Origin of the sequence: Thermococcus camini (assembly GCF_904067545.1) — an archaeon.
Taxonomy (GTDB): Archaea; Methanobacteriota_B; Thermococci; order Thermococcales; family Thermococcaceae; genus Thermococcus; species Thermococcus camini.
The window spans coordinates 390,881-442,470 of the sequence record NZ_LR881183.1 but is presented as its reverse complement, the minus strand read 5'-3'; the positions used below and the strand labels follow the sequence as shown (position 1 = coordinate 442,470).

Genomic DNA, 51,590 nt, shown 5'->3' with positions numbered 1-51,590 from the left:
CTTTCCACACGTGAAGCACCTGACGGGGACTATCACCCGTATCACCTTCTCGAATGAATATTAAAGGAAAGCCATCAGCGGTAGGACTTCTGCCTCTTGGCGCGCGGACCCTTGGTTGAGCGGTTGGGCTTGTGCATCTCGGTTCTCCTGCTGTCGCCGACGAGCATGGTCCTGTCGTACTTCATGAACTTGTCCTTGAGGTTCATGTCGTTGGTCCACTCGACTAAAGCGCGAGCTATGGCAACCCTCGCTGCCTCAGCCTGTCCCATGAAGCCTCCGCCCTCGACCTTGACGTCGATGTCAACCTTGCCAACTATCTCCTCTCCGGCGAGGACGAGCGGCTCCATGATGGTGAAGCGCGCTATCTCCGGCTCGATTATCTCAACCGGCTTGTGGTTGATCCTGACGCGACCCTTTCCTTCCCTGATGGTGGCCCTCGCGATGGCCGTCTTCCTCTTACCAGCAGTCTGGATGACCTTCATCTTCTCTCACCTCAGAACTTTCCACCGAGGAACTTGGCAACCTCGCCAACGGTAACGTACTTCGGGGTTGCGATCCTCGAGCTGTGGGTCTCGCTTATGGTCTCAAGCTCCCTGCCCTCGAACTCCTTCGGAACGCCGACGTAAACCTTGAGCCTCTTGAAGGCCTTCCTTCCGCGGTCGGTCTTCCAGGGGAGCATTCCCCTGACGGTTCTTCTGACTATCTCATCGCTCCTCTTCGGGTAGAACGGACCCTTCCTCGGGTTGGTTCTAGTTCTCAGCTCGGTTCTCTGCTTGTACTTGGCGAAGATGTCCTCGCGGTTTCCGGTGATGATGGCCTTCTCAGCGTTGACTATGACAATTTCCTCGCCCTCAAGGAGCATCTTGGCGACCTTCGAGGCGAGCCTTCCGAGTATGAGTCCTTCAGCGTTAATTATCCTCATGGCCCATCACTCCATTATGATTACTCCACTACCCTTCGGATTTCTCTCGATGAGCTCCTCAATCGTGAGGACCTCTCCACCGGCCTCGACTATCTTCTTCTTGGCAGTCTCGCTGAACTTCCAGGCGGCAACGGTGACCTTGTGCTCAAGCTTTCCTGCACCGAGGACGCTTCCGGGAACAATGACGGTGTCACCGTCCTTGGTATAGCGGTTGATCCTGCTGACGTTCACCTCAGCCCTCTGCCTCCTGGGCCCCTCAAGGCGCCAGGCAATGTCCTTCCATATCTTAACCCCTTCCTCGTTAGACTTCTTTCTGAGGTAGCGGATGAGCCTCCTCAGGTTGATGTCAGTGGGTCCGGTTCTCTTGACCATGAACATACCTCCTTAACGCTCTCTCGCAGGTGGGAAACCGACAGGTCCAACGGGGTGAGCGTAAATACTGGTGCGGGGGCGGGGATTTGAACCCCGGAACCCCTACGGGACGGGACCCTGAATCCCGCGCCTTTGGCCAGGCTCGGCTACCCCCGCGTCAGTCGGACGCTAATTTATGGAGTTCGCTTATAAATCTATCGCTCTTCCTCATGAGGATTTTGAGGGCTATGGTCACGATTTCCTCAACCGGAAGTTCCCCATTGGTCTCGACGGTGAAGACAAAGGCGTTGGGTACGGCCTCTTCTCTGATCTTCTCCCCTACGTAGGCGTCAAACTTCCGCGGAAGGTAGAACGCCTTGATCGTGGTTATAACAAGCTCCTCATCGGTCTCCTCCGCCGGAAGACCGCGCCTCTCGGCGAGCTCCTTGAGCTCCTTCCAGTCGGGAACTTCCTTGCTCACGTGAATCCTGGTAAGGTACTTGTAGTAGACAAAGCCGGGCTGCCACTTGGCGTGGTCCTTTCCGCGACCGAGTTTTGCGTAGGCGTTAAACGTAAGTCTCTGGCCCTCGGCAAGCTTGACTATTGGGATGTTGGGGTTGGCGGGCTTCACACCCTCATCGCTGCTCTTAAGGTCACCGGAGTAAACCATTCCAGGACCCTCTGCCTCGAGGGAGAGCGTAACCGTGTACTCGTCAAGCTCCAGTGAATCGAGGGAAAACCTCTCGTGGGGAGTGGTGAGAGGTATCATACCCACCCTGTGGGCGATTATCTCGTCGAAGAGGGCGGAATCGTTCTCGAAGAACTCAACCTCATCCACCGCAAAGGTCGGGACGTCCGCGAGGATGGTCCTCCTCAGGGCGTTGGCGAAGGGTACATCAACTCCCTCGACGATGAACTTAATCGAGTCCTCCCTTTTCTCAAGAATCTGAAACTTTGGCTCCATCGGCATCACCAAAAAAGAAGTTGTGGGAATCAGACGCGCCTGCCCCTTCTTCCGCCCTTCGGCCTGGTGCCGTCGTGCGGAATCGGGGTGGCGTCCTCAACCCTTCCGATCCTGAGGCCGGCCCTGGAGAGGGCACGGATGGCGGCCTGGGCACCCGGTCCCGGGCTCTTGCTCCTGCTTCCACCGGGGGCGCGGACCTTGATGTGGACTCCGGTGAAGCCCTTCTCCATGGCCTCCTCAGCGGCCCTCCTAGCTGCTATCATGGCCGCGTACGGGGAGGGCTCGTCCCTGTCGGCCTTGACGACCATACCACCGCTCCACCTGCTGACGGTCTCGGCCCCGGTGAGGTCGGTGATGTGGATGATGGTGTTGTTGTAGGAGGAGTAGATGTGGGCAACTCCCCACTTCTCCTTCTTCTTAAGGTTAACCTGCTGGGTCTGCTCGCTCATGAGGCCTCACCCTGCTTAGCCTGTTCAATAACCATCCTCTCGGGGTGGCTCTCCTTAGCGAAAGGAGAGGTCTTCGAGTAGGTTATGGTGTCTTCCTCTTCCCTGAGGACGAGGTAGCCAGGAGAGCGTATTATCTGACCGTTTATCTCGATGTGGCCGTGAACTATGAGCTGCCTGGCCTGTCCGATGGTCCTGGCGAGGCCCTTCTTGTAGACGAGAGTCTGAAGGCGCCTGTCGAGGACGTCCTCAACCGTCAGGGAGAGAACGTCATCGAGAGCGGCATCGGCCGGAAGGAGGCCAAGCCTGTTGAGCCTCTGGAGGAGCTGGGCCCTCTCAACCTCGGCCTGCTTGCCGCGGGCAGCTAGTAGGCGCCTGGCCCTACGCCTGAACTCCTTGAGCTGGGTCTCGTGCCTCCAGAGCTCCTTCTTGTTCTTGAGGGCGTACTTCTTCATGAGGACTCTCTCGCGGTCGAGCCTCTCCTTAATCCAGGGGTGAGAGGGAGTCTCGTACCTCTTCCTCTGCCTCTTGGGGTCTCCCATCTACATCACCTCACTTCTTCCTTCTGCTCACACCGAGGGTGCTGCCGTGCCTGAAGTTCGACCTGGTCCTCTGGCCGCGGAGCGGGAGGCCGAGCTCGTGCCTTATGCCGCGGTAAGCGCGTATTCTCCTGAGCCTGTTGACGTCCTCACGCCAGGCCATGACGAGCTTGGCGGTGATGAGGTGCATGTCCTTGCCGGTCTCGTAGTCCTTCTGCCTGTTAACGGCCCAGGCGGGTATACCGTGGGCGATCGGGTCTTCGAGCACCTTCTCAATCTTCTTGACCTGCTCGTCGGTCAGGTAACCGGTCTTCATGTACGGGTCGATTCCTGCAACCCTGAGCACCATAGTGGCGAAGTTTATGCCTATACCCCTGATGCCCGTAAGGGCCCATCTCAGCTGCTTATTCCCGTTCAAATCAACTCCCGCTACACGGACTATGTGTCTGAAGTTGTCCGTCATTACGAATACACCTCCATCTCAATCCTTCAGAGAGGATTTTGGCGCCGGGACGGGGATTTGAACCCCGGTGTCCATACGGACACGGGCTCTCAAGGCCCGCGCCATCCCAGGCTAGGCGATCCCGGCATACACGCGGTAGCCGCTCCCCTTCGCCAGCTCTCTCACTTCGGTGAAGTGGTCATTCATCAGAGCCTTAATATACTTTGCCCCCTGCTTCGTCTTAATCACTAACTGCAGGAGGCCTCCATCGTTGAGATGCCGGGGAGCGTTTATAACTATTTCCCTCAGCACTTCCTTCCCCGCGTGCACCGGGGGATTAGTGATGATTGTGTCGAACTTTTCGCCCCTAACGGGTTCATAGAGGCTTCCCCATCTCACCTCGGCGTTTCTAACGCCGTTGATTTTTAAATTTTTCCTCGCTATGCTAACCGCTCTCCTGTTCACGTCGGTCATGACGACGTAGTCCACGAATCGGGAGGTGACTATTCCTATAGCACCGTAGCCGCAGCCAAGGTCAAGGACGCGCCAGTTCCCATCAAGTATCATGCTCTCTATGAGCAATTCCGTTCCTCTGTCGAGCTTGCCGAATGAAAAGACCCCGCTGGCGGTGATGAACTTGAAACACTGACCTCTAATGCAGACATCTATCGTTTTCGTCCTCAACGGGACGTTCGGCTCCTCGGAGTAGTAGTGGCTCATGTGCGGTGGTTCGTTGAGGGGTTTATAAAGGTGAGTCATGTCCAAGAATTTCCAGCCAATTATTTCTTTGAACCACTCTCCAGCCACAGCAAAACCGTCGCAATAACCACCGCAAGCCATATCCACCCAGCCGCTCCCAGAACGTAGAATGGAATACTATCGTTGCGAGTTCCCCAGACAAGGAAGCCTATGAGCACCATGAAGAAGGCCATCTCCAACTGGAGTGCCCACGAGATCCTACCACGGCCAGCAAAAGAATCCCTGAAGGCAAAAAGCAGAAAAAGGTAAATTATTCCCCCACGATGCCTGCGTAGGCACCAAAGTCAAGAAGGTTCATTGGCTTCACCTCCCTAATGACGAACTTTTATTCACCCGGCCTTTCCACCAGGAATTGGTCAGCGACTGAGTTAGAACCCTATTCAATGTTTTCACCATCAAATCTTTTAGAAAATGGCCTGTAGCTAACGAGTTTTCCCATGAGGAGCGTTGCAAGGCCAAATCCCAACGTAAGGAGGAGAAATAATCCAGTATTGCCCCGAACATCGTCTCTAAAGACTGTAAGTGATAAGACAAAGCCTATTGCAAGGCCGATCCAGAAGTACGTTATCTGGGGCGCATAGTAGAACAGCCTGTCAGCAAAAGCGTAGAATGTTGCAACCACACCCGCACCGGCAAAGTAAGAGTACGCGAGGTGCTCATTGTACGGGTAAATTAAAGAGCCCATCATGAATATTACTGAAAGATTCCACAGAAAGGTTATGGTTCTGTTTTCGAACCGTTTGGGAAGCACTGCACGGAGGAAGAGAAGCGAGATTAGAATTACCAGTGTCAGGTAATTCATCTCCCTCAAGGGCACGAAGATGTTAAGCACTCCCACTCCAATAGCGAGTAAAAAAAGAGAATATAAAATCTGGCCCTTCATTGGTCACCACCTCCAACTACCCCACTAGTCTTTCACAGGTCTCATAACAAAATACGTATGTTAATTGACCAGTCTCCAAGACTTCATAGACCAATATGCATACTGGACACGCTGGAGGATAAAGTGCGCAACACGCCCATACTCCCCCTGCAATAAGCAAATGACATATAACATCGCAGGCTAGTTCTCCTGCACTATCCATAGCCACTGTCATTCCTACTGCTTTCCCCTGGTTGTATTCTGGTAGTTTTAGCCTCACTAGGTGTGACAAGTGCCTCAGCTCGTAGGCACTCCTGCCCCAGACCCAGTTCGTCTCATCGCCCCTGCGGAGCTTCATGAGAACCTTGTTCAGAGTCCAGTAGTATTCTGAAAGCGTGAGGTTGTCCTTAGTTATAATCGTATCTCCAACGGGAACGACCTTGTTTTCATCATTTGGGGCAATGTTCATTCCAGTCAGGTAAGCCTTATAAGCACCAGTCTTAGGGTCGGTGAATATCCTCGTAACGAGAGTGAAGTTGTACTGGCTCCTCTCGGCGCGATAAACGAGCGCGTACATGGTATAGTTGAACGTGCTATTGTAGAAGTTCAGCCTGAAAAAGAGCATTTGCTCGTGCTTTTCCGTCATGTTGTAAAGCGTGACCACGGAAACGTTCACCTTCGGCGTTACATTGGTGTGATAAAGCGGACAGCCCTTCGTCAGGTTTGTGAAGTTCACTACCTTTTAATCCACGTCACGTTCATCTCAAGCCTGCCCTTGTCATCGTACCAGGCAACCACAGCCCTCCTGAAGGTTATACTAGCATTGTTGGCAGTCATTGCCGCGGCCTGTGGAGCGGCAATCAACTGAAGACTCAACAGCATGGCGAGCAACAACACCGCACCAACCTTCTTAGCCCAGCCTTCCATTGGGCATACCTCCGGAGATTATCACTACATGTAACGTCAAAATCCTTAAAAGCTTTTCCAATTATAAGTTTGAATAAGTTCCGTTTTTTTCGTAGGATTTTCAACTTCCAACCGTGTCAAAACGACAAGAATGAGACGAAAGAAGCCAGAGTAAAAGCAAAAAAGGATACAAACGATGTTACTTGTACAACCAAAGGTTCAGGGGTTGTGGGGCGAAGCCCCACTTCGGGGGTTTGAGAGTACAGAGAGATAAGGGGGCGGAGCCCCCCTGTCTTTCGTTACCAGAGCCTCGGGTACCAGTCCCTCGGCATGAAGACCTTGTCAACATCAACCGCTATCCCCTTGCCCTTCTGGAGCATCTCCCCGCTCGCCATCGTGGCCTTACCGAGTGCCACCAGCTCGTCCTTGAGAGTCATGACCGCAACGAGGTCGCCCCTCTTGATGCCCTTGTGAACCTTGACTATTCCCGGAACGGCAAGGTCGGCGCCGTAGGTTACCGCCGCAACGGCCGAATCTCTAATCCAGACCTTCGGCAGGTGTTCAACGGCCCTCTCCATCGGCTGTATTGCCTTGCGGAAGTACTCCTCGATACCATCGTCCTTCCAGAAGTGGTAGTAGTCAATGAGGTCGTGAAGGGTCACCAGAGTTTCATCCTCTTTGAAGGGGCCGCTCCTCGTTCTCCTCAGCTCGGCCATGTGGGCACCGACACCCAAGGCAAGACCGATGTGGTGGATGAGCGACCTTATGTAGGTTCCCGCCTCAACTCCAACGCGGAAGAGCACGTCCTTGCCCTCTATCTCCAGTATCTCAATGTAGTAAACCTTTCTCGTCCTGAGCCTTCTCTTGACCGCGCTCCTCAGGGGCGGCCTCTGGATTATCTCCCCTTCAAACTCCCTCATAACCGCTCTAATCCTATCCTCTGGAACGTCCCCATGGAGGTGCATCAACGCGACGTACTCCTTTCCCGCAGGCAAAAGGGCCTGGACGACCCTAGTTGCCCTCTCAAGGGCAACCGGCAGAACACCGCTGACCTTGGGGTCGAGGGTTCCGCCGTGGCCGGCCTTGTTCAGGTCGAAGAGCCTTTTGATCCAGGCAACGACCTCGTGGCTCGTCGGCCCAGGCGGCTTGTCGAGGTTGATTATGCCAAACTGCATGTGCATCTCCATTGGCCTCTTCTCGGGTGGAAAGCCCCACTTTGGGTTAGTTTCAGCTTTCTCGTCCTTAACCAGAACCTCTCGCTTTACGTCAGCCGGAAGGATTCTCCTCACTTCGTCCCTCGCCATGAGCATCACCTAGGGATCATTCAAAGCTTCCATAAATTCATCTTTTTCGATTCCAGTCAGTTTTAGAACACCCATAAGTGTTCCCGCTTTTAACTCTTTATGAAGGGGAACAACGGTTCCTATCTTCCTGCCGTCTTTATACTTAACCAGAACCACATGGCTTCCTCTCTGTCTGGATACCTCAAAACCGAACTTTTTGACGAGGACTTTAATAACTTGCTCACCCGAGAGCCTTGGCAATCTGGACATTGAAATCGCCCACAAACTTGATTTTTTCCAGTTCCTCCCTCAGCTCAGGAAATTCCTCAAGGTAAAGCTCAACGGCCTCCTTTAGATTTTCAATAGCCTCCTCCAGGGTCTCCCCCTGCGTTGTGACTCCCGTAAAAACCTCTCTGATTATGTATGTTCCCTCTTCCTCCCATATGACCGCATGAAGCTCCATTCAGCTCACCTCCGAATAATACAAAGGTACAACATTTTATAAAACCACCTAATACCTGAATCTGTAGGTAAAGACCGGCCAGTTGGGGAGATATTTGACGAGTTTCAGGTAGCCCGGCACAAAGACCTCTCTCTTACCCTTTTCGAGCCCCTTGAACACTGCCCGTGCAACATCTTCCGGCTCTATCGAGCCCTTCGGAACCTTTCCGTTCCAGAATCCGGTCTTGACATGTTTGGGATAGACGCGCATAACGTGAACTCCTTTCACAGAAAGCTCCCTCTCAAGGTTTATCACCAAATAATGGAGCGTACCCTTGGCGGCACAGTAGGAGGGCAATTCAGGAACGTTAATGAACGCGACGCCGCTGATTATGAACACCACAGTCGAACCCTTTGGGAGCACTGGAAGTAGTGTTTTCGTGAGTTCAAGGGGTGCAAAAACGTTTACCCTGAACAGGTTCTCCAGCTCCTGATGTGAGTGCTCCAAGAGGGGCTTTCTGAGAGCGTAGCCAGCGTTGTTGATGAGCAGATCGAGTTTGTCAACGCCCAGCTCACGCAGAGGTCCGGCTATCCTCTCGAGGGAGCTCCGGTCTCGGAGATCCGCAACAATGTACTCAAAGTTCCCCAGGCCTTTGAGACCCTCTAGCCGCTCCCTGCTCCTGCCGACTCCCACGACCAGATAGCCTTTTTCAACAAGCCCTTCCACCAGAAGCCTGCCTATTCCACCGGAGGCACCCGTAATGAGAGCGGTTTTCATTTTATCACCCACGATAATTTTAGTAGCAAGTTTAAATATTGACTAGGTAGCTACACAAAAAGTATTTAAACTTACGCATACCTAGTGTAAGCCAGTATGATGCAACGATACGTGGTTACTGGGAAAGAGGAACACATCCTGAAACAACTAAAAGAAGGAAACCCAGTCATGATACTCGGATTACCTGGAAGTGGCAAGAGTACTCTGGCACGATATATAGCCATGAAAATGGCAAGAGAAGAAGGGTATATACCTATAATATTGTCTCCCAGACATTATTCTGCCCAACCTCAATTAAAGAAGATTGTTGATAACCATGGAAATCCATTTTACATGCCGTTAGTTCCAATCAAGATGATCTCTGAGAGCGAAAGGTCTCTTGTCTTGCAGGTTGTAGAGGCTGCCACTTCTCAAGGAATTCTAGAAAAAATTACGGATATCATCTCTAATGTTTCAAACATAGAGGAATACGTCAACACAGTTGACAACTCAATAAAAACTCTGCTAGAGATAATCGGGATAAGAGGCGTGAATCTTCAGCACATCTCAATTAAGCTAAAGTCCATTATAGAGAAAGAGCCATTTGATAAAATCCTGGATATAACTCAGTCTATAGTAATTGGAATGACAATTTTTGAAGGAATATCGGCAATAGGAAACATATGGAAGACAGGCAGAGAACTATATACCTCCTACAAGGATTCAAAAGTAAAATCTAAAGCTTCAAAATTTGTGTTTTTAATCGACGACTATATGGACTACTCTCTATCCGAGCGAAATGTGCTATCCAAATTAATTACTGAACTCTCAAATCTAGGAAGTAGGGTAATTATAGTTAACAGAATTCCCATAGAAAAGTTAGCAAATGAGGGAAAACAATTTACCCTAAATTCTCCTGAGTATGTAAGAAGCATTCTTAGTGAACACACTCTCATTGAAAGTTCGGAACAAGTCATATTCATCGGCCCGATTATTGATAGCAAAAAATTCTTAGATATTATCCACTCAAATGGAATTAATATAGATCCGAACTATGGCGAAAAATTAAAAGCACTTACTTCGGGACTCCCGGGGTTTGCTGTTATGCTCGCAAAAGTATCCACTAATCTCAAAGTAAACATTGATGACCTCCTTGATAACCTTCCTCAAGCAGATCGGGTGTATTACCCCTTAGATGTTGCATCCAAAAATCAGGACCAGATTATGTATAATCTTAAGGGACTGATTAAGTCAAACGAGTTCATATATAAAGAGCTTAGTAAGAGAAACAAACTAGTAATACCCCTTTTACTGACTCCTCTTGAAAAATCAATCCTAGAAATATTGGGGAGACTAGTTTATGGGGATCAGGGCAAAAATAAATTAACAGATCTTATATTTAGCGAGGATATCGTACATCTTAACGGCTATGTATATGTTGGTTCACTAAATGATCATGATAGACAAATTGTTGATGAGATATACGATCTAACTGAGCTATATTCTCATCTTAGAACGTTCATACCGTATCTCATAAGGAATGATGCCATACGAACAGAGATTTCAAGGTTTGTAAATCTTATGCTAGAGGCTATAAACAGTACTTCAGAATACTCAGAGAACGGATTAATTAGTATTCTCAAAATTCTTGAATTAGTAGATAACTATGAACTTGAAGTTACATTCACATTGATAATAAACGCAGGAATCCAAGTAGCCAATAGTCAGTCCCCAATCATATATGAAGTTACAATTGCTATATTTAATATACTCTCAAAAACAGGTGGAGTCTCTGCCCTAACTCAAGAAGACAAATTAAGATTATTGTCATTTTTATGGCAATATAGTGATAGTTCAGCTTTGAATCCCTATGTTATTGAGGAAGTAGATCATAAAATTTCCACTATTTTAAGAGAACTCACCAAAGAGTTACCCGACAATAACATAGTAAGGTTTCTTACAATAGCTACTAAGGTAAACACCATAAGAAAGAAGGTCTACAGCCCATTTTTGAAGAAAGAGAGGCACATGATGAGCAGAAAAATAGAGCAAGTGATAGAGAGCATAAGAATCTTAGGAGATACATGGTTTGATAAATATGCCAAGATGGAGCTGTATCTCAAGCTTGGAGAGATATTTACCTTCTCACCTATACCATTAACCAGTGAAGCTACCAAAGAGAATATACAATTTTTAAGGAACGCTGAAAAACTTTTAAATGAATTAGAGGCCAATTTTGAACTTCTACAGAATGACAAAGATGTTAACGCTCTCTTTAGCACTGTTTTCATACGGGATAACAAAGAAGACAAACAAAAAAGAATAAAACAATTGCTTGAATTGAGGATCTTTGGTAGCTTTAGACTAACTTATTACACCCTTGCATTCGCTTTCCTGTTTCTGGGAAATATCGAAGAAGCGAGAAAATATGTATCTCTAGCTTTAAAATATTCGAAGAAAGAGTTTAACGCATCTGGAAAGAGAGTATTAAACTGGATATTATTGCATGATCTTTCCATGAGAATAAATGTGATAAAAAATGGTTTGAACTATGAAAGTGTAAAAGAATTTATAGAATTCGCTCCAATAATTAAAGAATATCTACTAATGTTACCTCCGGAGAACACAATGACACTAATTGCTGAGATAATTTTTGTCAAATATTATTCAGACAGGATACTGAAACTTAACATTAAAATATCCAAAAGTGTTATGAACTCCATAAAAGAACTAGAGTTAATCTTAAGGGATACATTTCCTTTTGTATATAACGAAATACACATTTTACTGGATATACTAGAGAGAAAATACAAAGAAGCCTATCTTCAAATTATAGATTCAGTCCCAATAAGTCAACACGACTTTCAAATAGTCTTGGAGTTTATTGCCGCATCAATGGCATTAGATAAAATTGAAGATTTATATAAAGGAAGTTATCTACAACTCACATATCCAGATCTCGCCGTTGTTATTTATAAAGCAATAAAGGAATATAAGAAAAACGACCAAATTCTCCGTGCCATTCTTCTTAAGAATATCTTCGAGAATATGAAACATGATAAAATCGATACGAACTCTATAATTAAAATGTTCTTCTTAACGTATTAACAAATGAGAACAAAAGAGAATCAAAAAGAGACAAAAGGGCATCACTCAAGGCTGATTCCAGCCTGCTCGAGGGCGGCCTTGACGGCCTCGTCGTCGGCGCCGCGCTCGATGCTGACCTTCTCCGGAAGGGGCTCGAGGTGCTTGACGTTCATCCTCCTGCGCTTGACCTTGTTGAGGCCAGCGCCGGTAACGAGGACGAAGTTCCTGTCGATGACGTCAACGACGACGACCTTCTCTCCGGCCCTCCTTCCGGCGATTATAACGGCAAGCCTTCCGACTTCCATAGCTGGCATTCATCCCACCTCCTCATTTTTTGTTGCCCGGGTTTGCACCCGACCCCGCGTCACCGTCGGGGTATAGGTGGTCGATGGCGGCCTTCACAATCGCGAAGACGCCATCGGGATTCCAATGGGCGGTATTTATGATCAAGTCATAAATCGACTTGTCGTCGATGTCAATTCCATAGAGGTTTAAATACCTTTTCCTGTTGCCCTTCTCGCGCTCGGCAATTCCCACAAAGGCCTCCTCAACGGAGACTCCCTCACGGCGGGCAACGCGCCTTGCACGCTCCATCATGGGGGCGTCAAGCCATATCTTGAGGTCTGCCTCCTTGACCATCCAGCCGGCGAGGCGGCCCTCAATAACGACGTTGCACTCCTTGGCTGCCTCCACCTGCCTCCTGTCAACCTCGCGGTCGATCTCGGGGTGAAGCTCGGCGTACTCCTGAAACTCCTTCAGAGTCATGCCCATCTCCTTCGCCATCTGCCGGAAGATGAGTCCAGCGTAGATATGTTTGAATCCGTAGTGCCTAGCGAGATTGCGGCAGAGGGTGGTCGTTCCCGAGCCTGCCAGGCCGCTGACGGTTATCACGAGGCAGCCCTTTGGCATGTTAGCACCTCATCCGAAATCAGAGGGCAACGCCCGCCCTGACCTGGGCCTTCATGACCTTCCTCATGCAGCTCGGGCAGAGGTTGGCGTAGGGCCTCTCCGGCCTCTTGGCGGTCTTCGGAAGCTTTCTGAGTTCGCTGGGCCTGCCGCGCGGGAAACCGTTGAGCGGCCTGCCGCACATGGCGCAGTGGGCGACCTTGGGCTTCCTCCTCTCAAAGTGGACGACGGTCCTTCCGCCAGGGGTCCTGACGTACTTCCTTCTCCATGACCTTGACCTGTACATCGGCTTCATTCTTCTCACCTCGCCTTTCCTTTCAGGGAATCGTTTTTAAATTTAACCCATATCGAGGAGCTTCCTGAGGACGTAGCCGGTTATCATGGACGTTAGAACGTACCATCCGATGTAACCGAGCTCGCTGGCCGGAAGCCCCGAGTGGTAGAGGCCGTGGAACCAGCCGAAGAGGAAAAAGTCGAAGGGTGACTTCACGATACCGACCTCAACGTACCACCTTCTGAGCCAGCCGAAGAATATCCAGAATATCGGCAGCGTCAGGAGGGTAACCTTGAACATCTGGTCCTTCATGACCTCGCTCTGGAGCTTCATAAGCTCCATCTGCTCCTGCTGAAGCTTCTTGAGCTTCTTCTCATCCTTCGCAGCCTGGGCTTCCTTGTACTTCTTCTGGAACTCCTTGCTCTTCTTTTGAAGGCGCTTCATCTTTTCCTGATCAACAAGGAGATAGTTCAGCAGGGTGAAGAAGGAACCCAGTATGATTCCAGATACCGTGACCACCCATATCGGATGGTAAGCCTGTATCATCGGCCCAAAGATGCTGTCAAGGAACGTGTATATCTCCTCAATCATACTCTCCCACCGCCAGATCCAGTACTTCAACAAGCTCGTGAACGGCCTCCTGGAGGCCCTTATCCTCATGATTCTCTATTATCTTTATGAGCGCGTTGGAGTGCATAGCGTAGCTGACCGCGGCGGCGCGGTTCAGGTCCTGGTGCCTCTGTATCTGCTCCTCAGTTTCCACGTCACGGTCGCGCTTCAGGTCACGCAGGCGCCTTCCAAGTATCTCGCTCGGTGCCGCCTCAATTATGACGATGAAGTTGGGGTTTATGACCTCAATAACCTCCCTGGGAAAACCGAGGAGGTAGCCCACAGGAGTCCTTATCGTCGCATGGGTGTCGATCAGGACCGGCTCGCGCTGGGACATCTCGACTATCCTTCTCGCGGCCTTCATCTGAAGTTCCTTCTGGACGTTCGGGTCGAGCTTCCTCATCTCATCCCTGTGCCTCACCAGTCCTGTCCTAACAGCTTCGTCGAACATCAGGTCCCCGAAGTTGACGAGCCTGAACTTGGCCCGGGACTTCTTGAGTGCGAGCTTGGTTATAGTGCTCTTCCCCACCCCTGGAATTCCTGTTATCATGACCACAAACGGCATCACGCTCACCCAGGAAGGTTTCTGGAGAAAGTAACAGAACCGAGTTTAAAAGGTTTTGTGAAAGAAAAGAAAGGCCTCACTTTGTAAAGAACTTTCTGAGTGCGGGGAACATCTCCGTGGCCTGCTCCCTTGCGACCTCCTCGTAGAGCCTGTAGAGGATACCGACCGTAAGGAGGATTCCCGTTCCGGTACCGAGGGCACCCAGGAAGTCCGCCAGCACCGCAACTAGAGCCAGCGTGAACGAACCCCAGAAGGTAACGTAGGGAATGTACCTGTTGAGAACCCTCTCAAGTATCCTCGGGTCGCGCCTGAACCCCGGTATCTGCAGCCCTGCCCTCTGAAGCTGTCTGGCGATGCTCTTGGCGTCAAGACCCGTCAGCTCGACCCACAGGAATCCAAAGAGTATGGCCCAGAATATCGTCATCAGCGCGTAGACGAGGGCCCTTCCGGGGTCGGCTATGACGTGGTAGATGTCCCTCGGCGGATAGAGGTAGGTGACGAAGCCAGTCAGGGGGTATCCGTTCTCATCAAACGTTCCGAGGAAGGTGTAGCCGTAGTTGTTGAGGAGCCTGGCCCAGAGCTGGATATTGGAGTAGAGGGCAAAGGTGAGGATGATCGGTATGTTGCTGACGTACATGAACCTTATCGGGTACCTTCCGCGGACGGTGACGCGACCGTAGCTGAGCGGTATCTCAACGCGCATGCTCTCGAGGTAGACGACCACGAGGAACACCACGATGGTGGCAAAGACGTCCATCATGTCCGGCAGGGTGCCTCTGTACAGCGCGCCGGTCAGGTCCCCGTAAAATAGGTGCTGTATGAACGCTGGGATGGCACCGATTATGGCGGGGCCCCCGGTAACTGGATCCATGTACTGGCTGGTGGTGAACGGGTTGAGAGACTTGGTGACGACGGTCTGGGAAACACCCGCGGCGATGAAGAGACTGATACCGCTTCCTATTCCCCACTTGCTGACGAGCTCGTCTAGGAGTATGAGCATGACGGAGGCAAAGCCAAGCTGGAGTATTATGAGTATCCCAAGACCCAGGCCTATGTAAACCTGTCCGGCGGGTGTCGTGACTGTCTGGAACGCTCCGAGTCCCATGTCAACCTTACCAAACGCACCTGCGAATACGTATATGGCGGCCTCGAAGAAGCTCATAAACACGGCAAAGAGCTTCTGAGCGGCCTGGTAGAATCTCCTATCCTCATGATTTGAGAGATCGAGGTGAACTATCTCGGAACCGACGAGAAGCTGCATGATAATGCTCGCGGTGACGATTGGACCGATACCAAGGGTCAGGAGGGAACCGCTCCTTCCTGCGAGCACGAATCTGAGCGTGGCAAAGTAGTCCTGAATCTGTGCCGGGATTCCATAGAGGGGAATCTCCGCGAGGACGAAGTACAGCAGCAGAACGATCCCTGTCCACATGAACTTTTCCTTGAGCGGCACGTGCCTCTTGGGCCGCTCAACCTCGGGGAAGTACCTTTCAATCGCGAACACTACGTTTCTGAACCCCATGATTAACACCCGCCAAAAGTTAAATTAAAGGGGAATCAGGCGAGGAGAACCTCGCCGCCAGCGGCCTTGATCTTCTCCTCGGCCTTCGGGGTAACGTAGTAGGCCTTAACAACGAGGGGCCTGCTGAGCCTGCCGGTTCCGAGAACCTTGTCAACACCGAGCTGGGTGGTGTCAACTATGACCTTCCCCTCCTCCTCATAGGCGACGCCCATGTCAAGGAAGAGGGTGAGGTTCTCGTCTATGTCGCTGAGGTTTATTGTATTCGGGGTGTACTGGACGGCCTTGGGCCTGTGGAAGCCGCGCTTTCCAAGGTGGTCCGGGGCGTACTTGATGACCCAGGTCCACTTGGTGTTCTTCCTCTTTCCGGTTCCGGCCATTCCCTTACCGCCCTTGCTGCCGCCGCCGCGGTGCTTCTTCTTGCAGCCCCATCCGTGAGTGTGACTTCCGCGGAGCTTCCTAACCTTCTTCTTCCTCCTTATCATCTCTCGCCACCTCAGAGCATTCTCTCAATGAGTTCGTTTATCTTCTCGCCGCGGTAGCCGAGCGCTCCGCCCTCTTTGAAGGTGCGCTTCTTGCCGCCCTTGAGGCCGCCCCTCGGTGGGTGGAGCCTGAAGACGGGCTTGATGCTCGGGAGGTCCGTGAGCTTCATCTCGCCATCGACAACCTTCTTGGCGAACTCCTCGATGCTCATTCCGAGCTTCTCCTGAACGTACTCGTCGGTAACAGGCTTGTTGCCGATGAGCCTGCCCCTCTTCCTGAGGAGCTCCGCAAGGGTCTCGGCGTCAATCTCTCCCCAGGTGATGTAGTCCTTGACCTTCTGAACCATTCCCTTGTAGCTCGGGTTGTCGTCAACGATGACGAGGTGGTTGATCCTGTGGAGGCGGAGCATGGCGAGGGTGTCCCTGACCTCACCCTTCGCCCTTATCCCGCTCCTAAGCCTGATGAGCGCTAACTTAGCCATCTTTTCTCACCTCACTCAACCTGGAAGTTTGCTGACATCTCCCTTCCGACGATTATGCCGTAGCGCTCGATGTCCTCCGGCTTGATGGCGACGCTGTTGGTGTTGTAGAGCGCGTTGAAGACCGCCTTGGCGAAGTTGACGGTGGTCCTCGTCTCACCGAGGGTCTGGGACCAGACGTCCTGGACGCCCGCTAAACTGAGTATCTTCTTGCCGACGTCACCTATGACAAGACCAAGGCCACGCGGTCCCGGCATGAGCTTGACGCGGACGCTTCCTTCCTTGCCCTCGACGGCGAACGGGATTGAGTGCGGCCTCCTGCACCTGCACTCCCAGCTTCCACAGCCGCGCTTGATCTCGATGATGTTCATCTTGGCGTAGTTGATGGCCTTCCTGATGGCTATTCCAACCTCCTTCCCGTGGCCGATTCCGAGGCCGACGTAGCCGTCCCTGTTGCCCACAGCGGCGAGAACCCTGAAGCGGATCCTCCTGCCGCTGTCGGTCATCCTGACGGTGAGGGCTATGTCGAGAACCTCCTGGTTCTCCCTCATGTTGACCTCCGGGAGGAGGACGTCAACTATCTCCGGCTCCTTGATCTGGTAGCCCTTGCGGAATATCTCGTGAATGTCAGTTATCTGGCCCTCCTTGACGAGCCTGCCGAGCTTGGTCTTCGGCTCCCACTCCTCAAGGACGCGCTGAGTAATCTCTCTCGGGTCGCTCATTCTCTCGCCCCCTCAAACTTCTCGATTATCTTAGCCTTAACATCCTCAAAGTGCTCGGGGAGCTTCTCGGGCTCGAGGCCCTTGACGAGGTAGCCGCTGAACTGCTTCCGGTAGAGGGCCTCGTCCTCCTCCTTAAGGGCCTTGGCGTAGTTCGCTATGTGCTCGCCGTTTATTCTGTAGTCCTCGGGGTAGATCTCCTCGCTGTGCGGAACGTCCAGTCCCGCGTCAACGGCTCCCTTGAGGACGGCAAAGATGCTCGAACCCCTGGTCGGCGGGTGGAGGCCTATGTCAAGGATGGCCTCCTCGATGCCGGCCTTCTTGGCCCTGTAGCCTATGAGGAGACCGAGCAGGTAGGCGCTCGGGGTGTTGCCGCCGTGGCCCTTCCAGCCGAAGTCCCTCATGAGCTCCCTGGTGTGAGCCGAAACGACAGTCCTGTCACCCTTCGGGTCGTAGAGGACTATCTGAGCGACATGGTGGTTGAGGGTCTTCCTCACGACAAGCCTGGGCTTTCCAGACTTGAGGAGGGCGAGCCTCTTGTGATAGTTAGTCTTACCCTCTCTCCTTCTCCTGAACGGAACCCTATACCTCGGTCCGTGTGCCATCTCTCTCACCTCACTCCTTCAGTATGTCGTGCTCCTGCATGAACAGGTAGAGCTGCCTCTTGTTCTTGAACTGACCGCCCTTGGCCCTGATGTAGAGCCTCCTGTAGGTGTGCTCGTCAAGCTTGCCCTCAGCCTTGAGCTTCCTGAGCTCCTTTCTGAGGGCCCTTATGGTCATCATCCAGCGCTCCTTCTTGCCCATCCTAGCGGTCTTCTTACCCTTCTTGCTTCCGGGACCCCTGTGGCGTCCCTTCTTTCTGGCCTCCTGGAAGGCCCTCGCCCTGGCCCTGCTCTGGCCCTTGACGGGCTTCTTCTTGATGACGCCGTCGTTGATGAGCCTCCTCACATCCTCCCTGGTTATGGCGGCGGCGACGTCGTCAATCCTCTCCGGGTCAATCCAGACCCTGTTCTCACCGCACTTCAACAAATCAGCGGCAATCCTTCTCTGCATCTTGAGCATGAGCCTCACCTCACGGGTTGAGTACCTTCACACCGAGCTCCTTGGCTCTGGTGAGTATGGCCTCTCTCTTCCTGGCACCAACGGTTCTCGCTATCCTTGCAGCCTGCCTGATCGGGTCGATGGCCTCAAGCTCCCTGATGTTGTGGACGAGGACTTCCTCGTAGCCGCTCGGGTGGAGACCGCGAACGGCCTTCGGGGAGCTCCAGCCTATGCTGGGTGAGCGGGGCTTGCCCTTCTTCTTGAGCCTCATCTTGCTGTCGATTCCCTTGGGCCTGCGCCACTTGGGGTCGTTCTTGAACTTCGGATAGCGCCACCACTCCTGCCTAAGGAAGCGGGGCTTCTTCCTCTTGATCCTGGCCCTTATCCTAAGGAGTCTCGCCTTCTCGTTCATTTCTCACACCTCAGAACTTTATCGGCTTACCAGCCTTCTCAACGATGTAGATACCATCCTGGAAGACACGCCTGTCCCACTTGGTTATCTTGGTGGCCTGCTCGATGTTGGCCGCGGTCTGGCCAACCGCTTCCCTGTCTATGCCCTCGACGATGACCTCCTGACCGGAGACCCTGACGGTGACTCCCGGAAGGATCTTCGCCCTCCTCGGGTTCTTCTCACCGAGGAAGTTCTCGATGACGACCTCGTCACCCTGAACCTTGACGGTCATCGGGAAGTGGCTGTAAACGATCTTGAGCTTGTAGGTGAAGCCCTCCGTAACTCCTTTGATCATGTTGGCTATGTGGGCCTTGAAGGTCCTCGCTATGGCTATGTCCCTCTTCCTCGGGAACTCCTTGAAGACGACGACCTTGCCGTCCTCGGTGAATATCTGAACGCCCGGATACTTGAGCTCCCTCTCGAGCTCGCCCTTGGGACCCTTGACCTTGACGGTGTTCCCCTCAACGGTGACCTCGACTCCCTCTGGAATCTCAACCTCTTCCCTTACCCACGCGTCTATCGGCATCTCTCTCACCTCAGTAGACGTAGGCTATCAGCCTTCCGCCGATTCCCTTCTCGATGGCCTCTTTGTGGGTCATGACGCCCTGGGAGGTCGAGACGATGAGGATACCGAACTCGAAGGCCGGAAGGAACCTCTTCTCCCAGGCCTCGTACTCCCTGGCCTTGACCGGGAACCTCGGCTTTATCGCTCCAGCTTTGTTGATCTTACCTATGAGCTGCACCCTGTAGATGCCGGCCCTTCCGTCGTCTATGAACTCAAACTCGCCGATGTAGCCGTTCTCCTGCATAACCCTGAGGACCTCTCCCATGAGCTTGGAAGCCGGCTTGAGGTAAACCTCCTCTTTACCGACCCTCTCGCTGTTGGTTATGTGGGAGAGAGCGTTCGCCAGCGGATCAAGCAACGTCATCTCCTCTCACCTCACTCGTACTTCTTAAAGCCCAGCTTGGGGGCTATCTCTCTAAAGCAGTGTCTGCAGAGCATAAGGCCGTGTATCCTGATTATCGGGCCGTACTGGCCGCAGCGCATGCACCTTCTCGCACCCTTTCCAAACTTCCTGGGCTTCCTCTTGTTGTAGTCAGCCTTCGCCATCTCACAATCCCTCCACGGTAACCTTAAACTCCTCAATAGCGAAGACGATACCCTCCTCCTTGGTCAGCTTGTGCTTGGTCGGGAGCTTCTTCCTCTGCCTCTTCCTCTTGGCGACCCTGTATCCTGGCCTGTCGAGGGTAACGCAGACGTCCATACCGAAGATGCCTATCTCCGGGTCGTACTCAACGCCCGGTATGTTGATGTGCTCCTGGATTCCGAAGCAGAAGTTGCCGTGCTCGTCGAAGTTGCTCGCTTTGAGCTTCCTGTCAACGGCCTCGAGGAGCCTGTTCAGCATCTCCTCGGCCTTCTTGCCGCGGAGGGTAACCTTAACCGCTATCGGCTCTCCGCGCCTGATTCCGAAGTCCTTGTTGGTCTGCTTGGCCCTTCTCCTTATGGGCTTCTGGCCGACGAGCTGCTCAAGCATCGTCTCAGCCTTAGTTAAGCGCTCACCGCTCTCGCCAACTCCAATGTTGATGGTAAGCTTAGCGATCCTGGGCTTCCTCATCGGGTGAGCTTCCCAGTCCGCTAGGATAGCCTCTCTGTTGATCTGCATCTTATCTCACCTCACGGAAGGGAAATCTCCGGCTTCTCCTTACCAACGACGAAGGCGTACTCCTTCAGGGTGTCGAAGAGCTCCCCGTTCTCGTCCTCGATGGTGACGACGTCCGGCCAGCCCATCGGGAACTGCCTGACCTCGACGACCTTACCCTTCCTTGCGACGTTCTTACCCTGGGTGACGAAGACGTAGGCACCGACTTCGAACGGGAGAACCTCGATGACCTCCCTCTCGGGGACCTTCATGAGGACGGTGCTGGCGGTCATGTACCTGTCCTTCTCGTCCATGGTGACGAGGTGGTTGCTTCCGTCGTGGAGGTTGAGCTGAACCTTCGCGCCTTTGACCATGCGCTTGTTGCTTATCCTGAGCGGCTTTATGTTTGCTTCCTTCTCGCTTATCGGGTGGAGTATGAGCTTGCCGATCCTGTTCGGAAGAACCCTGTAGTGCTCGCCGGTCTCGGGGATGGAAACGACGTCCATGATTCCGACCGGGAACTTGTAGTCCTTCCTAACGCGGCCGTCAACGAGGATCTTGCCCTCGTTGAGTATCTTCCTCGCCTCGCGGGCGGTCTTGGCGTAGCCGAGGTAGTCCCTGACTATGTAGAGCAGCGGGATCGAGGTCCTCATGCTGTGCGGACCCGGCCTCGGCCTGACCGCCCACTTGTAGGTCTTTCTCGAGATGTACCACTGATTGGGAGCGGCAAGCCTCTTAAGGTGCCTCTTAGCGCCTTTCCTCGCCATCAACCAGCCCTCCTCTTAATTATCTTCTCTCTCCTCTCATCGTCGAGGTTGAGTTCGATTATCATAACGTTCGACGGGTGGAGCGGGTAGTAAACCTCAGTTCCGTCGGTCTTCTTGTGGGTAACGCCCTCGACGTGCACCCTGTACCTCTTGAGGTCAACCTCAACGACCTTGCCTTCCTTACCCTTGAAGTCTCCGCGCATCACGCGGACCTTGTCGCCCTCCCTGATCGGAAGGCTCCTCACGCCGTACTTGTTCCTGAGATCCTCGCTCAGGGTGGCGGCCATTACCTTGCTCCTAAGGTGAAGGGGAGCGTTGTAGAGGAACTTCCTCTGCTTCCTCGGCTGCCTGGTCTTCAACTTCATCTTTCTCACCTCACAACACTATGCTCGCTATGCTGCCGAGCCTCACCCAGCGCTCGGCGGCCTCCCTGGCTATGGCACCCCTGATCTCGGTTCCCCTCGGGACACCCTCTGGGGTAACTATAGCTGCGGCGTTGTCTTCGAACTTGACGCGCATTCCGTCAAGGCGCCTGTACTCCTTCCTCTGCCTGACGACAACGGCCCTAACCACCTGGTGCCTGATGTCGGGCCTTCCCTTCTTGACGGTGGCGACGACCATGTCGCCGACACCGGCAGAGGCGAGCCTCCTCCTGGTGCCCTTGTAGCCAACGACGCCTATGATCTGGACGACCTTGGCGCCGCTGTTGTCGGCGACCTTGAGGTAAGCGCCTATCGGAAGAGCGCGAGTCGGCCTGACCGGGCTAATTCCTCTCGTAGCACCTGCACCCTTCTTCGCCATTCATATCACCTCTCGCCAGCCCTCTTGGTGACGGCAACGACAACCCAGCTCTTGGTCTTGCTTATCGGCCGGGTCTCGGCGATGAGGACCCTGTCACCGACCTTGGCGTCTATGCACTCCGGGTTGTGAGCGTGAACCTTGCTCCTCCTGAGCTCATACCTCTCGTACTTCTTGAGGTAGTGGTAGTGCTGCCTCTCGACGACGACGGTCTTCTTGCCCTTGTCACTGACGACGACACCCTCGAAGTACCTGCCGTGTATCCTGAGGTGTCCGTGCCAGGGGCAGTGGGGATCGTCACACTTCTCAGCGGGAGGCTGAACCTTCAATCCGATCTCTCTCATTTTCGCCACCTCTTCTTCAATCTCATCTCGGGTCTTCCAATCAGTTCCTTTCCGTTGATTCGGATTTTTTTACCGCCAACTTCAAACTCGAGCTCCGCCACGTCCTTCGGGATAACCCAGACCCTCTCACCGCCGATGGTGAGGGTGTTCCTCGTCTCGTCAAGGACGTAGCCCTCGATGCCAACCAGCTCTGGATGAGATGCCCTTATAATTTTTGCTTTCAGCCCTATGAGCTCGCCCCAGATGATGTTTTTCTGATTCACTCGATTTCTATCAAGTCCTCGGAAAATCCAAGGTCTCCGAGCAACTTCTTGACCCTTTCTCTGTGGTCTCCCTGGAGCTCTATCCTTCCCTTCTTGACCGTTCCGCCGCATGCCAGCTTCGCCTTCAGCTTCTTTGCTATATCATCCAGGTCGAACTCCTTCTCGTCTATGCCCTCAATTATGGTTTTAAGCTTTCCGTAGCGGGCCTTCTCTATGTACACTCTAATTCTCTGCTGCTCCTTCAGCACTTCTTTAAAGAGCATCTCATCCAGAGGGTTAACAATCCTTGGCACCGAACCTCACCTTTTCTCCCTAAGCTTCTCCTTCTTTATGGTAAGCAGGCGCGCTATGTCGCGCCTGAGGTTGCGGATGACCATGGGGTTCTCTATGGAGGCCCCCATGGTGAGCACACCCCTCTCCTTGGCGAGCTCGAGGCGGAGCTCCCTGAGCTTCTTGTCGATCTCCTCGATGCTCATCTCCCTAATCTCACTCGGCTTCATTGGTGCTCACCTCTTCCTCAACGAGCTTCTCTATGACCTCAATCTCGTCCGGGAGCTTGGCGTCAGGCGGCATGATGGAAACCTTAACACCGATGACACCGAGCTTGAGCTTGGCCTGGGCGTAGCCCTTGCTGACGAGGGTCTCGGCAGGGTTTCCAACCTTGGCAAGGTAGCCCTGGTAGAACCTGACACTCTTGGCCCTCTCGCCGGTGAGCTTTCCGCTGAGGCGGATCTCGACACCCCTTGCTCCGTTCCGCATTATGGCCCTGATAGCGGAGTAGGCGGCCCTTCTGAAGTGGACGCCCCTCTCAAGGGCCTGGGCGAGCCTGACGGCCTGGACCTTGGCGTTGAGGTAGGGGTTCTTGATCTCCTCGACCTCGATCTGCGGGTTCTCAAGGTTGAACTTTCTCTCGAGTATCCTGGTGAGCTCCCTTATTCTCCTTCCGCCCCTGCCTATGACGTAGCCGGGGTTGGCGGCGAAGATGGTGACCTTTGTTCCGAGTGGGGTCTTCTTGATGTCGATTCCGCCGTAGCCGGCCCTTCTGAGCTCTTTCTCGAGGTACTCGTCGATGAGCATATCCCTAACGTTTTCCTTGATGAAGTATCTCTCGATCGCCAAAAGTCTCACCTCCTAATCTCCTCAACGACTATCTCGATGTGGGTGGTCTGCTCGTTGAACGGTGTGGCCCTTCCGAAGGCCCTCGGGATGTAACCCCTGAGGACCGGGCCCCTGTGCGCTGCCGCGTGGATTATCCTGAGCCTGTCAGGGTCGAGGCCCTTCTGCTCGGCGTTGTTCTTGGCGTTGAGGAGGACCTTCTTGACGGCCTTGGCGACCTTGACCGGGTACCTACCCGGACCAAAGCCCCTGCCCGGCTTGTGGCCCTGGCTGTCGTTGTGGCGCTTCATCGGAACCGGCCTCTTGAGGGCTATAACGTCGTCGAGATACCTGAGCGCGTCGTTGACCATCATTCCCCTGATCTCCCTGAGGAGCTCGACGCTGTGCTTCGGGGATATCCTGAGGTCCCTTCCGCTGGCACGAGCCATCTTCTCGGGGTCAAAATTTTGGAATGAGTAGGAAAACCTGCCCCTGCTCATCTATACCACCTCACTTGACCGCCACGAACATCGATGACCTGGTCGCACCGACACCAGGTGAACCGTGCTGGACGACCTTCCTGGAGAGGGCGAACTCGCCGAGGTAGTGGCCGATCATCTCCTCCTTGATCTCTATCGGGATGAATTCCTTTCCGTTGTAGACGTGGATGGTCATGCCGACCATCTCGGGGAGTATAACCATGTCCCTGCTGTGGGTCCTTATCGGCTTGTTGTACTTGCCCTTCTTGGCAAGCCTTATCTTCCTGAGGAGCTTCTTCTGCTCCGGACTGAGGCCGCGCTTGAGGCTCCTCCTCTGCCTGGCCGGGAGGAGCTTAGCGAAGTCCTCGAGTGACATGTTGAGCAGTTCCTCGAAGCTGTAACCCCGGTACTTAAACTCCTTCTTTCTCGCCATCTTCATCACTTCCTCCTACCAGTTCTTCTCGCGGCTATGTGACCGACCTTCCTTCCGGGCGGAGCGCGCCTCGAGACGGTGCTCGGCCTGCCGATGTGGTGCTCCTTACCACCGTGCGGGTGGTTGACGGCGTTCATCTTGACACCCCTCGGCTTCGGCCAGAACCTGTTCCTTGCCTTGGCGATGTAGTAGGCCTTACCCGCCTTGACGATGGGCTTCTCGAGCCTACCGCCACCGGCAACGACACCTATGGTAGCCCTGCAGGTCGGCTTGAACTGCTTGAGCTCACCGCTCGGAAGCTGGACTATGACCTTGTCCTTCTCCCTGCTGACGACGAGGGCGTAGGCACCGCCGGCGCGGACGTACTTGCCACCGTCGCCCGGAACTCCCTCGATGTCGTAGACGTAGCTTCCCTCCGGTATCATGGCAAGCGGGAGGGTGTTGCCGATCTTGATCGGGGCGTTCGGCCCGATGGCTATCTCCTCACCGACGAGGACTCCTTCGGGAGCTATTATGAGCTTCTCCATGCCGTTCTCGAACTTGACCCTTGCCACTGGGGCGGTCCTTCCCGGGTCGTGGAGTATCTCTACGACCTTGCCGACGAGGGTCTTCTCCTTGGTAAGGTTGAGCGGAACGTACCTGACGGCACCCCTGTACCTGTGGGAGGGGGCTCTAAAGGTCGTGGTTCCCTTACCTCTCCTCTGCTGAATCAGACTCTTTCCCATCTCACTCACCCCGTCAGAACAATCCTATCCTGGCAGCAACCTCACTTGCGCTGTACTCAGGCTTGAGCTTCACATAGGCCTTCTTCTCGCCCTTCATGGTCACGAGGGTGGTGACCTTCTCGACCTTGACATCGAACATCGCTTCCACGGCATTCTTGATGTCCTGCTTGGTAGCTCTTCTGTCCACTATGAAGGTGAGCTTGTTCTCGTTCTCGATCATGGCCACGGCCTTCTCCGTGACGACCGGCTTGACGATAACCTTGTACGGATCCATCTCTCATCACCCGTAAATTTCCCTAAGCCTCTCTATGGCGCCCTTGGTCCAGACCGTGAGCCTTCCCGGGTGGGTACCCGGAGCGAGAAGCTCAACGCCGAGGTTCTCAACGGTGACGACGTCAACGCCCGGGTGGTTCCTGGCACCCTGAACGATTCCCTCGTTCTTGGCAACGACGACGAGCGGACCCTTGGCCTTCTTGTACTTCCTTCCGCGCATCTTGCCCTTACCGGCCCTTATCTTGGTGTTCTTCTTGGCCCTCTCGATGTCATCCCAGACGCCGAGCTTCTTGAATATCTCCCGGGTCTGGGCGGTCTTGAAAACCTTCTCGAGGTCGTCGGTGACGACTATCGGAACCTGCGGAACGTTGTCAACGATGTGGCCCCTGGCCCTGACGAGGTCGTAGTTGGCGGTTGCAGCGATGGCACTCATTATGGCCAGCCTGCGCTCCTTCTTGTTGATGTCCTCCCAGATGACCTTCTCGACCTTGGGCGGGTGGGTTCTCCTTCCACCTCTCGCGAAGGGGACGAAGGCGGCAAACCTCGGGGAGGTCTTTATCCTCTCAACCCTTGCCATTCCGTGGCCCTTTCCGATGTTCTCGGTGACCCTTCTCTTTCCAGCGAGCGGATCCCTGCCCTGCGGCTGTATCCTGTGGGTCCATGAGGCGATGACAGCCCTCCTGATGAGGTCGGGCCTGAACGGGGTGGCAAAGACCTTCGGAAGCTCTATCTCCTCCACAGGCTCGCCTTCGAGATTGAAAACCTTAACCTTCATTTATCTCACCTCACTGCTTGGATTCCCTACTGACGTAGGTTATCTGCGGCCTCTCAACCGGCGGCCTCTTCTTCGGCGCCCTTATAGCCGGCCTGACCCTGATGATCCTCTTGAAGGCTCCCGGAACGGTGCCCTGTATCATGAGGAAGTCGCTCCTTATGACACCGTAGTGCGGGAAGCCGCCCTTCGGGGTGATCTCTATCTCCTTCTTGTCACCGAGCTTGAGCTTACCGTTCTCACCTATGGCAATGAGCCTCTTGTTGAACTCGGTCCTGTGGTGGAAGCCCATCTGACCCGCGAGGGGGACGGTCCACATGACCCTGGTCGGGTGCCACGGACCGAGGTTACCGATGTGCCTGGCCTTGCCAGCCCTCTGGGCTTTGTGGAACTGTATCTTGACACCCCAGCGCTTGACCGGACCCTGGGTTCCCTTACCCTTGGTGACGGCTATGATGTCGAGGAGCTCACCCTCGTGGAGAACCTCGCTCGCACGGAGATCCTTGCCTATCTTCTCCTTGGCGTAGTCGAACTTGGCCCTGATGTCGTCGCCACCGATGGCGTACTCCATGACCTCCGGCTTCTTCTTGAGCTTGATGAGCCACGGCTGGGTGTGGACGAGAAGCCTGACGTCAACTATCTCGCCGCCCTCGATAAGCTCCTCAAGCTGGGCAAGCCTAGCCTTGAAGGCCTCCTCGTCGTAGTTCTTTGGCAGGGTCTTTATGCGCCTCTTGACGTGGTCGTTGAGCTCGTGGAACCAGACCTCGGTGGCGGTCTCGAGACCGAGGTAGCCCTGCCTGTAGGCCCTGATGCCGTAGACGAAGAGCGGCGGGACCTCGACTATCGTGACCGGCATGAAGATCTCCTTCCCCTTGGTGAGCCCTGGCCTGTCGTCTATCATGAGGATGTGGGTCATACCAGCCTTGTAGCCGGCGAAACCGAGCATCCTGACTTCGCTGTCCTTCGGCCACTTCTTGATTCTTGGGACTACGCTCCTAGCCCTCTTTCTCGGGGAGTAAGCCAGTGAACCTCTCCTTGGCCTGTGTATTTTTCCCATCTCAATCCCTCCTTATGAGATTAAACACAGCGAGTGTGGCCAACACGGCCTCCTCGGTGCGGACGGTGGCCGTCCGCTGATTTGGAATGGTGTTGAGGATTAGATCAAAGTCATATTCCTCCTCGCCGAGGAGCTCCATCACGCCCTTCCTCGGTGAGCCAAAGGCGAATCCGACCTCCCCCTCGAGCGGGGGAAGCTTCACCTCTCGAATGTCACGCCCCCTCCGGGAGGTGGCAATCGCCAAATCCAGCCTGGCCTTTTTAAGTGTTTTTGCCAGTGACTTCCTCGTGAGATGCACCCTGTACCCCCAGTATTCCTCTGGCTTCGCTGGTATCACTCTGAGAGGCCTTGCTGAGACTATTCTGAAAGTTGCGCGCCCCTCAACGTCCCCCTCCACCGCGGCGAGGTCGTCGAGGCCGATGTCCGCGTAGGTTCTCCTTCCTTTCCGAAAGGCGAAGCCCTCGCGGATCTCCCCGACCCTCGGTTTCCCCTTAAGCTTGTGGTGGGGAGTCCTCAGCGGCGGGATGACGCCAACATAGCGGAGCTCCGGCATGAGGGGGAACAGCCTCTTTCTGAGGTACTGGGGCGTTTCCGCATACTCAAGGATCGTTTTGATGAACCTTCCGTCCCTGCCGCCGGCCCTGTAAACCCACACGTGCTCAACGCCGAAGATTGCAGCGGCCCTGGCTATCTGCCCAACCTTGTACGTTCTGATTTTGGGGTCGTCGGTCTCTTCAAGGAGCGAATCTGGAATGAAGATGTGCCAGGCCATTTTCCGTCATCCTTTGCTGTGGGTACTTTAACGCTGAAGTGGGGTCTATGGAGACTATTTAAAAGGCTTTCGAACCGTTCCACCCTTTTTTGGGTTGGGAGGTGTACAAATTTTTTGCAAAGCAAACTTCGCCTTCGCGAAGTTTGATCAAGGTTGGTGATTCTGTCTGTAATGAGTGTTCCTAAGTGGATTCTCTGGAATTTGCTTGTGAGTGTTGGATTCATTCCAAGGAAACTTTTCAGAAGGGTTCAAGCGTTTTTAGCGCTCCGAAGGAGCGCGGTTGAAGTAGAACCCATGTGAAAAAATCTGTTCGAGGGATCCAACTTCCTAATGGCTGATTTTGAAATGAATCCCTCTTTAAGGGCACTACCTCAAAAAATCACAAACTTTTGGTCAAGCTTTCTTAAAGCTTGCTCTGTACTCTCAAACCCCCGAAGTGGGGCTTCGCCCCACAACCCCGCTTTTCCTCTAAACTACTGGGGGGCTAACGCCCCCACACCCCCCAGAAACTTTGCTTGCGCAAAGTTTCATCAAAATTTGTAGCCCCATTTGGACGTGCCGATTTTCAAGGGGTTTATCATTACTGGAGCGTTCAACATAAAGAACTTGCCTAAAATTCACTCTTGGGTTAGGTTTGCCTTTTTGATGCCCTGCGGGCGTCTTTTTCAAGTTAAACCCTCATCAAAGGAACCCAAAACTGGTTCTCACTTGAAACATTGGCACCTGACTTGAAACCCCCTGTATTCAGAGCATGACCTCAAGAAGAGCTACCAACTTCTAACTCCTCGCTTCTAGGCAGTTAAGGCTTTTTGGTCAAGCTTTTTTAAAAGCTTGTTCGCCTGCGCGACGTTTGATCAAGGTTGTGATTCCTCTTGAAAAGCGTGTTCTGGAGTGGATTTCTTTGAGGACTTCTTTTTGGGCAGAATGAATTCATTCTAAGGATGCGTTCCAGGAAGGTTCAAGCGTTTTTGCACCCCTTTGGAGCGCGGTTCAAGTAGAACCCACGTGGGAAAAGTTTTATCTTAGAGAATTCAACCTTTTACGGGCAAGTTTGGAAGTGAAATCCCTTTGTAGAAGAGCCCCAACGGGAATCACAAACTTTGATGAAACTTTGCGCAGGCAAAGTTCCCTGCAGTCTCAAACCCCCAAAGTGGGCTTTGCCCCACGTTAAGAAACTTTTCTGGGGAATGTTTCATCGAAAACGGCATGCCATTTAAATGAGCCTAATTTTTACACGGGTTTATTCTTAATCTTGACAGTTCTTACTCATGTTTTTCATTTTTGGCGCCCTTCGGGCGCTGAGTTGGAGCAAAACACGCCCAAAATCGATGAAATTTGATACAAACCCATTAAAACACACATCATTAAAATAGCATGCAAACATTTCCATACCCTTTTAACGGCGAAGACTTTTTGATCAACCTTTGCTTTCGCAAAGGTTGGGGAAAGCCTCTTAACTTGCAGGGGTGCAAGTAACTTGTGGGGGCGCAAGTTAAAGTCCCCCGATTTTACTTATCCATCCAAATTGGTAGAATAATTTTCATGAAATCTGCCGCTTCAATCCACAAACGCCCTGCCGTTCCACAGCTCCCTCATCTCGCGCGTTGCATCGGGATAGACCCTCTTGAATGTTATCCTCCAGTAGCCGTTGCCCAGATCCTCTATGTCCTCGATGTGGATCTTCACACCGAGCCTCTCGAAGTGAGTCACCATTTTATGGGCGGTGCTTATGCTCTTCACCCTCACCGTAAAGACCTCCTCGACCTCGCCGCCGTTGGCGACCTCGTGGATGCTCTCAACGAACGGCCGGAGGAGGGCCTTTCCGAGGGCCTTCGCGTACTCATCGAACTCCTCGCCTTTGATGTGCTTTTCGGCCAGGTAGAAAGCGAGGCGCTTAATTCTCCCCATGAAGTAGCCGTGGGGCAGGTCGAAGAATATGTGCGAGCCTATCCTGACGTCGTTGATGTTGGCGTACGGCGTTACATACTTCGCGATTTTCTTCATATCGGGCGTTTTCATAACGATGCCCTCTCTCCTCTCCCTGCCCAGCCTTTCGATTAACTCATGCAACTCCTCAATCTTCGAGCGGTCGTAGAGGCCAAAAGTTTCAACGTGACGAATGCCGTACTCCTCGGCAAGCTTAAGCCTCTCCTCCACAGGAAGGCTCCTTCCCGTTCCCTTCTCCTGGATGTCAAAGAGGAAGAACTCTATGTCCTCCTTCACGTAGGGCGGCCCCTCGACGATGTACGGGCTTTCGGGCCCGGCCATCTCACCGGCCAGGACAAGGTTGGGGTAATCTTTGAAGAACTCATCGTTGATGAAGTCCAGTATCCTCTCCGTCGTGAAGGGACAGATAAAGCCGCCCCTCGTTAGAGCGAGAACCCTGTCCATCACCTTCACGACGCGGACGTTGTAGCCGTCCACCTTCTCCTCAACGTAGAAGGGTCTGTTTTTGAAGATCCTTTTTACCCCCTTCTCCAGCTGGACGATACGCTTTATGTGGGGGAAGCCCAGAACAACATCGCCGTTCTCAAATACAACCGTTCCGCGCCGGAACCCTTTGGCGGAATCCCGAAAGCGGACGTATCTTATGCCCTTGAATTCCCCCTCCACAACTCCACCCTTGCCCTCAAGAACCGCCAGCCTGTCCTCTGGCAGACCGAGCTTGAGGAGGGTTGCCCTAAAGCCTGAGCTTACCATCATCCCACCAGTCTAAGTTGGGTGGCATCGTTAATAATCATTATGAATTATAAGAAAGGCTACCATACCAGACGTGAGAGCAGGTAGTGTCCTAAGGCCCCAAGAAGATAGGGAAGCACAAAGAGCAGGTAAATAGCAAAGAACCCGAACTCGTATTCGCAATTGCCACCAAAAACAGCAACAACAGCAAGTGCCGTTAGAATAACAACGAGAGGAATGACCAAGCTCGATATCACAAAAGAATCCTCCGGAAGCCCCGTCTTTTTCAGAAAGATTGTAGTGAGCAGTGCCACGACAAGGATTGGATAAAACAGCCTTCCCCATGATTCAAGGAAGATGTGTCCACCAGACGTAGGGTCAGACTCCACCGTGATGCCCGGGAGCATATCGATGAGCCCAGGATAACGCTGGGCCAGATAGTCAAAACCACCAACCATGAGAACCAACAGAAGCATCGTAGCAAGGATGAAACCGGGAATGAAAACGTGCCCCTGTCTATGTTCCTTAAACATCCCCCTCCCCAGAAGTAACTTCCAGCAATAGTATTTAAAAGTTTTCTCCGCGCGGTAACATATGGAAGTACTAACGCGCGAAAATAGAACAAAGAAGAAGGTGCGCTTCAGCGCTTCATGGTCGAGAGAACCTTGCTGGTGATGTCGTTGCCTTCCTTGTCGTAGATCCTGTAGTAGGCGCTGTAGGGCAGCTTCATCTTGGCCCTGTGCATCGCTCCAAGGGCGAACTTGAGGTGGTTCTCATTCACCCAGACAGTGATGATCTTCTGGTCCTTCTTGACGCGGGCAGCTAAACCAATCGGCTTTCCAAAGGGCCTCCTCATACCATTTCCGTAACGGTCGGCCTTCCTTCCGGTTGCCATCGGGTTTTCCCTGAGAACCTGGAACGGGTAAACCCTTATCTTGAAGTGGTAGTTGCTCCTTCCGACGTTCTTCTGGAGGTACCTGTTCACCTGGATACGGATGGCCTCGAGGGCGTTCTGCCTTATCTGCATGGCCTGCTCCGCGTGAAGGCTGACCTCGTACTCGAACTCGGCTGAGAGGTTGCCCATATCAAAGATCGTTATTCTCGGACCGGGCGCACCGCGGATGTACTTCCTCCTCGTGTAAGCGGGCTTGTCAACGTCCCTATCAATCTTGGCTGGTCTCAGTCCCATACTCTCACCTCCAAATGAGCCTGACCTCCGAGTGCATCGGTTTACGGGCTTTTCCTACTCCCGTCGCCGGTTTCGGACATCAGCCCGAGGGCCGGGTCTTCGGCCGTTACCCCTTCAGGGGTTATCGGCATCTGAAGTAATCTCAATGACAGCTAAGCCTAAACTTAGCTTGCCCTCGCTTTTATAAAAGTTTTGGAGTGCCAAGGTGGGTAGTGAAGGGAGCTGGAACTATCTAGAAAATAAGTTAAAAAGAGAGAAGTACTACTCAAACCGCAGATATGCAAAGGGAAACCTTGTGTGATGGTTGGAATCTTTCACCGAATACTCAAGACTCGCGTACTTAACGGTGGTCTTGGTGTAGTCCGATTGATCCATAATCGTAAAGGCCCCAAATGCCCTTTCATGCCCCTCGTTCGTTATGTAAATCCCCCCAACTGCACTTAAGCCTATCAAAAATGCCGGCCATGCCTCAGGCTGGAGGGCAACGGTCACCGCGAGCAGTGGGATGTATGAGTTTGAGTAGGTATCGTACTCGTCCAGGAAAATCTCCATGTGAGAAGATCTCCCGTTCTGCTTTTCCCCGTAGAGTGTTGTTAGTGTCTCCATCTTCGCGTTGTCATCGACAAGTCTCTCAAAGCTATCCGCAGGATACACGCTCCTTGGAGGGTTCACGAAGGAGAAAGTTTTAATGAGGTAGGCTTTTTTGCGGGAGTCATAAGTTCGTTCAACATCCGAAACCGTTATAAGCACCCTCTCTTGGTCTGTGTCAAAACAGTGCATCTTTCTAAACTCATCAACGTAGCACTTCTGGAGAACCTGAAGGGCGATGTATGGCTCTCCTTTTATAGCCATAACTCCCACATCGCCGGGTTTGACGTTCTTTACTTCACCATCAATGATAGACCTAACAAACTCATTGCCCTTTTTCAGTTCAATCCGTATCTCCCCGTTCTCCAAACCCCTTTTGATACTGAACTTGCCCTTACTACTCAGTTGGGCCCCTCTGATTATCGTGGTCGAGAAACCGATGGAAAGCCCAGAAGAAGTGGATGAGCTCTCCCTGACCTCAACCTTGTAAGCTCCAAGAACTGTGGCGTGTCCCTCCCCGTTGTCAAGTATAAGAACCGGAAGATACATGCCACCAGGATAGTCGTCCTCCCGAAGGTATTCTCTCTTCGTTCTCCAGCGATAACCTGCAAAAAATCCTCTAGTGGGCGTAATTGGGGAGGTTCTCTCTAATCCACCCACCGAAAAATCGTGGAGGTCACCCTTTGAGAATTTGGGAGTGAACCTCTGAAGGCCCTCGATCGAGTTCTCAGTAAGCCTTATGCTAAACGTCCCGACCTCGTACGTTTTCCCGGTTTCGGGTTCAACAATCCATACGTCAATGAGAACCGCTGGATTCACGTCTTTCCAGGAGCGTTTGATTTCGGAGAGATTTGAACTGGGAATGAGCACTTTTCCCGGAGAACTTCCCAGGTAAACGGTTCTGAAACCTTCCCGTGTCATTACCTGGACCTGGACGTAGTACCGGTACTTAGGGGCCAGCCAGCTGGCAAGCGCGCTCCTGCCCATTGTCCGGTCTGGATTTGGGAGTTCAATTAGTAGACCCTTTTCTGGCTTGTTAAAAAAACCGATAGGCCCCAGCCACACTACCCATCAATAATATTATCAAAAGCATTCCAAGCATTATTCTCGGCTTTTTCATAGATCCGCCTCACCATATATTACGTCGTCGACGTTTTTAAGTTTTTCTTTTTTCAAGTAATTTTAGAAATTAAAGCAGAACGTTCTAATGTTAATCTACCATAGACAATCCCTCCACAACTAACCCAATTGAAAACGGCAGAAAGGCGAGCAAAGCCAGGTTCAGTGTTACAACCCCATGAAGCTCGCCCAGCGAGTACGCAAAGCCGAAGAGCATTCCTCCCAGGAAAGTCGAGAGGTTCTGAACGCCATTAACGCCCCCGATGGCAAGGGAGGAGCGGTGGTATGAAGCGAGAACCTTTCTGGAAATCGGGCGGAAGCTCTGGAAAGCGAAGAGGGCGAGGAATATCCCCAGGAAAACCGTCGGGGCTGTCTTTACAGCGGCGAGGAGCGGTGAGAGCGCGGCCATTAGAGACGTGAGCAGAACCATCCGCCTCTCGCTCCTCACGTCGGCAAGCCAAGAAGCGAAGTAGCTGAGCATCGCGGCGAGAAACCCCGCCCAGCCGATGAGCGTGGCGGTTCTTGCCTTCTCCATCCCCAACGCTTCGGAGACGTAGACGTAGGTTATCTCTCCCGAGGTAAAGGCCACTATGATTGCCATCAACGAGGCGATGATTAGAACCCTCTTGGGTTCGAGGCTCGGCTTTTCACCGTCGGGGGTTTTCTTCCTCTTGGGCGTTATTCTCTCGTAGAGGAGAGCATAGCTGGCCACCATTATCAGGCCCGTCAGGACAAAGAACGCGGAGGAAATCCACATCTGCTTGGCAAGTCCAAGGTCTATGGTGTATGCGTAGACGTAGTTTCCGAGGAGGGAAGCGATGCTGCCGAAGAAGAAGTAGACCGCGGTAACCCTCGCCCTTATCTCCTTCGGGGTCGCTATGGCTATGACGAACTGCGCCATCGGCCAGCTGAGGCCGTTTAGAAAGCCGTTGAGGAGCTTTATTCCCGCAACCTGGAACCAGGTTGAGGTCAGGGGATAGAGCTGAACCGCCAGGGCGTTTCCCATCATGGCTACCGCACCGATATAGACGAGCCTCTTGCCCCTTTCGAGCATCAGCCCGCCAAAGACTGAGGAAAATGCCCTCGCGAGCACAAACGACATCGAGACGATTGAAACGGAAAGCATCGAGGCCCGGAGTATATCACGGGTGTAGAACGCTATGGCCGGAGTGGCAAGGCGGAAGGCTATCGTGCCTGTGAAGGCTGACAGTATGAGCAGGAGTATTCCGGCGAGACGTCTGGATTCCATACGACCACCTTCTGAACGTTAGATAAAGATTTTAAAAGTCTTGGCCATGCCGAAGATTTTTCAATCATCGACGGAATAAATGAGTGGAGCTTCAACTAATTGCTACACACCTCCAGCGAACCCTTTTTATATCTCCCCTCCAAACTCCCGCCGAGGTGATGCTGATGGAGATTAAGTTCAACATGGAGTATGAAGAAGCCTACAGGGAGGTTTACGAGCTCGTCAAGCCGAAGTACAGGCTCTTCACGGCAGGACCGGTTGCCTGTTTCCCGGAGGTTCTCGCGATAATGAGCGTCCAGATGTTCAGCCACCGCTCGGCCGAGGCAAAGGAAGTTCACGTTGATACCCTCAATAGGCTCAAGGCTTTTCTCGAAGCCGAGAAAGGCGAGATAATAATGTTCCCCAGCTCCGGAACCGGCTTCATGGAAGCTGCTGTGAGAAACACCGTGCCGAAGGGAGGAAAGGTACTGGTCACTGCCATAGGTGCCTTCGGAAAGCGCTTCGCTGACGTCGTCAACGCCAACGGCAGGGAAGCCGTCATCCTGAGTAAGGAGCCTGGATACGCAATCAAGCCGGAGGAGCTCGACGAGGCCCTCAGAAAGAATCCCGACGTCGTTGCGGTAACCATAACCTACAACGAGACCTCGACCGGTGTCCTCAACCCGCTCCCCGAGCTGGCGAAGGTCGTCCACGAGCACGACAAGCTCCTCTTCGTCGATGCCGTCTCAGCCATGGGTGGCGCGGACATAAAGTTCGACAAATGGGGCCTCGACATGATATTCGCCAGCTCGCAGAAGGCCTTCGGCGTCCCGCCTGGGCTGGCAGTTGCAGCGGTCAGCGAGAGGGTTTTCGAGATAGCCGAGAAGATGCCGGAGCGCGGCTGGTACTTCGACCTGCCGCTCTACAAGAAGTTCAACGAGAAGAAGAAGGGAACGCCCTCAACTCCACCGCTCCCGCAGATATTCGGCCTCAACGTTGTGCTCAGGATAGTCGAGAAGATGGGCGGCAAAGATGCCTGGCTCGGAATGTACAGGAAGAGGAGCGAGATGATAAGGGAAGGCGTCAAGGAGATGGGCCTCGGCGTTCTGGCTGAGCCCGGCTACGAGAGCCCAACGATAACGGCCGTTGTCGTTCCAGAGGGAATGAAGGGCGTCGACGTTTACAACACGATGCGCGAGCGCGGCTTCGAGCTGGCCAAAGGTTACGGAAGCGTGGCGGAGAAGACCTTCAGGATTGGGAACATGGGGTACATGACCTTTGATGACATCGAAGAGATGCTCGCCAACCTCCGCGAGGTCATAGAAAAGCTTAAAGCATGATGTTTCTTTTTATCTTTTAGTGGAAGGCATGGTCTCAAAGAAGCTGATTGCAGCATGGTTTGTTCTCAACTTTTTCATCTTCTGGAGCGTTGGTCTCTACACCAGCGGTTATTCACTTGAGGGCTACCTGCCAGGAGAGACCGAAGAGGCCAGGACGTATGGCCCCATAGTTTACACACTACCCGATGACCCCCCGGATGAACTGCTTTACATGAGTGATGGAAGCGGCAACATCTACTACTACATAGTCTGGGAGGACGAATACTTCGGCAACTGGCTGATAGACAGGCTCTACCGGTTCTTCCGGGCCCTTGTTTACGGGGGAGCAACAGAGGACATAGAAGTGGTGAAGGTCTTTCCCCACAACCGCACGGTCTACTTCCAGACTTACGAGCACACGGACGTTTGGGCCGTTGTGAACCCAGACGGGAGCTGTGTGTGGTTCGAGAGGGACCTAACCGTTCCCGACTGTGCCGAAAATGGTACTCACGTTAAGGTTTATTCCGTAACGTGGAACCATATGCTCTCCATTATTCCCGCGGAGGGCACTGAGAGGGTTACACTTCCCATGAGGCACATGACGCCGGGAGACTACGTTATCCTCGGGATGTTCAGGAGAACCCAGCACACCATAGCGGGCGTTGCGGTAAGCTCCCTATTAATCGCGTTGATAGTCACAGCTGCGTTCAACATTGTCCTGTACGTTTCATGGAGAAAGGGCTATCTAACAAAGGAAGGACAGATGAGGATCATAAATGAAGTCAAAGATGAGTGGAAAGACCTGAAAAAGAAGCTAAAGGACTAAATGACCAGCCTTAGCTCCCCGTTCTTTACCTCGTATATCCTGTTTATACTCTTCCTGCCTGTCCTGAAGTCCCTCCTGAGTTCCACGACGATGTCAAACTTGTCGAAGGTCTCGCCGCTTATCCTGAGCCAGTGCCTGACTTCGTCCTTTATGTCACTGGTAAGGGCAAGGGATGTCACTATAAACGCGTAGTCATCTATTAGCTCCCGGAAGACCCTCGAAACATCGATAGTGTGGATGGTGTCGATAACAACGTAATCCGGGTCCAGGGCCTTTATCCTCGATATAACGTCCGAGGTGCGCCTTTCCAGGGGCTGGCTGTCGAACTGGGTGTCTATGACAACTATATTCGGCTTGAAGGGCTTGAACTCGCCGTAAGCGGTTATAACAGCGACCTTCCAGTTATCGGGGATATAATGCATCAGGGCCTCGACGAGCTTGGTCTTTCCGGAGCGGCTCGATCCGACCACGAGGATGTCCTTCTTGGAGAGAATCGCGTTCTTCAAAACCTCAAGCTCCTCCTCGGTTGCGGAGCCGTAGCGGACAAGGTCTTCAGGCGTGAATATGTACACTCCCATGCTTTACCACCGTATAGGGTTCTCACCGGGCGTTATAACGCTATCGCCAGCGGTCGTTGATAAATGTCAATTAACGGCCAAGATATTGTCAATTGTTCAAAAATAGCCATAGTTTAATGTCATATTTTGCCCAAAATCCAAAAGTTTTTGCATAAAGGCCATAAAGGAGAAAACCGGTGACAAAAATCAGGTGATATATATGAACACTCTCCAAATTGTAACCAGAAAAATTGAACCAGTTATGGAAATACAGACGAGAGTTATTGACTATATGACAAGATACATGGTGGCGAAGGGCTTCAAGTGGATGCTACCGGTCATGCTCAGCTCCATCACAGACCCGCTCTGGCCGGATCCAGCGGCGGAAGAGGCTCTCAAGCCCCCTGAGGTCGAGGTCTACGGTTCCAGACTGAGGCTGACCCACAGCATGATACTCCACAAGCAGATGGCGGTGGCGATGGGAATAGACAGGCTCTTCATCCTCTCGCCGAACATAAGGCTCGAAGGTCGCTCAGCCGACGACGGAAGGCACGCCTACGAGTTCACCCAGCTCGACTTCGAGGTAGCCTACACCAGTATGGACGACGTGATGGGCCTCATCGAGGGACTCATCAGCGGCCTCTTCAGGGAGGCGAGAAGCTGGGGTCCTGAGAGGGAAGTTCCGAAGGTTAAACCGCCGTTCAAGCGCTTCACGCTGGAGGAGATAAAGGAGGAGTTCGGGGACGAGGACGAGGCCAGCAAAGTCATGGACGAGCCCTTCTGGGTGACCGACATCGAAAGGGAGTTCTACGACAGGGAGGATCCAGAAAGGCCGGGCCACTTCAGAAACTACGACCTCTACCTGCCGGAGGGCTATGGAGAAGTCTCAAGCGGCGGCGAGAGGGAATGGGAGTATGAAGTGATAGCCAGTAAGATGAAGAAAGCTGGGATAAGCCTCGAAGCCTTCAGACCGTATCTGGAGGTGGCCAAGGCTGGCCTGTTAAGGCCGAGCGCGGGAGCGGGAATCGGCGTAGAGAGGCTGGTCCGCTACATGGTCGGGGCAAAGCACATAGCCGAGGTGCAGCCATTCCCAAGGATTCCGGGCGTTCCGGCGGTGATTTGAGGCTGTAGGTTTCATTCCTTCTTAATTTCCGCGACACTCAGATACTTGGCTGCCTCTCTGTATATTTCGTTGATGAACTCGTAGGTCACGTTTGCGCGGTTCAGTTCGTTCTTCTTTACCACCCCCAGCTCCCCTACGAGCTGTTGTAGAATTTCGGATAGAGCTGGTTCAGAGAGCCCGCTAATGATTTTCAATTCGTTCCATCTCTTTGAACCCTCTGAAAGAGCCTTGAGGAGTGATATTGTCTTGTGAGGTTCTGTTCTTGTGGAAACATAGTTAAGAAGTTCTCGTTTTGCCTTGAGAATCGCTTCGGTTATTACGAGATGCTTTGCCCTCTCATGGGGTTCCCCCTTGCATCGTTTGTAGCCGTACAAGGTGAGCCATCCGGGGAGGGTACCTAGTGTCAGTATCGCATCCGCAATCTCCGAATACCCGTAGTCAATTCCGCATCTCTCAAATCCATTCAGAAGGTATTCCTCGGCGGTTTTGGTGGACCAGGGAGTAAGAATCAACTGCTCAGGGGGTCTTCCGAACATGGCCTCCCTCTCGCCGGCGGTGAATAGGGCCTTAAGAACACCCGAATAAGAACCCGTGAAGACTATCCTTAAGTCAGATCTCTCGTTGTAGATTTCCCATAAGCTTTTCAGGAGCAGATCCTTCCTGTTCCTAACCTCCTGTATCTCATCAAACACTACAACGGTATTCGGGGGTAGGGCGTTCATGGCCGACACGAAGTTCCCCACGGCGCTTCTGCCACCTTCAAATTCCAGATTAAATTGAAATCCTGCCTTTATTAAGCTTCCCGGATCAGAGAGATACACGCTTACACCCAAACTCCTAACTTTTCTACGGGATTTTAGCGTCCTCATGGCGTTTGTAATGCTCCCTACAACCTTTCGGGAAAACTCCCCAAAACTGCCACAGCTGGCGACGTTTATGTAAATCCCCATCGAGTTTGTGCTATGGGCATACCTTTTAATAGCCGACTTGGCGAGACTCGTTTTGCCAACCATCCTCGGGCCCAAAACAGCAACCCATACTCCATCATGAATATACGACAGGAGTCTTCTAAGTTCGTATTCCCTTCCAAACAGTTCATCATCCCTCGGTCTGGGTGTGAAGAACGGTATTTCACGACTCTTCACATAACCCACCTAAGTACTTAGGATAGTTATGCATTTAAAAAGCTTTCGAGATGCCATTTATGCTGTGGACTGGAAGAACGATCTCGTGAGGGGTTCTCAGACTGGAGCACAGGGAAAGAGCCCATAGATGAAGCTTAAAATGCCCTCAGGAACTCCTCCGCATCTTCAAACTTCCCTTCTTTAATCAGCCTAAGCACTACCGTGTAGAGACCTATGAGTTCGAGGTTTCCTTTGGGATTCTTGCAACGTCCTGTTCCGGCGTTGCGCGGCTGAGCAGGTAGTATAACCCCTTTCCGTGGTGCATTACTACCATTCTTACCTTATCTCTCAAGTTTTTCGGGACTGCAGTTTCTTTTTCTTCGCCCGATTTCTTCTTCCCCCCAAAGATGAACATCCCCGCCAAAGGCAGAAGTGACAAAGGCACCACCTCAAACTCCGCTTTCAGAAGAGATAAGCCTTTCGAAGTCAGCCAAATCCCACACGAACCAGCCTTCAGCCCTGAGCTCTTCCTTCCCTTTAATACCCTTCGCCACCATTCCGTAAAACCTCTCCCCGTCTTCAAGGCCCGTAAGCCTCGCCTTTCTCTCAAGGTCTCTCAGAACTCCTTTAGCTTCCCTCAAGCTAAGGTCTTTCCACTTCACCTCGACGAAGAGGGCCTTCTTCTCACGCTCGTTCAAAGCGAGCAAATCAATCTCCTCATTCCTATGCCACCACCTGCCAATCTTCGTGAACCTAAAGGGAAGCTTGCCCGCTTTGTTTAGCTCCCTGAGGAACTGCTCCGCTATCTTCTCAAAGACTAAACCAAGATAGCAGTTGTACTCTTCCTCAAAGTTCTCTATGTAGCCAAAGTCAAAGAGCTGGGAGCGGTTTGGGTAGACAAAGCGGAACCAGAAGGTAAAGTAGAGGTCACTCAGGTAGTAGCGCGCGTTCCTCCTTCTCTCAGGTTCTCCAACAGGATACCTCTCCTCAACTATGTGGAGCGTCTGAAGGTTGCTGAGGTACTGGGAAACGGTTGAACTTGGAAGTCCCGTAAAGCTAACTATCTCTCCGAACTTTGTCTTTCCAAAGGCTATGGCCTTGAGGATGGAGAAATAGCGAGCCGGCTCCCTCAGCTCGGTTTTAAGTAGGAACTCCGCCTCGTCGAATAGGAGTTTATTCGGCTGAAACACTTCTTCGAGCTTTTCTCCAGCCCTCAGCCTGAACTGAACCTCCCTTATGTATGCGGGAATGCCGTCGGTTATACCATAAATCCTTACAAGCTCCCTCCAGTCCTTCTCAGGGAAAAACCCTCTCAGATGGAAAAAGCCCAGGGGGCCAAGCTTTATGGAAAGCGTCCTTCTCCCGTAGAGTGGACTTTTGTATCCAAGGACGTGGCTCTCCATGACGCTTATGGATGAACCCGTCAGAACGAGCTTGATGTCCTTTAGTCCCTCCCAGATTTTCTGGAACTTCGATACTATGGCCCGATTGGATTTTATCAGGTTCGGGAACTCGTCTATTATGATGACCACTCCGGAACCGTCGAGAAGCTTGAAGAGTTCTTCCCAAGAGAGTTCGGCCTTCTCAATAAGAGAGTTCTTCAGTACCCTGGCAACTGAACTCCGAAAAGCCCGCAGGTTTTCCTCCTCTAGAGTCTCCTCAGCGAAGAAGTACAGATGTCTCATACCCTCCACGGATTTTTTAACAAGGGCAGTCTTTCCTACCCTTCTCCGGCCATAGATTATTACGAGCTCTTTTCTATTGCTTCCATATGCTCTATTCAACGCTTCCAGTTCCCGAGTTCTATTCACAAATAGTTCATTCATGATTATGATAATTGCATATGAACTATTTAAACATTACCCCGAAACCAGCAAAAAAGAAAAATCACAAGAAAAGCTCCACCGGCGAGTAGCCTTCCCTCACCTTCTCCATTTTCAGCTCCATCCCGAAGGCGTTGGTAACTGTTCCACTCTTCTCCGCCCACACCCCAGCCGGAATCACGAGGACGTCCCCGGGCAGTTCTTTCGCCGGCCGGCCAACGACGACATAGGCCTCGCTCTCCGGGATTCCAGTTATTCCTGCCTTGATAAGACCAGCGGCATTGACGCCTTCGTAGAGAATCAGTGTCGGCACGTCCAGCGGTTCAGCTGACCCCTCAAGTATCACAACGTCGTGGTCCTCCTCGACGAGCTCCTTCCCCTTCAGGAGGAGTTTGAGGAGCGGGAACTTCTCCGGGTCTGCCTTCAGGAGAACCCTCCTGGCGTTTCTGACATCCTCCAGTGTGGCCGAGGAGATGCTTCCACCAACTGTCGAGCCTAATGGAATGCCCTTCTCCTCAGCGAAGGCCCTGAGCCGGGCGATTTCTTCGTTGGTAAGCTCCGGCGTCAAAATCAGGGCGTAGCTCCTCTCGGTGAGGAACTTCTTGGCTTCTTCCCAGCTCACCGGCTTTCCGTTGAGGAGCGGCCCGGTTAAATCCTCGGCCCAGGGCCTGTTAAAGCGACAGACGTCGCAGATATGCTTGTTCCAAGAGTTTTCTACCCTTGAAGCCCTCACGAGCATGCCGTCGTAAACTTCAACGTTCATCTCGCAGGCGAAGGAGCAGCCGTTGCAGACGGTCTTAACTGGAGTTGTCTTCCAGGGCCCGGGCTTGACGAACGGAAGCTTCTCGGTTATCGCCCCAACGGGACAGAGGTCTATCATCTCGCCTATAAACTGACCATGCATGTCTCCGAGGCTCTCCCCGAGCGGCGGTGAGATTCTCGTCTTAAACCCGCGGAACAGGTAGTCGAGGACGCCCTCTCCGGCTATCTCGTGGGTGAAGTTGACGCACTGGCCGCAGAGGACGCACTTGTTGTTGTCGAGGGTAACGAACGGGTGGCTCTCGTCGAGCTCGAACCCCTTTTGCTCTCCCTCAAAGGCGTGCTGTTGAGCGTTGTAGAGCGTCGCGTACTCCCTCAGCTTGCACCGGAAGACCTCCATACAGCCGCAGCTCATACAGCGCCTCGCTTCTTCAAGAACCTGCTCCTCGGTTAGGGCCGGCTCAACCTCATCAAAGGTTCTCTTCCTCTTTTCCGGGTCGCGGAGCTCCACCTTCGCCCTCGGCTTTCTTTCAACGCCCTCGTAGTCCTTCTCGGTGACTTTCTTCCAGTGGTTGTAGAGCCTGAAGTCGAAGAGAACCCTGTAAAGGTCATCATCGCTTAGAACTTCCTCGATGTGCTTTTCGGGCTCGGTGAGAACGGCTTTAGCCTTCTCCAGCTTGCCCTTGAGGTACAGGTCTATCATTATCGCGGCCCTTCTTCCGGTGGCTATGCTCTCGATGACCGTTGATGGCCCGAGGACGAGGTCGCCGCCAGCGAATACGCCTGGAACGCTCGTCTGGAGCGTCACCTCATCAACGACCGCCTTTCCGCACCTTGCCTCGATACCGAGGGCCTTTAAGAACTCCTCGTCGCAGTACTGGCCTATCGCGAGGATAACGTTGTCGGCTTTAACCCTAAACTCCGAACCCTCTATCGGTATCGGCCTCCGCCTTCCGCTTGAATCTGGCTCGCCGAGGCGCATCCTGACCAGCTCTACCTCCTCGACATTATCTTTTCCAAGGATTTTCACAGGGTTCGTGAGGAAAAGGAACTCGACGCCTTCCTCGATTGCCTCTTCAACTTCCCTCTCGTTGGCGGGCATCTCAGCCTTCGAGCGGCGGTAAACGACGGTAACCTTGGCTCCAAGCCTCAAGGCAGTCCTTGCAACGTCCATCGCGGTGTTTCCGCCGCCGACGACTATGACGCGCTCGCCTAGCTTGACCTTTTCGCCGGTGTTGACCTTCCTGAGGAACTCTATGCCGTGCATGACGCCTTCAAGCTCCTCGCCCGGAATTTCCATCTTTCTGCTTCTCCAGGCGCCGACACCGAGGAAGACGGCATCGTATTTCTCGCGGAGCTCGTCGAGGGTGACGTCCCTTCCGAGGGCGGTGTTGGTCTTCACCTCTATTCCCGTGTTTATGACCGTCGCTATGTCCTTGTCCAGAACGTCTCTCGGCAGCCTGTAGGGCGGGATTCCGTAGCGCATCATTCCGCCGAGCTGGGGCATCGCCTCGATTATCGTGACCTCGTGACCCATCGTCCTGAGGTAGTAGGCGCACGCCAATCCTGCTGGCCCACCGCCGACGACGGCTATTCTCTTTCCGGTTGAGGGTGGAATCTCCGGCATCCACGGGCCGTGCTCAAGGTCGTAATCTGCTGCGTATCTCTTGAGCTGCCTTATCGCGAGGGGCTCCTCCACGAGGTTTCTCCGACAGGCGTCCTCACAGAAGGCCGGGCAGACCCTTCCGAGCACAGCCGGCAGGATGTACTTCTCCTTCATCAGCTTGACCGCCTCGTGGTACCTGCCCATCGCTATGAGTGCGAGGTAGCCCTGAACGTCGCTGTGGGCCGGACAGCCGTCCTGACAGGGGCCGATACAGTCGCCGTAGTGGTCCGAGAGGATGAGCTCAAGCGCGGTCTTTCTCATTGAAACAACTTCGCCGGTCAGGGTCTCTATCTTCAGCCCTTCCATTGGCTTGAGCGTGCACGATGCTGTCACTCCTCTCGGCGTGGAGACGAGACATAAGCGGCAGGAGCCGTAGGGGTCGAGCTCGCTCGTGTAGCAGAAGCCGGGAACGTGCTCCCCGATTTCACGGAGAAAGTCTATGAGAGGCTTTCCTTCCGGGGCATCAATCTCTTTCCCGTTGACTATGATCTTAACCATCTCACTCACCCCCAGTGAGAATCTCTATGGCGTTGAACCGGCACACCTCGTAGCAGGTCCCGCACTTGATGCACTCCTCTTGGTTTATGACGTGGGGCTTAAGCCTCTCGCCGCTGATGGCCTTGACGGGACAGAAGATCGCACACGCTGTACAGCCAGTGCACTTCTCGGTTATTATGACGTACCTGATGAGCGGCTTGCAGACCTTGGCGGGGCATTTTCCTTTGATGTGGGTGAGGTATTCGTCCCTGAAGTAGCGGAGCGTCGTCAGAACCGGGTTAGGTGCCGTCTGCCCGAGGCCGCAGAGAGAGCCGGCCTTGACCTGATAAGCCAAGCTCTCAAGCTTTTCGAGGTCTTCCTCCGTTGCCTCGCCTTTGGTGAACCTGTCCAGGATCTCCCACATCCTTTTAGTGCCCAGACGACAGAAGGTGCACTTCCCGCAGGATTCCTTGACTGTAAAGTCGAGGAAGAACTTTGCCACATCGACCATACAGGTGTCCTCGTCCATGACGACCATTCCGCCGCTCCCCATTATCGCTCCAGTAGCGTTCACGCTCTCGTAGTCAACGGGGGTGTCGAAGAGGTACTCGGGAATACAGCCGCCCGAGGGACCGCCGAGCTGGACGGCTTTTATCCTCTTGCCGGTCTTGGTTCCCCCGCCTATCTCGTAGAGTATCTCCCTCAGCGTGGTTCCCATCGGAACCTCGACGTTTCCGCCGTGCTTTATCTTGCCCGAGAGGGCGAAGACTTTGGTGCCCTTGCTCTTCTCGGTTCCTATCGAGGCGTAGGCTTCCCAGCCGTGCTTGATTATCCACGGCACGTTCGCCCACGTTTCCACGTTGTTGATGTTCGTCGGCTTGCCCCAGAGGCCCTTCTGCGCCGGATAAGGCGGCCTCGGCCTCGGCATTCCGCGCCTGCCCTCAATGGAGGCTATCAACGCTGTTTCCTCACCGCAGACGAAAGCTCCGGCGCCTTCCTTGATGACGATGTCAAAGGAGAATCCGCTTCCAAGGATGTTCTCGCCGAGGAAGCCCCTCTCCTTAGCTTGCTTCAGCGCTATCTTCAGCCTCCTTATGGCGAGCGGGTACTCGGCACGGACGTAGATAAAGCCTTTACTTGCGCCAATCGCGTAGGCGCCGATTATCATGCCTTCAATAACACGGTGCGGGTCGCCTTCGAGCACGTTCCTGTCCATGAAGGCACCGGGGTCGCCCTCGTCGGCGTTGCAGACGATATACTTGACGTCCCCCTTGGCTTCCCTCGCGAACTTCCACTTCAGGCCGGTCGGGAATCCTGCACCACCCCTTCCCCTAAGACCGGACTTCATGATAACGTCTATTATCTCCTCGGGCTCCATTTTGAGGGCCTTTTTGAGGGCTTCGTAGCCTCCAACGGCGATGTACTCGTCGATGTTCTCGGGGTCTATGTAGCCAGAGTTTTCAAGGACTATTTTCACCTGCTTGGAGAAGTAGCCGTCAACGTCCCACGTCTTCCTCTTGCCGTCCTCCCACCAGTCGCGCTTGACTATCCACTCCTCGACCGGCTTTCCGTTGAGGACGTGCTCCTCTATGATACGAGGGACCTTCTTGGGGTCGACGTGACCGTAGGTGATTATCTCATCATCGGTGATTATGTCAACCAGTGGCTCGCGGTAGCACATGCCGACACAGCCGACTATCTTGAGCTTCACGTCGAGGTTTCTTCTCTCAATCTCGGCCTTTATAGCCTCGTAGGTTTCCCTCGCGCCGGCAGCTATTCCACAGGAGTTCATGCCGACTGCGATGGCCTTGATTTCAGACATCGAGCTTCCCTCCCTTAGCTTTCTCATCAGCTTCCTGACCTTGTCAGGATTCAGCTTTCCGAAGACCTTGTCGTTTATCATTATGACCGAGGCCAAACTGCAGCATCCGAGACAGGCGACGCGCTCCAGCGTCACGAGGCCGTCCTCTGTCGTCTGCCCCTCTTGGATTCCAAGCTCCTCCGTTATGGCCTGGGATATATTGACGGCACCGTTCACGTGACATGCCGTCCCGTGGCAGATTTTGACGACGTATTTTCCGAGGGGTTCAAACCTGAACTGGGCGTAGAAGGTAGCGACACCGTAGACCCTGCTGAGCGGGACACCGAGGTAGTTAGCTATCTCCTCAAGGGCCTCCCTGGGGAGGTAGCCGAACTTTTCCTGAGTTCGCTGGAGAAGAGGGATTAGGGAACCCGGTTCCGGCGGATAAGAACGCATGTAATCGAACGAGGCTTCCATCTCGCATCACCATAAGATTTTCTCAAAAGGGTCTCAACTTTAATGTTTATAAGCGTACACCAAAGTACAAGTTTGTAACGTCTGGTTGGCAACCATTTGTTTGAAAAATTCTTAAATCAATCCTTTACAAACTTAAAATTGTAAGCCCGTTAGAGGCGGTGATGCCCTTGAGATACATAAAATTGCCTTCCGAAAACTTTGAGAAGTTCTTCAAGTCACTCGAAGCCTGGGGCACTGTCTATGCCCCAGTAAGGAAGGGGAGCATCTATTCTTTCCAGGAGGTTCACGACCCCAGCGAGATGGCTCTCGACTACAACAGAACCATGCTCCCGCCAAAGAAGTTCTTCTTCAGGCCTAAAGAGGCCGTTCTCAGGCTGAAAAACGGCCGCTGGGAAGAGGAGGTAGAAGCAGAGCCGATGGTTCTCTTTGGACTCCATTCCTGTGATATCCACGGCCTCAAGATACTCGACAGGGTGTACCTCGATGAGCCCGCTGACCCGTACTACAAGAGCAGGCGCGAGAAGACCCTGATAATAGGGATAAGCTGTATGCCGGACGAGTACTGCTTCTGCAAGAGCCTCGGCACGCACTTCGCCATGGACGGCTTTGACCTGTTCCTGCACGAATTGCCCGACGGATGGCTTGTGAGAATAGGCAGCGTCCGCGGCCACGAGATAGCCTGGGAAAACGGTGAGCTGTTTGAAGATGTGACCGACGAAGACCTGGCCAACTTCAAGGAGTTCGAGGAGAGGCGCGCAAATGCGTTCCAGAAGGAGCTCCCGCAGGAGGGCCTCGCCGATATGCTCGATCTGGCATACAACAGCCCGGTGTGGAAGAAGTACGCCGAGATATGCCTCGCCTGCGGTAACTGCAACATGGTCTGTCCGACGTGCCGCTGCTACGAGGTCTGCGACCGCTGGATAGATGCGTACAAATCAGTCCGCGAGAGGCGCTACGACTCGTGCTTCATGGAGAACCACGGGCTGGTTGCCGGAGGCCACAACTTCAGGCCGACCCGCTTAGACCGCTTCAGGCACCGCTACTACTGCAAGAGCTACTTTGACCCGTCAGCGGGCTACAACTGCGTCGGATGTGGAAGATGCGACGAGTTCTGCCCGGCGAAGATAGAGCACGTTAAGGTTCTTGAGGAGGTTAGGGGGTCTCTGAAATGAGCGAGAACCCGTACCAGACGTACGACGCAAGGATTCTCGAAGTGAAGGACCTGACATCGAGGGAGAAGCTCTTCACACTACGCTTCCTCGACCCCGAAGTTGGAGAGAAGTTCGAGTTCAGGCCCGGGCAGTTCGTCATCGTTGACATACGCGGTTTCGGAGAGTTCCCGATAAGCATATGCTCGTCCCCAACGAGAAAGGGCTACCTCCAGCTCTGCATTAGAAAAGCCGGCAGAATGACAAAGTTCATACACAAGATGAAGGAGGGCGACATAATAGGGATCCGCGGGCCCTACGGAAACGGCTTCCCCATGGAGGAGATGGAGGGCTCGAACCTGATTCTTGTGGCCGGCGGCCTCGGGATGGCGCCGTTAAGATCCGTCCTCTGGTACGCGATTGATTCAGGAAAATATGAACACATCTGGCTCCTCTACGGCACGAAGGCCTACGAGGACATCCTCTTCAGGGATGAGATAATACACCTCCTGAAGCACGGCGAGGCCATGAACTGTAGCGTCAAGCTTGCCTACGAGGTTGAAAGCCCATCGTGCATCTATCTGGAGAGGGGCTTCTCCGACAGGGTGTGCAGGGGTGTCGTCACAGACCTATTCAGGGGAGAGGAGTTCGACGTGGAGAAGACCTATGCCCTCATCTGCGGCCCACCGGTCATGTACAAGTTCGTGATAAGGGAGCTCCTCGACAGAAAACTCTCACCGGGCAGGATTTACATGACGCTCGAAAGGCGCATGCGCTGTGGGATAGGCAAGTGCGGCCACTGCATCGTCGGAACGAGCACGTCCATCAAGTACGTCTGCAAGGACGGACCGGTCTTCACCTACTGGGATGCTCTCTCCACGAGGGGGTTGATATGATGGAGGAGCTCAAGCTGGGGGTTTTCGAGCTTACAGACTGCGGCGGCTGTGCACTAAACATTCTCTTCCTCTACGAGAAGCTCTTTGACCTCCTCGAGTTCTACGAGATAACCGAGTTCCACATGGCGACCAGCCTGAGCGAGGGGAACCACTACGACGTGGCACTCGTAACGGGAACCGTCTCGACCCAGCGCGACCTGAACCTGCTCAAGGAGGCGAGGAACCACTCGGAGTACCTCATAGCCCTGGGGACATGTGCGACCCACGGCTCCGTTCAGGGGAGCGTTGAGCTACCCATCAGGGAGAAGCTGAAGGCAGTCTACGGAGACGGTGGGAACCCGATGCGCGCCCTCGACTCCAAACCGGTGGTTGAGTACGTCGCCGTTGATTTTGCCCTTCCGGGATGTCCGTACGACAAGGAGGAAGTATACCAGGTGCTCATGGACATCGCCAAGGGCATCGAGCCCGTTAGAAAGGACTACCCGGTCTGCCTTGAGTGCAAGCTCAACGAGTACGAGTGTGTGCTGGTGAAGAGAGGCCTTCCCTGCCTCGGCCCGATAACCTACGGCGGCTGCAAAGCCGTCTGCGTGCGCTCCGGCCTCGGGTGCATAGGGTGCAGAGGCCCCCTGCCAGGAGAGGTGAACCCGGCCAGCGAGTACGAGATACTCAAGAGCCTCGGCTACGATGACGAGTACATCGTGAGAAAGTTCAAGACCTTTGCGAGGTGGGAGCCATGATGATTGAGATGCGGGAATTCACGCGCGTTGAGGGCAACGGCAAAGCCGAGATAGTCATAGAGGACGGCGAGGTAAAGGACGTCAGGCTTCAGATCATCGAAGGGCCGAGATTCTTCGAACTGCTCACCCTGGGAAGACACTACTACGATGTCCCGGACCTTGAAGCGAGGATATGCGCCATCTGCTATTTATCGCACAGCGTTGCCTCGGTCATTGGAATCGAGAGGGCCTTTGGGGTTGAAGTCCCGGAGGAGGTAACGCTCCTCAGGGAGCTCGGACTCATAGGCGAACTGCTCGAAAGCCATGCGTTGCATCTATACCTCCTCGTTGCACCTGACGTCTTCGGCTACCCCGACGCAATAAGGATGGCCACGAAGCACGGCGAACTCGTGAAGGAGGGACTGGCGCTCAAAGCCTTTGGCAACAGGCTCAGGGTAATGGTGGGCGGCAGGGAGATACACGGCATAAACGTCAAGCCCGGCGGCTTCGGCAGGTATCCAACCGTTGACGAGCTGGAGGAGATAGAGAGGGAAAGCGAAGCCCTTCTAAGACTGGCAAGACGTGCCGTGAGGCTCTTCGCACAGTTAGACCCCTACGGGGCAAAAGCGAAACACTTCGTCGCCACCGAAGGCTACCTCTGGGGTGAAAAGCTGATATCCGACGAACCCGGGGAGTTCCACTACACCGAGAGGATAGAGGAGCACTCCCTAGTTTACAGCTTCGCCAAGCAGAGCCGCTACAAGGGCGAGTCCTTCCTTGTCGGAGCGCTGCCGAGACTGCTCCTCAAGTCGGAGATGCTCACGCCCACTGCCGGGAGGCTCTTTGAGGAGCACAGGGAGAAATTGGAAACCGGCTACGTCAGCTACAACAACCTGGCCCAGGCGATAGAGCTGGTCTATTCCCTTGAGAGGGCAAACGAAATAGCAAAGACCCTGCTCGATAGGGGCATCGAAGGGGAAAACGTCCCCGTTGAGCCAAGGGAAGGGGAAGGAATCGGCTACGTCGAGGCTCCGAGGGGGCTACTCATACACCACTACAGGATAGACGCCAGCGGTAAGGTCGCTTACTCCAACATAATAACCCCAACCGCGCTGAACCACGCGATGATAGAGGCCAGCCTGCTGGAGGAGGCAAGGAAACTGTACGGTGAGGCCGACGAGGGGACGATGATGCAGAGGCTTGAGGAGACGGTGAGGGCATTCGACCCGTGCATCTCCTGCTCCGTGCACTTGGTGAAGCTCTGAAACGCTGTTTTTTTATTTAATTCAGTCCAAAACCCCAAATCATGTGCACAAACCCCCGATTCTCCCAAAATGTTTATATCACTCCATGGTAAAACTCTTAACGGTGAGAGCCATGGAGCAACTCGAGGAGCTTTTCAGGGTAATAAACACGGTGCAGCCGGGGGAGAGCGTTCTTGTAAAGTACCATCCATCCTACGCACCCGAGTTCCTCGTCCTTTTGCTGATGGAGTACGGGAGGAAGAGGAACGTTCCGATAATCATAGACGATAATTTTGATTCCCTTCATGTTCTTCAGGAGCACCTCAGGTTCTGGGGAATCGAGGAGGATTTCAGCGATGCACTCGTCGTGAAATCGGGCGGCAGGATAAACGTTGGAAACGTCATAGCCAACGTGGAGTTCAGCTCGGAGCCGCTTGTTTACATAAAAAAGTATGAAGAGACCATGAAAAAAGCACTCGCGGAAATTAACGACTCCATAAACATTGCCCTCGGCCTGGAAAGGCTCTTCGCCTTCATCCACAGCCCCAGGGAGTACTATCTGTTCATAACTGAACTTCAGAAGATGCTTGGAAACACGAAGAGAAAGGC

At 53.3% G+C, this 51,590-nt stretch carries 68 protein-coding genes and 2 tRNA genes (2 of these 70 running past the window's edge); 9 read left to right on the top strand and 61 right to left on the bottom strand.

What is annotated here, in order from left to right; all coding sequences use genetic code 11:
• The 19 genes from TIRI35C_RS02330 to TIRI35C_RS02245 form a co-directional block, all read right to left on the bottom strand.
• Positions 1-36: the beginning of a DNA-directed RNA polymerase subunit N gene (locus TIRI35C_RS02330; protein WP_188201583.1), read on the bottom strand. 162 nt of this gene lie to the left of the window's left edge; the window shows 36 of its 198 coding nt (coding positions 1-36); it begins with the start codon at positions 34-36; its stop codon lies beyond the left edge, outside the window.
• A gap of 38 nt (positions 37-74) precedes the next feature.
• A complete protein-coding gene (locus tag TIRI35C_RS02325; protein ID WP_058938241.1) occupies positions 75-482 on the bottom strand; it encodes a 30S ribosomal protein S9 in 408 nt (135 codons plus the stop codon).
• A gap of 11 nt (positions 483-493) precedes the next feature.
• On the bottom strand, positions 494-922 hold the full coding sequence (gene rplM / locus TIRI35C_RS02320; protein ID WP_188201582.1) for a 50S ribosomal protein L13: 429 nt from the start codon (positions 920-922) through the stop codon (positions 494-496).
• Positions 923-928: 6 nt separating this feature from the next.
• Positions 929-1,294 carry a 50S ribosomal protein L18e gene (locus tag TIRI35C_RS02315; protein ID WP_014012524.1) on the bottom strand — a complete coding sequence of 122 codons (366 nt, stop codon included), beginning with the start codon at positions 1,292-1,294 and terminating at the stop codon, positions 929-931.
• Positions 1,295-1,362: 68 nt separating this feature from the next.
• Positions 1,363-1,450 (bottom strand) — tRNA-Leu (locus TIRI35C_RS02310).
• A 1-nt stretch (position 1,451) separates the two neighbouring features.
• Positions 1,452-2,237, bottom strand: coding sequence for a DNA-directed RNA polymerase subunit D (locus TIRI35C_RS02305; RefSeq protein ID WP_188202960.1), 786 nt, complete (start codon positions 2,235-2,237; stop codon positions 1,452-1,454).
• A 29-nt stretch (positions 2,238-2,266) separates the two neighbouring features.
• The gene (locus TIRI35C_RS02300) at positions 2,267-2,686 is read right to left on the bottom strand and encodes a 30S ribosomal protein S11 (RefSeq protein WP_139680167.1); all 420 of its coding nucleotides are present in this window, start codon (positions 2,684-2,686) and stop codon (positions 2,267-2,269) included.
• Positions 2,683-3,225 carry a 30S ribosomal protein S4 gene (locus TIRI35C_RS02295; protein ID WP_167890265.1) on the bottom strand — a complete coding sequence of 181 codons (543 nt, stop codon included), beginning with the start codon at positions 3,223-3,225 and terminating at the stop codon, positions 2,683-2,685. Before TIRI35C_RS02295 ends, TIRI35C_RS02300 begins: the two co-directional genes overlap by 4 nt.
• 10 nt (positions 3,226-3,235) lie before the next feature.
• Positions 3,236-3,685, bottom strand: a complete 450-nt coding sequence (locus TIRI35C_RS02290) for a 30S ribosomal protein S13 (RefSeq protein ID WP_139680165.1) — start codon at positions 3,683-3,685, stop codon at positions 3,236-3,238.
• 39 nt (positions 3,686-3,724) lie between these two features.
• Positions 3,725-3,811 (bottom strand) — tRNA-Ser (locus TIRI35C_RS02285).
• Positions 3,797-4,384 (bottom strand): class I SAM-dependent methyltransferase, encoded by a 588-nt coding sequence (locus tag TIRI35C_RS02280; RefSeq protein WP_188201581.1) that lies wholly within the window; start codon positions 4,382-4,384, stop codon positions 3,797-3,799. Before TIRI35C_RS02280 ends, TIRI35C_RS02285 begins: the two co-directional genes overlap by 15 nt.
• Positions 4,385-4,443: 59 nt before the next feature.
• A complete protein-coding gene (locus tag TIRI35C_RS11125; protein WP_246454662.1) occupies positions 4,444-4,596 on the bottom strand; it encodes a hypothetical protein in 153 nt (50 codons plus the stop codon).
• A gap of 203 nt (positions 4,597-4,799) precedes the next feature.
• Positions 4,800-5,306 (bottom strand): hypothetical protein, encoded by a 507-nt coding sequence (locus TIRI35C_RS02270; protein WP_188201580.1) that lies wholly within the window; start codon positions 5,304-5,306, stop codon positions 4,800-4,802.
• Between the two features lie 16 nt (positions 5,307-5,322).
• Positions 5,323-6,021, bottom strand: coding sequence for a hypothetical protein (locus TIRI35C_RS11120; RefSeq protein ID WP_246454661.1), 699 nt, complete (start codon positions 6,019-6,021; stop codon positions 5,323-5,325).
• On the bottom strand, positions 6,021-6,212 hold the full coding sequence (locus TIRI35C_RS11115; RefSeq protein ID WP_246454660.1) for a hypothetical protein: 192 nt from the start codon (positions 6,210-6,212) through the stop codon (positions 6,021-6,023). Before TIRI35C_RS11115 ends, TIRI35C_RS11120 begins: the two co-directional genes overlap by 1 nt.
• 278 nt (positions 6,213-6,490) lie before the next feature.
• A complete protein-coding gene (locus TIRI35C_RS02260; RefSeq protein WP_188202959.1) occupies positions 6,491-7,495 on the bottom strand; it encodes an RNA-guided pseudouridylation complex pseudouridine synthase subunit Cbf5 in 1,005 nt (334 codons plus the stop codon).
• A gap of 9 nt (positions 7,496-7,504) precedes the next feature.
• Positions 7,505-7,744, bottom strand: a complete 240-nt coding sequence (locus TIRI35C_RS02255; RefSeq protein WP_188201579.1) for a type II toxin-antitoxin system HicA family toxin — start codon at positions 7,742-7,744, stop codon at positions 7,505-7,507.
• A complete protein-coding gene (locus tag TIRI35C_RS02250; RefSeq protein ID WP_188201578.1) occupies positions 7,716-7,937 on the bottom strand; it encodes a type II toxin-antitoxin system HicB family antitoxin in 222 nt (73 codons plus the stop codon). Before TIRI35C_RS02250 ends, TIRI35C_RS02255 begins: the two co-directional genes overlap by 29 nt.
• Before the next feature lie 48 nt (positions 7,938-7,985).
• A complete protein-coding gene (locus TIRI35C_RS02245; protein WP_188201577.1) occupies positions 7,986-8,693 on the bottom strand; it encodes an SDR family NAD(P)-dependent oxidoreductase in 708 nt (235 codons plus the stop codon).
• Positions 8,694-8,789: 96 nt separating this feature from the next.
• On the opposite strand from TIRI35C_RS02245, the gene TIRI35C_RS02240 reads away from it, so the two are divergent.
• Positions 8,790-11,780: an nSTAND3 domain-containing NTPase gene (locus TIRI35C_RS02240; protein WP_188201576.1), complete on the top strand. Its 2,991-nt coding sequence runs from the start codon at positions 8,790-8,792 to the stop codon at positions 11,778-11,780.
• A 41-nt stretch (positions 11,781-11,821) separates the two neighbouring features.
• On the opposite strand, the gene TIRI35C_RS02235 is transcribed toward TIRI35C_RS02240, so the two are convergent.
• From TIRI35C_RS02235 to TIRI35C_RS02060, 36 genes are all read right to left on the bottom strand, one after another.
• Positions 11,822-12,073, bottom strand: coding sequence for a 50S ribosomal protein L14e (locus TIRI35C_RS02235; RefSeq protein ID WP_014012532.1), 252 nt, complete (start codon positions 12,071-12,073; stop codon positions 11,822-11,824).
• A gap of 13 nt (positions 12,074-12,086) precedes the next feature.
• Positions 12,087-12,668: a (d)CMP kinase gene (cmk, locus tag TIRI35C_RS02230; protein ID WP_188201575.1), complete on the bottom strand. Its 582-nt coding sequence runs from the start codon at positions 12,666-12,668 to the stop codon at positions 12,087-12,089.
• A gap of 19 nt (positions 12,669-12,687) precedes the next feature.
• Positions 12,688-12,960: a 50S ribosomal protein L34e gene (locus TIRI35C_RS02225; RefSeq protein WP_167890260.1), complete on the bottom strand. Its 273-nt coding sequence runs from the start codon at positions 12,958-12,960 to the stop codon at positions 12,688-12,690.
• 42 nt (positions 12,961-13,002) lie between these two features.
• On the bottom strand, positions 13,003-13,530 hold the full coding sequence (locus tag TIRI35C_RS02220) for a DUF106 domain-containing protein (protein WP_188201574.1): 528 nt from the start codon (positions 13,528-13,530) through the stop codon (positions 13,003-13,005).
• Positions 13,523-14,113 carry an adenylate kinase gene (locus TIRI35C_RS02215; protein WP_188201573.1) on the bottom strand — a complete coding sequence of 197 codons (591 nt, stop codon included), beginning with the start codon at positions 14,111-14,113 and terminating at the stop codon, positions 13,523-13,525. Before TIRI35C_RS02215 ends, TIRI35C_RS02220 begins: the two co-directional genes overlap by 8 nt.
• Before the next feature lie 76 nt (positions 14,114-14,189).
• The gene (gene secY / locus TIRI35C_RS02210) at positions 14,190-15,635 is read right to left on the bottom strand and encodes a preprotein translocase subunit SecY (protein WP_188201572.1); all 1,446 of its coding nucleotides are present in this window, start codon (positions 15,633-15,635) and stop codon (positions 14,190-14,192) included.
• A gap of 35 nt (positions 15,636-15,670) precedes the next feature.
• Positions 15,671-16,117, bottom strand: a complete 447-nt coding sequence (locus tag TIRI35C_RS02205) for an uL15 family ribosomal protein (RefSeq protein ID WP_139680157.1) — start codon at positions 16,115-16,117, stop codon at positions 15,671-15,673.
• A gap of 11 nt (positions 16,118-16,128) precedes the next feature.
• Entirely contained in the window at positions 16,129-16,596 is a 468-nt protein-coding gene (locus TIRI35C_RS02200; protein WP_188201571.1) for a 50S ribosomal protein L30, read from the bottom strand.
• 11 nt (positions 16,597-16,607) lie between these two features.
• Positions 16,608-17,315 carry a 30S ribosomal protein S5 gene (gene rpsE / locus TIRI35C_RS02195; RefSeq protein ID WP_188201570.1) on the bottom strand — a complete coding sequence of 236 codons (708 nt, stop codon included), beginning with the start codon at positions 17,313-17,315 and terminating at the stop codon, positions 16,608-16,610.
• Positions 17,312-17,917 carry a 50S ribosomal protein L18 gene (locus TIRI35C_RS02190; protein ID WP_188201569.1) on the bottom strand — a complete coding sequence of 202 codons (606 nt, stop codon included), beginning with the start codon at positions 17,915-17,917 and terminating at the stop codon, positions 17,312-17,314. Before TIRI35C_RS02190 ends, rpsE begins: the two co-directional genes overlap by 4 nt.
• A 10-nt stretch (positions 17,918-17,927) precedes the next feature.
• The gene (locus TIRI35C_RS02185) at positions 17,928-18,374 is read right to left on the bottom strand and encodes a 50S ribosomal protein L19e (protein WP_139680153.1); all 447 of its coding nucleotides are present in this window, start codon (positions 18,372-18,374) and stop codon (positions 17,928-17,930) included.
• 10 nt (positions 18,375-18,384) lie between these two features.
• On the bottom strand, positions 18,385-18,765 hold the full coding sequence (locus TIRI35C_RS02180) for a 50S ribosomal protein L32e (protein WP_188201568.1): 381 nt from the start codon (positions 18,763-18,765) through the stop codon (positions 18,385-18,387).
• Positions 18,766-18,775: 10 nt separating this feature from the next.
• Positions 18,776-19,330, bottom strand: coding sequence for a 50S ribosomal protein L6 (locus TIRI35C_RS02175; RefSeq protein ID WP_188201567.1), 555 nt, complete (start codon positions 19,328-19,330; stop codon positions 18,776-18,778).
• 10 nt (positions 19,331-19,340) lie between these two features.
• Positions 19,341-19,733: a 30S ribosomal protein S8 gene (locus TIRI35C_RS02170; RefSeq protein WP_014012545.1), complete on the bottom strand. Its 393-nt coding sequence runs from the start codon at positions 19,731-19,733 to the stop codon at positions 19,341-19,343.
• An 11-nt stretch (positions 19,734-19,744) separates the two neighbouring features.
• Entirely contained in the window at positions 19,745-19,915 is a 171-nt protein-coding gene (locus TIRI35C_RS02165; protein ID WP_014012546.1) for a 30S ribosomal protein S14, read from the bottom strand.
• A gap of 1 nt (position 19,916) precedes the next feature.
• Positions 19,917-20,468 (bottom strand): 50S ribosomal protein L5, encoded by a 552-nt coding sequence (locus tag TIRI35C_RS02160; RefSeq protein WP_014012547.1) that lies wholly within the window; start codon positions 20,466-20,468, stop codon positions 19,917-19,919.
• A gap of 11 nt (positions 20,469-20,479) precedes the next feature.
• Positions 20,480-21,211 (bottom strand): 30S ribosomal protein S4e, encoded by a 732-nt coding sequence (locus TIRI35C_RS02155; protein ID WP_014012548.1) that lies wholly within the window; start codon positions 21,209-21,211, stop codon positions 20,480-20,482.
• Positions 21,211-21,576, bottom strand: a complete 366-nt coding sequence (gene rplX, locus TIRI35C_RS02150) for a 50S ribosomal protein L24 (RefSeq protein ID WP_014012549.1) — start codon at positions 21,574-21,576, stop codon at positions 21,211-21,213. Before rplX ends, TIRI35C_RS02155 begins: the two co-directional genes overlap by 1 nt.
• 10 nt (positions 21,577-21,586) lie before the next feature.
• A complete protein-coding gene (locus TIRI35C_RS02145; RefSeq protein WP_058937898.1) occupies positions 21,587-22,012 on the bottom strand; it encodes a 50S ribosomal protein L14 in 426 nt (141 codons plus the stop codon).
• Positions 22,013-22,017: 5 nt separating this feature from the next.
• A complete protein-coding gene (locus tag TIRI35C_RS02140; RefSeq protein ID WP_014012551.1) occupies positions 22,018-22,353 on the bottom strand; it encodes a 30S ribosomal protein S17 in 336 nt (111 codons plus the stop codon).
• On the bottom strand, positions 22,350-22,727 hold the full coding sequence (locus tag TIRI35C_RS02135; protein WP_139680148.1) for a ribonuclease P protein component 1: 378 nt from the start codon (positions 22,725-22,727) through the stop codon (positions 22,350-22,352). Before TIRI35C_RS02135 ends, TIRI35C_RS02140 begins: the two co-directional genes overlap by 4 nt.
• A complete protein-coding gene (yciH, locus tag TIRI35C_RS02130) occupies positions 22,613-22,879 on the bottom strand; it encodes a stress response translation initiation inhibitor YciH (protein ID WP_206204241.1) in 267 nt (88 codons plus the stop codon). Before yciH ends, TIRI35C_RS02135 begins: the two co-directional genes overlap by 115 nt.
• A 36-nt stretch (positions 22,880-22,915) precedes the next feature.
• Positions 22,916-23,116: a 50S ribosomal protein L29 gene (rpmC, locus tag TIRI35C_RS02125; RefSeq protein WP_014012554.1), complete on the bottom strand. Its 201-nt coding sequence runs from the start codon at positions 23,114-23,116 to the stop codon at positions 22,916-22,918.
• Complete coding sequence (locus TIRI35C_RS02120; protein WP_148882784.1) at positions 23,103-23,735, bottom strand: 30S ribosomal protein S3; 633 nt, start codon at positions 23,733-23,735, stop codon at positions 23,103-23,105. The genes rpmC and TIRI35C_RS02120 overlap by 14 nt, the downstream gene beginning before the upstream one ends.
• 5 nt (positions 23,736-23,740) lie before the next feature.
• A complete protein-coding gene (gene rplV / locus TIRI35C_RS02115) occupies positions 23,741-24,211 on the bottom strand; it encodes a 50S ribosomal protein L22 (RefSeq protein ID WP_188201566.1) in 471 nt (156 codons plus the stop codon).
• Between the two features lie 10 nt (positions 24,212-24,221).
• Positions 24,222-24,623, bottom strand: coding sequence for a 30S ribosomal protein S19 (locus TIRI35C_RS02110; protein WP_014012557.1), 402 nt, complete (start codon positions 24,621-24,623; stop codon positions 24,222-24,224).
• Between the two features lie 5 nt (positions 24,624-24,628).
• On the bottom strand, positions 24,629-25,348 hold the full coding sequence (locus tag TIRI35C_RS02105) for a 50S ribosomal protein L2 (RefSeq protein WP_014012558.1): 720 nt from the start codon (positions 25,346-25,348) through the stop codon (positions 24,629-24,631).
• Positions 25,349-25,361: 13 nt separating this feature from the next.
• Positions 25,362-25,622, bottom strand: a complete 261-nt coding sequence (locus tag TIRI35C_RS02100; protein WP_188201565.1) for a 50S ribosomal protein L23 — start codon at positions 25,620-25,622, stop codon at positions 25,362-25,364.
• Positions 25,623-25,628: 6 nt separating this feature from the next.
• Complete coding sequence (gene rpl4p / locus TIRI35C_RS02095) at positions 25,629-26,396, bottom strand: 50S ribosomal protein L4 (RefSeq protein ID WP_188201564.1); 768 nt, start codon at positions 26,394-26,396, stop codon at positions 25,629-25,631.
• Positions 26,397-26,406: 10 nt separating this feature from the next.
• On the bottom strand, positions 26,407-27,450 hold the full coding sequence (locus tag TIRI35C_RS02090) for a 50S ribosomal protein L3 (RefSeq protein ID WP_188201563.1): 1,044 nt from the start codon (positions 27,448-27,450) through the stop codon (positions 26,407-26,409).
• A gap of 1 nt (position 27,451) precedes the next feature.
• On the bottom strand, positions 27,452-28,222 hold the full coding sequence (locus TIRI35C_RS02085) for a putative RNA uridine N3 methyltransferase (protein ID WP_188201562.1): 771 nt from the start codon (positions 28,220-28,222) through the stop codon (positions 27,452-27,454).
• 1,557 nt (positions 28,223-29,779) lie between these two features.
• Positions 29,780-30,922: an RNA ligase gene (locus tag TIRI35C_RS02080; RefSeq protein ID WP_188202958.1), complete on the bottom strand. Its 1,143-nt coding sequence runs from the start codon at positions 30,920-30,922 to the stop codon at positions 29,780-29,782.
• A 59-nt stretch (positions 30,923-30,981) separates the two neighbouring features.
• Positions 30,982-31,434 (bottom strand): hypothetical protein, encoded by a 453-nt coding sequence (locus TIRI35C_RS02075; protein WP_188201561.1) that lies wholly within the window; start codon positions 31,432-31,434, stop codon positions 30,982-30,984.
• Positions 31,435-31,541: 107 nt separating this feature from the next.
• On the bottom strand, positions 31,542-32,090 hold the full coding sequence (locus TIRI35C_RS02070; protein WP_167890245.1) for a 50S ribosomal protein L16: 549 nt from the start codon (positions 32,088-32,090) through the stop codon (positions 31,542-31,544).
• 261 nt (positions 32,091-32,351) lie between these two features.
• Positions 32,352-33,743 carry a hypothetical protein gene (locus TIRI35C_RS02065; RefSeq protein ID WP_246454659.1) on the bottom strand — a complete coding sequence of 464 codons (1,392 nt, stop codon included), beginning with the start codon at positions 33,741-33,743 and terminating at the stop codon, positions 32,352-32,354.
• 145 nt (positions 33,744-33,888) lie between these two features.
• Positions 33,889-35,046, bottom strand: a complete 1,158-nt coding sequence (locus tag TIRI35C_RS02060) for an MFS transporter (protein WP_188201560.1) — start codon at positions 35,044-35,046, stop codon at positions 33,889-33,891.
• A 164-nt stretch (positions 35,047-35,210) separates the two neighbouring features.
• On the opposite strand from TIRI35C_RS02060, the gene TIRI35C_RS02055 reads away from it, so the two are divergent.
• A complete protein-coding gene (locus TIRI35C_RS02055; RefSeq protein WP_188202957.1) occupies positions 35,211-36,365 on the top strand; it encodes a pyridoxal-phosphate-dependent aminotransferase family protein in 1,155 nt (384 codons plus the stop codon).
• 28 nt (positions 36,366-36,393) lie between these two features.
• Positions 36,394-37,170, top strand: coding sequence for a hypothetical protein (locus tag TIRI35C_RS02050; RefSeq protein WP_188202956.1), 777 nt, complete (start codon positions 36,394-36,396; stop codon positions 37,168-37,170).
• On the opposite strand, the gene TIRI35C_RS02045 is transcribed toward TIRI35C_RS02050, so the two are convergent.
• Positions 37,167-37,748, bottom strand: a complete 582-nt coding sequence (locus TIRI35C_RS02045) for an ATP-binding protein (RefSeq protein WP_188201559.1) — start codon at positions 37,746-37,748, stop codon at positions 37,167-37,169. The genes TIRI35C_RS02050 and TIRI35C_RS02045 overlap by 4 nt on opposite strands.
• A gap of 193 nt (positions 37,749-37,941) precedes the next feature.
• Here TIRI35C_RS02045 and TIRI35C_RS02040 point away from each other — a divergent pair, with 193 nt between their 5' ends.
• Positions 37,942-38,850, top strand: a complete 909-nt coding sequence (locus TIRI35C_RS02040; RefSeq protein WP_281400580.1) for an asparagine synthetase A — start codon at positions 37,942-37,944, stop codon at positions 38,848-38,850.
• 11 nt (positions 38,851-38,861) lie between these two features.
• Here the strand turns inward: TIRI35C_RS02040 and TIRI35C_RS02035 are convergent, their stop codons facing one another.
• From TIRI35C_RS02035 to nuoF, 5 genes are all read right to left on the bottom strand, one after another.
• The gene (locus TIRI35C_RS02035) at positions 38,862-40,004 is read right to left on the bottom strand and encodes an AAA family ATPase (protein ID WP_188201557.1); all 1,143 of its coding nucleotides are present in this window, start codon (positions 40,002-40,004) and stop codon (positions 38,862-38,864) included.
• A 202-nt stretch (positions 40,005-40,206) separates the two neighbouring features.
• Complete coding sequence (locus TIRI35C_RS02030) at positions 40,207-40,389, bottom strand: hypothetical protein (RefSeq protein ID WP_188201556.1); 183 nt, start codon at positions 40,387-40,389, stop codon at positions 40,207-40,209.
• 34 nt (positions 40,390-40,423) lie between these two features.
• Positions 40,424-41,800 carry an ATP-binding protein gene (locus tag TIRI35C_RS02025; protein ID WP_188201555.1) on the bottom strand — a complete coding sequence of 459 codons (1,377 nt, stop codon included), beginning with the start codon at positions 41,798-41,800 and terminating at the stop codon, positions 40,424-40,426.
• 61 nt (positions 41,801-41,861) lie between these two features.
• Complete coding sequence (locus TIRI35C_RS02020) at positions 41,862-44,720, bottom strand: NAD(P)-binding protein (protein WP_188201554.1); 2,859 nt, start codon at positions 44,718-44,720, stop codon at positions 41,862-41,864.
• A gap of 1 nt (position 44,721) precedes the next feature.
• Positions 44,722-46,977 (bottom strand): NADH-quinone oxidoreductase subunit NuoF, encoded by a 2,256-nt coding sequence (gene nuoF / locus TIRI35C_RS02015; protein ID WP_188201553.1) that lies wholly within the window; start codon positions 46,975-46,977, stop codon positions 44,722-44,724.
• 167 nt (positions 46,978-47,144) lie between these two features.
• Here nuoF and shyB point away from each other — a divergent pair, with 167 nt between their 5' ends.
• The 5 genes from shyB to TIRI35C_RS01990 form a co-directional block, all read left to right on the top strand.
• Positions 47,145-48,149, top strand: coding sequence for an NAD(P)-dependent hydrogenase/sulfhydrogenase 2 subunit beta (gene shyB / locus TIRI35C_RS02010; RefSeq protein ID WP_188202955.1), 1,005 nt, complete (start codon positions 47,145-47,147; stop codon positions 48,147-48,149).
• Complete coding sequence (gene shyC / locus TIRI35C_RS02005; protein WP_167891559.1) at positions 48,146-49,021, top strand: NAD(P)-dependent hydrogenase/sulfhydrogenase 2 subunit gamma; 876 nt, start codon at positions 48,146-48,148, stop codon at positions 49,019-49,021. The genes shyB and shyC overlap by 4 nt, the downstream gene beginning before the upstream one ends.
• The gene (gene shyD / locus TIRI35C_RS02000) at positions 49,018-49,758 is read left to right on the top strand and encodes an NAD(P)-dependent hydrogenase/sulfhydrogenase 2 subunit delta (RefSeq protein ID WP_188201552.1); all 741 of its coding nucleotides are present in this window, start codon (positions 49,018-49,020) and stop codon (positions 49,756-49,758) included. Before shyC ends, shyD begins: the two co-directional genes overlap by 4 nt.
• The gene (gene shyA / locus TIRI35C_RS01995; protein ID WP_188201551.1) at positions 49,755-51,002 is read left to right on the top strand and encodes an NAD(P)-dependent hydrogenase/sulfhydrogenase 2 subunit alpha; all 1,248 of its coding nucleotides are present in this window, start codon (positions 49,755-49,757) and stop codon (positions 51,000-51,002) included. Before shyD ends, shyA begins: the two co-directional genes overlap by 4 nt.
• 112 nt (positions 51,003-51,114) lie before the next feature.
• Positions 51,115-51,590, top strand: partial view of a DUF257 family protein gene (locus TIRI35C_RS01990; protein ID WP_188202954.1) — the 5' portion only. The gene runs 214 nt beyond the window's last position; only the first 476 of its 690 coding nucleotides appear in the window; the start codon lies at positions 51,115-51,117; the stop codon falls past the right edge of the window.

Bases quoted from the DNA above. Each gene is read 5' to 3' on its own strand.
- TIRI35C_RS02325 (WP_058938241.1), bottom strand. From the start codon at position 482: ATGAAGGTCATCCAGACTGCTGGTAAGAGGAAGACGGCCATCGCGAGG.
- rplM (WP_188201582.1), bottom strand. From the start codon at position 922: ATGAGGATAATTAACGCTGAAGGACTCATACTCGGAAGGCTCGCCTCG.
- TIRI35C_RS02315 (WP_014012524.1), bottom strand. From the start codon at position 1,294: ATGGTCAAGAGAACCGGACCCACTGACATCAACCTGAGGAGGCTCATC.
- TIRI35C_RS02305 (WP_188202960.1), bottom strand. From the start codon at position 2,237: ATGGAGCCAAAGTTTCAGATTCTTGAGAAAAGGGAGGACTCGATTAAG.
- TIRI35C_RS02300 (WP_139680167.1), bottom strand. From the start codon at position 2,686: ATGAGCGAGCAGACCCAGCAGGTTAACCTTAAGAAGAAGGAGAAGTGG.
- TIRI35C_RS02295 (WP_167890265.1), bottom strand. From the start codon at position 3,225: ATGGGAGACCCCAAGAGGCAGAGGAAGAGGTACGAGACTCCCTCTCAC.
- TIRI35C_RS02290 (WP_139680165.1), bottom strand. From the start codon at position 3,685: ATGACGGACAACTTCAGACACATAGTCCGTGTAGCGGGAGTTGATTTG.
- TIRI35C_RS02280 (WP_188201581.1), bottom strand. From the start codon at position 4,384: ATGAGCCACTACTACTCCGAGGAGCCGAACGTCCCGTTGAGGACGAAA.
- TIRI35C_RS11125 (WP_246454662.1), bottom strand. From the start codon at position 4,596: ATGGCCTTCTTCATGGTGCTCATAGGCTTCCTTGTCTGGGGAACTCGC.
- TIRI35C_RS02270 (WP_188201580.1), bottom strand. From the start codon at position 5,306: ATGAAGGGCCAGATTTTATATTCTCTTTTTTTACTCGCTATTGGAGTG.
- TIRI35C_RS11115 (WP_246454660.1), bottom strand. From the start codon at position 6,212: ATGGAAGGCTGGGCTAAGAAGGTTGGTGCGGTGTTGTTGCTCGCCATG.
- TIRI35C_RS02260 (WP_188202959.1), bottom strand. From the start codon at position 7,495: ATGGCGAGGGACGAAGTGAGGAGAATCCTTCCGGCTGACGTAAAGCGA.
- TIRI35C_RS02255 (WP_188201579.1), bottom strand. From the start codon at position 7,744: ATGTCCAGATTGCCAAGGCTCTCGGGTGAGCAAGTTATTAAAGTCCTC.
- TIRI35C_RS02250 (WP_188201578.1), bottom strand. From the start codon at position 7,937: ATGGAGCTTCATGCGGTCATATGGGAGGAAGAGGGAACATACATAATC.
- TIRI35C_RS02245 (WP_188201577.1), bottom strand. From the start codon at position 8,693: ATGAAAACCGCTCTCATTACGGGTGCCTCCGGTGGAATAGGCAGGCTT.
- TIRI35C_RS02240 (WP_188201576.1), top strand. From the start codon at position 8,790: ATGATGCAACGATACGTGGTTACTGGGAAAGAGGAACACATCCTGAAA.
- TIRI35C_RS02235 (WP_014012532.1), bottom strand. From the start codon at position 12,073: ATGCCAGCTATGGAAGTCGGAAGGCTTGCCGTTATAATCGCCGGAAGG.
- cmk (WP_188201575.1), bottom strand. From the start codon at position 12,668: ATGCCAAAGGGCTGCCTCGTGATAACCGTCAGCGGCCTGGCAGGCTCG.
- TIRI35C_RS02225 (WP_167890260.1), bottom strand. From the start codon at position 12,960: ATGAAGCCGATGTACAGGTCAAGGTCATGGAGAAGGAAGTACGTCAGG.
- TIRI35C_RS02220 (WP_188201574.1), bottom strand. From the start codon at position 13,530: ATGATTGAGGAGATATACACGTTCCTTGACAGCATCTTTGGGCCGATG.
- TIRI35C_RS02215 (WP_188201573.1), bottom strand. From the start codon at position 14,113: ATGCCGTTTGTGGTCATGATAACAGGAATTCCAGGGGTGGGGAAGAGC.
- secY (WP_188201572.1), bottom strand. From the start codon at position 15,635: ATGGGGTTCAGAAACGTAGTGTTCGCGATTGAAAGGTACTTCCCCGAG.
- TIRI35C_RS02205 (WP_139680157.1), bottom strand. From the start codon at position 16,117: ATGATAAGGAGGAAGAAGAAGGTTAGGAAGCTCCGCGGAAGTCACACT.
- TIRI35C_RS02200 (WP_188201571.1), bottom strand. From the start codon at position 16,596: ATGGCTAAGTTAGCGCTCATCAGGCTTAGGAGCGGGATAAGGGCGAAG.
- rpsE (WP_188201570.1), bottom strand. From the start codon at position 17,315: ATGAGCGACCCGAGAGAGATTACTCAGCGCGTCCTTGAGGAGTGGGAG.
- TIRI35C_RS02190 (WP_188201569.1), bottom strand. From the start codon at position 17,917: ATGGCACACGGACCGAGGTATAGGGTTCCGTTCAGGAGAAGGAGAGAG.
- TIRI35C_RS02185 (WP_139680153.1), bottom strand. From the start codon at position 18,374: ATGCTCAAGATGCAGAGAAGGATTGCCGCTGATTTGTTGAAGTGCGGT.
- TIRI35C_RS02180 (WP_188201568.1), bottom strand. From the start codon at position 18,765: ATGAACGAGAAGGCGAGACTCCTTAGGATAAGGGCCAGGATCAAGAGG.
- TIRI35C_RS02175 (WP_188201567.1), bottom strand. From the start codon at position 19,330: ATGCCGATAGACGCGTGGGTAAGGGAAGAGGTTGAGATTCCAGAGGGA.
- TIRI35C_RS02170 (WP_014012545.1), bottom strand. From the start codon at position 19,733: ATGACGTTGCTTGATCCGCTGGCGAACGCTCTCTCCCACATAACCAAC.
- TIRI35C_RS02165 (WP_014012546.1), bottom strand. From the start codon at position 19,915: ATGGCGAAGGCTGACTACAACAAGAGGAAGCCCAGGAAGTTTGGAAAG.
- TIRI35C_RS02160 (WP_014012547.1), bottom strand. From the start codon at position 20,468: ATGCAGATCAACAGAGAGGCTATCCTAGCGGACTGGGAAGCTCACCCG.
- TIRI35C_RS02155 (WP_014012548.1), bottom strand. From the start codon at position 21,211: ATGGCGAGGAAAGGCGCTAAGAGGCACCTTAAGAGGCTTGCCGCTCCC.
- rplX (WP_014012549.1), bottom strand. From the start codon at position 21,576: ATGAAGTTGAAGACCAGGCAGCCGAGGAAGCAGAGGAAGTTCCTCTAC.
- TIRI35C_RS02145 (WP_058937898.1), bottom strand. From the start codon at position 22,012: ATGGCGAAGAAGGGTGCAGGTGCTACGAGAGGAATTAGCCCGGTCAGG.
- TIRI35C_RS02140 (WP_014012551.1), bottom strand. From the start codon at position 22,353: ATGAGAGAGATCGGATTGAAGGTTCAGCCTCCCGCTGAGAAGTGTGAC.
- TIRI35C_RS02135 (WP_139680148.1), bottom strand. From the start codon at position 22,727: ATGCGGCGGAACGGTCAAGAAGGGAAGGATAGAGCTCCAGGGAGACCA.
- yciH (WP_206204241.1), bottom strand. From the start codon at position 22,879: ATGCTCTTTAAAGAAGTGCTGAAGGAGCAGCAGAGAATTAGAGTGTAC.
- rpmC (WP_014012554.1), bottom strand. From the start codon at position 23,116: ATGAAGCCGAGTGAGATTAGGGAGATGAGCATCGAGGAGATCGACAAG.
- rplV (WP_188201566.1), bottom strand. From the start codon at position 24,211: ATGAGCAGGGGCAGGTTTTCCTACTCATTCCAAAATTTTGACCCCGAG.
- TIRI35C_RS02110 (WP_014012557.1), bottom strand. From the start codon at position 24,623: ATGGCGAGAAAGAAGGAGTTTAAGTACCGGGGTTACAGCTTCGAGGAA.
- TIRI35C_RS02105 (WP_014012558.1), bottom strand. From the start codon at position 25,348: ATGGGAAAGAGTCTGATTCAGCAGAGGAGAGGTAAGGGAACCACGACC.
- TIRI35C_RS02100 (WP_188201565.1), bottom strand. From the start codon at position 25,622: ATGGATCCGTACAAGGTTATCGTCAAGCCGGTCGTCACGGAGAAGGCC.
- rpl4p (WP_188201564.1), bottom strand. From the start codon at position 26,396: ATGAAGGTTAAGGTTTTCAATCTCGAAGGCGAGCCTGTGGAGGAGATA.
- TIRI35C_RS02090 (WP_188201563.1), bottom strand. From the start codon at position 27,450: ATGGGAAAAATACACAGGCCAAGGAGAGGTTCACTGGCTTACTCCCCG.
- TIRI35C_RS02085 (WP_188201562.1), bottom strand. From the start codon at position 28,222: ATGGCCTGGCACATCTTCATTCCAGATTCGCTCCTTGAAGAGACCGAC.
- TIRI35C_RS02080 (WP_188202958.1), bottom strand. From the start codon at position 30,922: ATGGTAAGCTCAGGCTTTAGGGCAACCCTCCTCAAGCTCGGTCTGCCA.
- TIRI35C_RS02075 (WP_188201561.1), bottom strand. From the start codon at position 31,434: ATGTTTAAGGAACATAGACAGGGGCACGTTTTCATTCCCGGTTTCATC.
- TIRI35C_RS02070 (WP_167890245.1), bottom strand. From the start codon at position 32,090: ATGGGACTGAGACCAGCCAAGATTGATAGGGACGTTGACAAGCCCGCT.
- TIRI35C_RS02060 (WP_188201560.1), bottom strand. From the start codon at position 35,046: ATGGAATCCAGACGTCTCGCCGGAATACTCCTGCTCATACTGTCAGCC.
- TIRI35C_RS02055 (WP_188202957.1), top strand. From the start codon at position 35,211: ATGGAGATTAAGTTCAACATGGAGTATGAAGAAGCCTACAGGGAGGTT.
- TIRI35C_RS02050 (WP_188202956.1), top strand. From the start codon at position 36,394: ATGGTCTCAAAGAAGCTGATTGCAGCATGGTTTGTTCTCAACTTTTTC.
- TIRI35C_RS02045 (WP_188201559.1), bottom strand. From the start codon at position 37,748: ATGGGAGTGTACATATTCACGCCTGAAGACCTTGTCCGCTACGGCTCC.
- TIRI35C_RS02030 (WP_188201556.1), bottom strand. From the start codon at position 40,389: ATGTTCATCTTTGGGGGGAAGAAGAAATCGGGCGAAGAAAAAGAAACT.
- TIRI35C_RS02025 (WP_188201555.1), bottom strand. From the start codon at position 41,800: ATGAATGAACTATTTGTGAATAGAACTCGGGAACTGGAAGCGTTGAAT.
- TIRI35C_RS02020 (WP_188201554.1), bottom strand. From the start codon at position 44,720: ATGGTTAAGATCATAGTCAACGGGAAAGAGATTGATGCCCCGGAAGGA.
- nuoF (WP_188201553.1), bottom strand. From the start codon at position 46,977: ATGGAAGCCTCGTTCGATTACATGCGTTCTTATCCGCCGGAACCGGGT.
- shyC (WP_167891559.1), top strand. From the start codon at position 48,146: ATGAGCGAGAACCCGTACCAGACGTACGACGCAAGGATTCTCGAAGTG.
- shyD (WP_188201552.1), top strand. From the start codon at position 49,018: ATGATGGAGGAGCTCAAGCTGGGGGTTTTCGAGCTTACAGACTGCGGC.
- shyA (WP_188201551.1), top strand. From the start codon at position 49,755: ATGATGATTGAGATGCGGGAATTCACGCGCGTTGAGGGCAACGGCAAA.